43 protein-coding genes and 8 tRNA genes (2 of these 51 only partly in view) are annotated in these 57,671 nt (G+C 38.2%); 16 read left to right on the forward strand and 35 right to left on the reverse strand.

From position 1 onward, the window contains the following. On the reverse strand, nt 1–2,050 hold the 5' portion of the coding sequence (locus V5M36_RS11505) for an Ig-like domain-containing protein (protein WP_338559121.1). The gene continues 140 nt to the left of window position 1, outside the view; 2,050 of the gene's 2,190 nt are visible here — the first part of the coding sequence; the start codon lies at nt 2,048–2,050; its stop codon lies off the left edge, out of view. A gap of 248 nt (nt 2,051–2,298) precedes the next feature. Next, entirely contained in the window at nt 2,299–3,201 is a 903-nt protein-coding gene (locus V5M36_RS11510; protein ID WP_338559123.1) for a LysR family transcriptional regulator, read from the reverse strand. A gap of 109 nt (nt 3,202–3,310) precedes the next feature. Between V5M36_RS11510 and V5M36_RS11515 the strand changes: the two genes are divergently transcribed. Beyond that, nucleotides 3,311–3,898 (forward strand): chromate transporter, encoded by a 588-nt coding sequence (locus V5M36_RS11515; RefSeq protein WP_338559125.1) that lies wholly within the window; start codon nt 3,311–3,313, stop codon nt 3,896–3,898. A gap of 2 nt (nt 3,899–3,900) precedes the next feature. Further along, nucleotides 3,901–4,416: a chromate transporter gene (locus tag V5M36_RS11520; protein ID WP_338564180.1), complete on the forward strand. Its 516-nt coding sequence runs from the start codon at nt 3,901–3,903 to the stop codon at nt 4,414–4,416. 121 nt (nt 4,417–4,537) lie between these two features. On the opposite strand, the gene sbmA is transcribed toward V5M36_RS11520, so the two are convergent. The 8 genes from sbmA to V5M36_RS11560 all read right to left on the reverse strand — a co-directional run bounded on the left by sbmA (nt 4,538) and on the right by V5M36_RS11560 (nt 13,696). Next, on the reverse strand, nt 4,538–5,737 hold the full coding sequence (sbmA, locus tag V5M36_RS11525; protein ID WP_338559128.1) for a peptide antibiotic transporter SbmA: 1,200 nt from the start codon (nt 5,735–5,737) through the stop codon (nt 4,538–4,540). 301 nt (nt 5,738–6,038) lie between these two features. Then, entirely contained in the window at nt 6,039–7,172 is a 1,134-nt protein-coding gene (locus tag V5M36_RS11530) for an acyltransferase family protein (RefSeq protein WP_338559130.1), read from the reverse strand. Between the two features lie 128 nt (nt 7,173–7,300). Further along, complete coding sequence (gene pgaD, locus V5M36_RS11535) at nt 7,301–7,714, reverse strand: poly-beta-1,6-N-acetyl-D-glucosamine biosynthesis protein PgaD (protein ID WP_338559132.1); 414 nt, start codon at nt 7,712–7,714, stop codon at nt 7,301–7,303. A 22-nt stretch (nt 7,715–7,736) separates the two neighbouring features. Beyond that, nucleotides 7,737–9,002, reverse strand: a complete 1,266-nt coding sequence (pgaC, locus tag V5M36_RS11540; protein ID WP_338559135.1) for a poly-beta-1,6-N-acetyl-D-glucosamine synthase — start codon at nt 9,000–9,002, stop codon at nt 7,737–7,739. 15 nt (nt 9,003–9,017) lie between these two features. Next, nucleotides 9,018–11,030: a poly-beta-1,6-N-acetyl-D-glucosamine N-deacetylase PgaB gene (pgaB, locus tag V5M36_RS11545; RefSeq protein ID WP_338559137.1), complete on the reverse strand. Its 2,013-nt coding sequence runs from the start codon at nt 11,028–11,030 to the stop codon at nt 9,018–9,020. Nucleotides 11,031–11,538: 508 nt separating this feature from the next. Next, the gene (locus tag V5M36_RS11550; RefSeq protein WP_338559139.1) at nt 11,539–11,877 is read right to left on the reverse strand and encodes an FKBP-type peptidyl-prolyl cis-trans isomerase; all 339 of its coding nucleotides are present in this window, start codon (nt 11,875–11,877) and stop codon (nt 11,539–11,541) included. Between the two features lie 94 nt (nt 11,878–11,971). Then, complete coding sequence (locus V5M36_RS11555; RefSeq protein ID WP_338559141.1) at nt 11,972–12,502, reverse strand: YaeQ family protein; 531 nt, start codon at nt 12,500–12,502, stop codon at nt 11,972–11,974. Nucleotides 12,503–12,694: 192 nt separating this feature from the next. Then, nucleotides 12,695–13,696, reverse strand: coding sequence for a CobW family GTP-binding protein (locus V5M36_RS11560; protein ID WP_338559143.1), 1,002 nt, complete (start codon nt 13,694–13,696; stop codon nt 12,695–12,697). Between the two features lie 725 nt (nt 13,697–14,421). On the opposite strand from V5M36_RS11560, the gene V5M36_RS11565 reads away from it, so the two are divergent. Beyond that, the gene (locus tag V5M36_RS11565) at nt 14,422–14,649 is read left to right on the forward strand and encodes a hypothetical protein (RefSeq protein WP_338559145.1); all 228 of its coding nucleotides are present in this window, start codon (nt 14,422–14,424) and stop codon (nt 14,647–14,649) included. A 590-nt stretch (nt 14,650–15,239) separates the two neighbouring features. Here the strand turns inward: V5M36_RS11565 and V5M36_RS11570 are convergent. From V5M36_RS11570 to V5M36_RS11585, 4 genes are all read right to left on the reverse strand, one after another. Beyond that, the gene (locus tag V5M36_RS11570; RefSeq protein ID WP_338559147.1) at nt 15,240–15,755 is read right to left on the reverse strand and encodes an acyl-CoA thioesterase; all 516 of its coding nucleotides are present in this window, start codon (nt 15,753–15,755) and stop codon (nt 15,240–15,242) included. Between the two features lie 404 nt (nt 15,756–16,159). After that, nucleotides 16,160–17,131 (reverse strand): patatin-like phospholipase family protein, encoded by a 972-nt coding sequence (locus V5M36_RS11575; protein WP_338559150.1) that lies wholly within the window; start codon nt 17,129–17,131, stop codon nt 16,160–16,162. 223 nt (nt 17,132–17,354) lie between these two features. After that, nucleotides 17,355–18,596 carry a sodium/glutamate symporter gene (gltS, locus tag V5M36_RS11580; RefSeq protein ID WP_338564182.1) on the reverse strand — a complete coding sequence of 414 codons (1,242 nt, stop codon included), beginning with the start codon at nt 18,594–18,596 and terminating at the stop codon, nt 17,355–17,357. Nucleotides 18,597–19,154: 558 nt separating this feature from the next. Beyond that, nucleotides 19,155–20,429, reverse strand: a complete 1,275-nt coding sequence (locus tag V5M36_RS11585) for a DcaP family trimeric outer membrane transporter (RefSeq protein WP_338559152.1) — start codon at nt 20,427–20,429, stop codon at nt 19,155–19,157. A 403-nt stretch (nt 20,430–20,832) separates the two neighbouring features. Between V5M36_RS11585 and V5M36_RS11590 the strand changes: the two genes are divergently transcribed. Next, entirely contained in the window at nt 20,833–21,537 is a 705-nt protein-coding gene (locus tag V5M36_RS11590; protein ID WP_338559154.1) for a nitroreductase, read from the forward strand. Nucleotides 21,538–21,707: 170 nt separating this feature from the next. On the opposite strand, the gene V5M36_RS11595 is transcribed toward V5M36_RS11590, so the two are convergent. Beyond that, entirely contained in the window at nt 21,708–22,919 is a 1,212-nt protein-coding gene (locus V5M36_RS11595; RefSeq protein WP_338559156.1) for a multidrug effflux MFS transporter, read from the reverse strand. A gap of 141 nt (nt 22,920–23,060) precedes the next feature. Here V5M36_RS11595 and yccS (V5M36_RS11600) point away from each other — a divergent pair, with 141 nt between their 5' ends. From yccS (V5M36_RS11600) to V5M36_RS11620, 5 genes are all read left to right on the forward strand, one after another. Continuing rightward, nucleotides 23,061–25,226 carry a YccS family putative transporter gene (gene yccS, locus V5M36_RS11600; RefSeq protein WP_338559159.1) on the forward strand — a complete coding sequence of 722 codons (2,166 nt, stop codon included), beginning with the start codon at nt 23,061–23,063 and terminating at the stop codon, nt 25,224–25,226. Nucleotides 25,227–25,362: 136 nt separating this feature from the next. After that, entirely contained in the window at nt 25,363–27,537 is a 2,175-nt protein-coding gene (yccS, locus tag V5M36_RS11605) for a YccS family putative transporter (protein ID WP_338559161.1), read from the forward strand. A gap of 102 nt (nt 27,538–27,639) precedes the next feature. After that, nucleotides 27,640–28,200, forward strand: coding sequence for a YcxB family protein (locus V5M36_RS11610; protein WP_338559164.1), 561 nt, complete (start codon nt 27,640–27,642; stop codon nt 28,198–28,200). 179 nt (nt 28,201–28,379) lie between these two features. Then, complete coding sequence (locus V5M36_RS11615) at nt 28,380–31,070, forward strand: PepSY domain-containing protein (protein WP_338559169.1); 2,691 nt, start codon at nt 28,380–28,382, stop codon at nt 31,068–31,070. 304 nt (nt 31,071–31,374) lie between these two features. Further along, complete coding sequence (locus tag V5M36_RS11620; protein ID WP_445206271.1) at nt 31,375–32,202, forward strand: YdcF family protein; 828 nt, start codon at nt 31,375–31,377, stop codon at nt 32,200–32,202. Between the two features lie 104 nt (nt 32,203–32,306). On the opposite strand, the gene V5M36_RS11625 is transcribed toward V5M36_RS11620, so the two are convergent. From V5M36_RS11625 to V5M36_RS11675, 11 genes are all read right to left on the reverse strand, one after another. Then, complete coding sequence (locus V5M36_RS11625; RefSeq protein WP_338559171.1) at nt 32,307–32,771, reverse strand: DUF2750 domain-containing protein; 465 nt, start codon at nt 32,769–32,771, stop codon at nt 32,307–32,309. Nucleotides 32,772–32,846: 75 nt separating this feature from the next. Further along, nucleotides 32,847–32,922, reverse strand: a tRNA-Val gene (locus V5M36_RS11630). 87 nt (nt 32,923–33,009) lie between these two features. Then, a tRNA-Asp gene (locus tag V5M36_RS11635) sits at nt 33,010–33,086 on the reverse strand. Nucleotides 33,087–33,126: 40 nt separating this feature from the next. After that, nucleotides 33,127–33,202, reverse strand: a tRNA-Val gene (locus tag V5M36_RS11640). 29 nt (nt 33,203–33,231) lie between these two features. After that, a tRNA-Asp gene (locus V5M36_RS11645) sits at nt 33,232–33,308 on the reverse strand. Between the two features lie 10 nt (nt 33,309–33,318). Further along, a tRNA-Val gene (locus V5M36_RS11650) sits at nt 33,319–33,394 on the reverse strand. A gap of 21 nt (nt 33,395–33,415) precedes the next feature. Next, nucleotides 33,416–33,492 (reverse strand) — tRNA-Asp (locus tag V5M36_RS11655). Between the two features lie 51 nt (nt 33,493–33,543). Continuing rightward, nucleotides 33,544–33,620, reverse strand: a tRNA-Asp gene (locus V5M36_RS11660). A 25-nt stretch (nt 33,621–33,645) separates the two neighbouring features. Further along, nucleotides 33,646–33,721: transfer RNA gene (locus tag V5M36_RS11665), tRNA-Val, on the reverse strand. Nucleotides 33,722–33,943: 222 nt separating this feature from the next. After that, nucleotides 33,944–34,429 carry a cell wall-recycling L,D-carboxypeptidase ElsL gene (gene elsL / locus V5M36_RS11670; protein ID WP_338559174.1) on the reverse strand — a complete coding sequence of 162 codons (486 nt, stop codon included), beginning with the start codon at nt 34,427–34,429 and terminating at the stop codon, nt 33,944–33,946. A gap of 120 nt (nt 34,430–34,549) precedes the next feature. Continuing rightward, complete coding sequence (locus V5M36_RS11675) at nt 34,550–34,939, reverse strand: YbaN family protein (protein WP_338559176.1); 390 nt, start codon at nt 34,937–34,939, stop codon at nt 34,550–34,552. 107 nt (nt 34,940–35,046) lie between these two features. Here V5M36_RS11675 and V5M36_RS11680 point away from each other — a divergent pair, with 107 nt between their 5' ends. The 3 genes from V5M36_RS11680 to dapE all read left to right on the forward strand — a co-directional run bounded on the left by V5M36_RS11680 (nt 35,047) and on the right by dapE (nt 37,547). After that, entirely contained in the window at nt 35,047–35,922 is an 876-nt protein-coding gene (locus tag V5M36_RS11680) for a DUF1853 family protein (protein WP_338559179.1), read from the forward strand. 118 nt (nt 35,923–36,040) lie between these two features. Further along, on the forward strand, nt 36,041–36,190 hold the full coding sequence (locus V5M36_RS11685; protein WP_338559181.1) for an entericidin A/B family lipoprotein: 150 nt from the start codon (nt 36,041–36,043) through the stop codon (nt 36,188–36,190). Between the two features lie 223 nt (nt 36,191–36,413). Then, the gene (gene dapE, locus V5M36_RS11690; RefSeq protein ID WP_338559183.1) at nt 36,414–37,547 is read left to right on the forward strand and encodes a succinyl-diaminopimelate desuccinylase; all 1,134 of its coding nucleotides are present in this window, start codon (nt 36,414–36,416) and stop codon (nt 37,545–37,547) included. A 147-nt stretch (nt 37,548–37,694) separates the two neighbouring features. Here dapE and V5M36_RS11695 read toward each other — a convergent pair whose 3' ends face one another. The 6 genes from V5M36_RS11695 to pilG form a co-directional block, all read right to left on the reverse strand. After that, nucleotides 37,695–38,204, reverse strand: a complete 510-nt coding sequence (locus V5M36_RS11695; RefSeq protein WP_338559186.1) for a hypothetical protein — start codon at nt 38,202–38,204, stop codon at nt 37,695–37,697. A 3-nt stretch (nt 38,205–38,207) separates the two neighbouring features. Next, nucleotides 38,208–42,899, reverse strand: coding sequence for an Hpt domain-containing protein (locus tag V5M36_RS11700; RefSeq protein ID WP_338559188.1), 4,692 nt, complete (start codon nt 42,897–42,899; stop codon nt 38,208–38,210). 143 nt (nt 42,900–43,042) lie between these two features. Beyond that, nucleotides 43,043–45,112 carry a methyl-accepting chemotaxis protein gene (locus tag V5M36_RS11705; RefSeq protein WP_338559191.1) on the reverse strand — a complete coding sequence of 690 codons (2,070 nt, stop codon included), beginning with the start codon at nt 45,110–45,112 and terminating at the stop codon, nt 43,043–43,045. Between the two features lie 34 nt (nt 45,113–45,146). Continuing rightward, the gene (locus V5M36_RS11710) at nt 45,147–45,677 is read right to left on the reverse strand and encodes a chemotaxis protein CheW (RefSeq protein WP_338559193.1); all 531 of its coding nucleotides are present in this window, start codon (nt 45,675–45,677) and stop codon (nt 45,147–45,149) included. A gap of 3 nt (nt 45,678–45,680) precedes the next feature. After that, a complete protein-coding gene (locus tag V5M36_RS11715) occupies nt 45,681–46,049 on the reverse strand; it encodes a response regulator (RefSeq protein WP_338559195.1) in 369 nt (122 codons plus the stop codon). Between the two features lie 21 nt (nt 46,050–46,070). After that, nucleotides 46,071–46,454 (reverse strand): twitching motility response regulator PilG, encoded by a 384-nt coding sequence (gene pilG / locus V5M36_RS11720; protein WP_338559196.1) that lies wholly within the window; start codon nt 46,452–46,454, stop codon nt 46,071–46,073. A gap of 261 nt (nt 46,455–46,715) precedes the next feature. Here pilG and V5M36_RS11725 point away from each other — a divergent pair, with 261 nt between their 5' ends. The 4 genes from V5M36_RS11725 (at nt 46,716) to V5M36_RS11740 (ending at nt 53,469) form a co-directional block, all read left to right on the forward strand. Further along, the gene (locus V5M36_RS11725; protein WP_338559198.1) at nt 46,716–47,366 is read left to right on the forward strand and encodes a hypothetical protein; all 651 of its coding nucleotides are present in this window, start codon (nt 46,716–46,718) and stop codon (nt 47,364–47,366) included. Nucleotides 47,367–47,400: 34 nt separating this feature from the next. Further along, complete coding sequence (locus V5M36_RS11730; RefSeq protein ID WP_338559200.1) at nt 47,401–48,522, forward strand: efflux RND transporter periplasmic adaptor subunit; 1,122 nt, start codon at nt 47,401–47,403, stop codon at nt 48,520–48,522. 14 nt (nt 48,523–48,536) lie between these two features. Continuing rightward, nucleotides 48,537–51,641, forward strand: coding sequence for an efflux RND transporter permease subunit (locus V5M36_RS11735; protein ID WP_338559202.1), 3,105 nt, complete (start codon nt 48,537–48,539; stop codon nt 51,639–51,641). A 94-nt stretch (nt 51,642–51,735) separates the two neighbouring features. Next, the gene (locus tag V5M36_RS11740; protein ID WP_338559205.1) at nt 51,736–53,469 is read left to right on the forward strand and encodes a proline--tRNA ligase; all 1,734 of its coding nucleotides are present in this window, start codon (nt 51,736–51,738) and stop codon (nt 53,467–53,469) included. A gap of 111 nt (nt 53,470–53,580) precedes the next feature. On the opposite strand, the gene V5M36_RS11745 is transcribed toward V5M36_RS11740, so the two are convergent. The 3 genes in view from V5M36_RS11745 to V5M36_RS11755 are tightly spaced (at most 45 nt apart) and all read right to left on the reverse strand, a layout consistent with a single transcriptional unit that may run on beyond the window. After that, nucleotides 53,581–54,543 carry a DUF6160 family protein gene (locus V5M36_RS11745; protein WP_338559208.1) on the reverse strand — a complete coding sequence of 321 codons (963 nt, stop codon included), beginning with the start codon at nt 54,541–54,543 and terminating at the stop codon, nt 53,581–53,583. A gap of 45 nt (nt 54,544–54,588) precedes the next feature. Beyond that, a complete protein-coding gene (locus V5M36_RS11750) occupies nt 54,589–57,060 on the reverse strand; it encodes a DUF6160 family protein (protein WP_338559211.1) in 2,472 nt (823 codons plus the stop codon). A gap of 27 nt (nt 57,061–57,087) precedes the next feature. Beyond that, on the reverse strand, nt 57,088–57,671 hold the 3' portion of the coding sequence (locus V5M36_RS11755; protein WP_338559214.1) for a hypothetical protein. It continues 100 nt past the right edge of the window; 584 of the gene's 684 nt are visible here — the last part of the coding sequence; its start codon lies off the right edge, out of view; the stop codon is at nt 57,088–57,090.

Consider the following 57,671-nt stretch of genomic DNA (forward strand, 5'->3'; position numbering starts at 1 on the left):
AACCACACTTCGCTGTGTCAAAAATGGCATTGGTTTGGTCTGCTTTACCCTCGGGCAGAAACTTCATACTGTAGTTTACAATTTCTGCTGGGATATCATTGTCCGTTACTCCACCTAAAGTAATGGATGCTAAGAACTGACCATTTTTGGTAATTAGGCCAGCAGAACCATCCTGTAAGTCAGCAACTTCTGTCCCAATCATGGCGAACATTGTTTCTTCTTTACCAATACCAGAAGGTGTACCTAAAACCTGTCCAATATTAGCAATTGGGCTTGCTTCAGTATCAGTTTGTATCGTAATAATTGAGCCTGCTTTAATAAAACGATCAGCTGTCCAACGGAATACGCCTTCATTGGTTGCTGGTTCACCACCACCATTTTTATCACGTTTCCAAAATTTCTCTTCCTTGATTGAATAATCACGATCTGAGAAGTAAATTTCCGTACCGCCATCGACATCTTTCATCAGTATAAATGCAATTGCATCTGGCGCTTCAGCATTACCACCCATAAAGTATAAATCCCCTGCTTTCAACGGCGTTGGTTGGCCCGCAGTTTTAAATTGGGTCATTTCGCCCGCAGGTACTTTATTGGCTTGATGATCTTGAATCATCGCACCCATTTCGACACGATAATTCGTTTCATAATCCAACTTTTGTTTTGGTGTTATGGTAATGCGGTTAAAGTCGAGTGTGACTTGAGGCGAATTTGCGGCAATCGTTTCTACCAACGTATCCCCTTTATAAATTTTAAAGTCACCTGTACTGAGTTGAACACCTTCATCAAACCACAATTGAATCGTAGTGTCGGTATTCACACCCATGACATTTTTTTCAGGACTGATTTTCACCAAAGATGGCGCAATAACATCATTTTTAGTGTCAGAAATCGTGACAAATCCACCTTGGAAACGCTGGTCTTTATCCTCTAGACCCTTTGAAATAGCGGTTTGGTCTGGCCAAATACTATCGCCATTATCAAGCAGCAATTGTACGTCTGCACTTGGGATATATCGTTCAACGATGGTTTCGATACTGCCCTTAGAGTCTATACGCATTTGTTCTAATGAATGATTCAGTTCACGTGCAGGTGAGTCTGGATTCCCATCCCAAAGATATAGTGCAAAAGCTTCTTTAATTTCATTTCGGTTGGCCAAAGCCGGCCCAGCAACGATTAAATACTCATTATTCAGATGTTTTGAAATTGAGCGAACACCTCGCCCTCCTAAATTCAACTCAATCGCTTTTCCAAAAGTTGCTGATGTAGCAGTACCTTTTAAGAGTTGTGCATAATTGGTCACTGGAATAATGAGTGCTTTTGCACGTGTACCTGTGTCTAGTTGCGGTGCTCGGAAACCCAGTAATAATGCAGATTCATCATGAGTCGCTGTCATCCCTTCAATGGCAAAACCATGGGTGCGTTCAGGCACACTTCCATCTGCTGCAGATTGCACTAAACCAAAATGATCTTTACCCAAACCATGTTGATTTGAACGATCCCATTCAGTCAAATTACTTTCTAAATCTGAATATTTACCCAAATATTCAAATTTTGTGTCTTTTCCTGTCCCCGTTATTTTCACACTAAACATGTGGCTGCGCTCTGCCATTGCGTCGTCCCCATCTTTCTTATTACCATGTGAGCCTGTAAAGACCACGATATTGTCTGCAAGTAATGCACTTGCTTCTATATCGAGTTCTTTTTTAAACATTGGACCGTTTTCTTCAAAATTCCAAGAAGCAACCGCAGCACCACCATTTTTAGGATAGACACGTAAAATATTGGCTTCATCATCAGCCACTATGATGAAATTATCATCTAAAGCAACCGCTGTAGAGGCATCAGATGATCCACCCTCTGTGGTTCCAGGGGTATATGTGCTCAACGAAATCGTCGGTACTGGTTTTTCTGGTTGTGTTGGCTTTTCTGGTTGTCCTACATCTTCTGTTGGTGTTGTAGGTATCATTACCTGGTCAGGCGAATCGCTATTACATCCGAGTAATGCTGATACGGAGATGGTTAAAATTAATGTTTGACCCAATTTTTTCATTATATGCTCCTATTCGCGGAACAAACTGTATAAGATCAATATTTCATCAATATTAAAAAACCTTATATATTTTTGATGCTTACATTTCCTCTTTTAAAAATTGGTGCTTAAATTCAACTTTAATTGTTTTCACTTCTTGCACAGAACATATCGCAAAATCTGCTACACAGCTCAATGTTATACATAGCAATCGAAGCTGGCACGCGACTAAAGTATCCAATACTTTTTAAACAAATAGGCCAAAATTTTTAGGAAATAAATTCTGGCTGCTTTAAGCATTCCAATAAATATTTCAATCGCGCATGATCAGCACCATTTTTGTAGACCGCATAAATTGGTGCAACGCAGGGTGGATCTGCCCTTAAGGTTTTATAGACTATTTGCTTATTCCAAAAATCTCGAATCGCCTCAGGTACAATCGATAAGCCAATCCCTGCTGCAATCAAATTTAAACTTGAGGTCAAACGTGGGGCTTCTTGAACAATCTTCGGGCTAAAACCTGCTTGATAACAACTGGCCAAAATGCTATCAAATAAATCCTGACCTGCTAAGCGTCGATACAATACAAAATCATAGCCTTCTAAATCTAATAAATGTAATTCACCCTCTGCATCCGCCAAAGCATGATTATTCGGTAAAGCGACGATTAAAGGCTCATCTAAGACATGCAACCTGATCAAACCTAGTCCAATCGGTGCTGGTTTTCGTAAAAAAACGATATCATTTTTTTCATTAATGACTGAGTCAATTAAGCTATTGCTACCGTCTTCATTAAGATTGATCGACACCGCGGGAAAGGCTTCACGAAAATTACGCAATAATCGCGGTAAAAAAGAATGCAAACCCACAGAATTGGTAAATCCAATATTAATCTGCCCCTCTAAACCTCGGGCAATATTTTGTACTCGACGAGGAATCGCATCTGCATGTGCCAAGATAGTAAGGGCTTCTTGATACAGTGCCTGACCCGCTTCGGTCGCCTCGACACCACGCGGTAAGCGTTTAAGCAATAACGTACCGAGTTCATCTTCTAAATGTTTAATAATGCGTGTTAATGGCGGCTGCTGCATATGTAAACGTACAGCAGCGCGTGAGATATTGCTTTCTTCAACTACAGCGACAAATGCCTTGAGCTTATGAATATCAATCATGATTGCCTCTAGATGTATACTTTTTAAGTATGTTTATGATCAAAATTAGCATTTTTCAACATATCATGACAAGCGCATAATCAGCTCATCCCAAGAATGAGTGCTAATTATGACTGCTGAAGTTCTCCCCCTCACACAAGAAAGCAACACTTCGCAACCTTCGAATCAAGCATTGTTTATTGGCTTTATGAAATTAGGACTGATGGGCTTTGGTGGTGTACTTCCTTTAGCACATCGCATGATTGTGGATGATCAAAAGTGGTTGGACTCAGAAACATTCAATAATTTATTAGGCATTTGCCAATTATTACCGGGTGGAAATATCATTAATATGGCCGTCGCAATCGGCTACGAATTTCATGGGATGAAAGGCGCGGTCAGTTCTGTGATTGGTTTAATCACTGCACCGACCATTATCGTGATTATGATTTATCAGCTTTATACCCAATTCCAATCGTATCCAACCATTCAACACATGATTGAAGGTTTAGCCGCAGCAGCAGCCGGTTTGTTATTTGCCATGGGCCTAAAAATGCTACGCCCAATTTTCAAAAATTATTTAACCCTGATCACACTCGCACTGACAATTATCTTCATGTTGGTCATCAAACTTCCTTTAGTGCTGACCTTGGTCATTTTAGTGAGTATGAATATCTCCGCATTAAGTTTAAATAAAGTAAAAGGAGCTCAAAAATAATGATCATTTTACTCACTTTAGCGATTGTATTTACGCAGCTTTCTTTATTGGCTTTTGGCGGTGGCAATGCGATTTTACCTGAAATGCAACATCAGGTTGTTAGCGTTCATCAATGGTTAACAGCAACGGAATTTAGTGCGATGTTTGCCATGGCACAAGCAGCGCCAGGCCCCAACATGATGATTGTTCCTCTGGTAGGGTGGCATGTTGCAGGACCAGCAGGACTGCTGATTACCTCTTTAGCCAAGTTTGGTCCTTCTTCGATTATTACAATTTTTGCACTCAAATTTTGGCATAACTTCAAAGACAATCCACGTCGAGATTTATTTGAAAAAGCACTGAAACCGATCACAGTCAGTTTAGTTCTGGTCAGTGCTTGGATTATTGCAGGCACATCCGCACAGAGCCCATTCTTAATCGGCATTGTTTGTATCGCGACCGTACTCAGTATGTTCAAAAAAATTCATCCACTTTGGGTCATGGCTTTTGGGGCAATTGGAGGCGCATTGTTTCTTTAATCCTCGTGAAGATGAGATATAAAAAAACCCGCGAAATGCGGGTTTTAAATTGAGATCTGCCAATAAGAATCTAAAAAAAAATCTAATCAAGATCGAAGCAAGAATTCAATTCAGATTTGGCTTATTCGTCAAGAATCGATTCAAATGCTTTTAGACGTTTATATATACTAAGCAATTCAATAATCGTTGCCCAAGACTCAATTAAATACTGAAATGACTCACGAACTTTATTGAACACATTGCCAATTTGCATCATCAGACCCAAGGTAATCGTACCCGCTGCAATACTTGGAAACAGCACAAATAAGCCATACAAGTTGTCGAGTTGCATATACCAAATTCTCACTATATTGAAATATGCATAGTGGAAATATAAACGGAAATAATTTAAGCGTACTTTACTAAATAAGTCTTTTAATGTCAGTGGATCTGCTCGTTCATGATGGTCTTCACCATAGACTAACTCTTTACGGTATGCTGCTTCCACCCGCTGATTATTAAACTCTAACCCTGGCAGTTTATAACCCACCAGCATCAGTACGACCGTACCCAGTAACGCCCAGCTAATAGCCGCCCACATGAGCGCATACGAAATCTCCCCAACTATGGGTAAAGACTTCACATGTACAGACAATTGAAACAACACAGGTAAAAATGCCATCAGTGTCATCAGAGCTTGAATAAAACTTACGCCCAAAGTTTCTGTTGTTTTGGCAAACCGCATGGTGTCTTCCTGAATACGCTGCGATGCACCTTCAATATGACGTAACTGCTCCCAATACGCAGTGTAGTAATCATTCATTGCAGTACGCCAACGGAACACATAATGGCTCACAAAGAAAAGATTAAATACTGCAATAGTGACATAGACCATCGCTACATATAAAAAGGTCATTGAACCGCTATATAGCAAGTTCACATCACCACCACCATTACTGAGCATTTTCTGAATTAAATCATAAAATGGGCTATACCAGGCATTGACAACCACGTTAACCTGCACAGCAAACCATATATTAAATAAAATAAATGCAGAACCCCAAACCGACCACGCTTGCCATTGATTATTTGAACGCCATTTCCAAAATAAAGCAAAAAAGGTTGTGGCAACAAAGAACCAAACATAAAACCATATGAATGATGGCATCCAAAAACGACTAATACCGATCGGAAGTTCAGCATCAGCATAACCTTGAGCAAAGCCCAAGACTGTGCCCCACGCTTTACCACCAGCAAAATTCCACAGCAAAAAATTTATTACAAACCAAAGAACCAAAGAGGAAAAAAACCATTTTGGATTGGGGAAAAATGACTTAAACATCGCTTACAGTTATCCCTAATAGTATTTGAATGACATGATTTCAATCATATTTTCTGAATATTAAACTTAATTAATTCAATTATCGTTGTTTTTTAGAAAACATTTATGCTTGCAGCATACTCGCTTTTAATTCCAAATAATTCATTTGGAAGTAGCTTACTCAGTATCAACGTCTTAAATCTGATCAACGTAGGTGATCTTCCGCTAAAGAACTCAATACGTGCTAGATAAGCTTATAATTCAAGACAAAAGTCAGATTTTCCAATACTGAAAATCTGACTGATCATCTGTATAGAATGGATTAATCCAAAATTTTAGCAGCCAAGCGCTGGCTGAACTTAATCGCAAATTGATCAACCCATCGACTAAAATATTCCGATGCACAAAGTGTTAGAGCAATAAAAATAATAGAGGCGATCACAGCTGATGTTGCATAATCTACGCCAAGACTTAACAAATAATTAAAAATAGGTAGTCCAACCACATATAAAACAATCAAATGCAGTAAGTAGATAGAGAAGGATAATTTACCTAACCAGACCAACACGCTGTGATCAAACTGAGTCGACAGTTTTGGACTCATCAGAATGCTATATACAATCAATACACCGCCAAAGAAGTTGCCATATTCATAGGTACGCTCACCTAAAAAAGCATGAATCCATTGATAAGACCAACTACCGTTGTGCGCGCCTGCCAAATATAATCCGAATAAAAACATCACGATGGCAACAGGATAACTTAACTTTTTAGCGTATAGGAAGAAATAAATCCCAATCACAAAACTCGAAATGCCCAATAAAAACCCTTCGCCTTTCCAATAAAATGCGCATACAGGCAGCAATATAGAAGCAATAAAAAATAAATAACGCTTTAACTGATAAAGATACAATAGTAAGAACAGTGCTAATGAGCCAAACAGTTCAATATGCATGGTCCACAACACCCAATTCGTATCACTCTCCGCAAAAAAGAATGAACCTATTGTTCCCTCATATATTGCATGTTGTAGACTAATGTCTTGGGTGACATAGGCTTGAAACCAATTACTGATTTGACTACTGTCGATCTGTATGACTTGAAATATAAGCCAAATGAGTAGGCATGATGCCAGTGCTGGAATAGCCAAGCGTGGATAGCGCTTAATCAACATGCTTTGAATTTTGGCTTTGACCAGATCAGGCTTTCTCAAAATTGCATAAGACAGTACATAACCACTGAGCACGAAAAATAAGAAAACTGCAGCAGTCCCTGAATACCAGAATGCAAAAGGCGAATGATAAAAGAATGATTGCAACGCAGAGTTTGAGATTTCTGATTGATCAAAATGATGTAGAAATGGAAAAAAACTTAAACTTAAGTGTGAAAATACAACTGCCAAACACGCCAAACCACGAATACTTTCGGCAGAATTCAATTTAACCATAACATCCATATTTCCAGTTTACTGACTATACTTAATCTTCACATGATGAATAAAGGGATGAGACTTTACTTTAGTCATCTCCATCTAACTCATCTTAATTCGATTCAACTCGTTTTAACTCAAATCGATATCGTTACTCAATCAATCAGTGTAATTCGACCGAATTCATCATGATGTACAGTCACGACTTTGTTTTGACGAGAGCGATGAATGATATCTGCAGGAATTGCAAATGCTTTAGCATAGTCTGTTATACCTTTTATTTGCGTGTATTTGACAGATTGTGCGGGTATGAAATTACTCCATAACCACAACATCAATGCACACACCAATATGGCCACAAAACCATTTTCAAGTACGCCTAAAATTACGTTTGCAATCTGAATAACCACGTTATGATTGTGTTCATCAAGAACTCCCAGAGAAACCATAAGTGGTTGCCAGAGTAGAAGCCAAGCCACCCACAAAAAAACAGTGCTGGTATTGCTTAAACAACGTTGTTGCCAAGACAATTGATGACGAATATCAATAATGATAGATTGAGCGTTCACAATATTTCTCATATCTTAGTAATTAGCTATCTTCACGTACACCGCGATCAGGACTGATCCAACGAGCACGTTTTTCATCGCTTCTTAAAAGTACTTTAGGCATAGCAACTATCGTGGCTGATACAGTAATGATCCAAAAAATAAATGGATACCAAATCATCCAAAAATAGTTTTTAGCGAGCCCCTTTTCATATCGACTGTCCATCCACATGCTCATCGCAAATTGAAATAGACACGTCGCCCCAATTAAAATTCCTGTGCCATACGGCAAAAATGGTGAGTTCACTTCAGGTAATCCTATTGCAGGCAATACCCAACTCAGCACCCATAAAATCACCATGGTCAACATCAAATATGACCAAATTAAAGTCAGACTCATTTCCAGTAGCAAAGGCCATAAAAAATTAAGCTTTGGCTTAAATAGAACATCAATATTTTTCATTAAAACCTGCGCGCCACCCATCGCCCAGCGCAGTCTTTGCGTCCACAAGCCTTTAATGGTTTCAGGCATGAGGACCCAAACAATGGCATTCGGTTCAAACTCGATATCCCAGCCAGCTCTTTGCAATTTCCATGAAATATCAATATCTTCAGTCAACATATTTGGCGACCAATAGCCCACTTCATGTACAGCAGTCTTGCGAAATGCGGTCACTGCACCCGATACTGTAAAGAGCCGACCAAATGTGCGTTGTGCACGTTTAATCATTCCAATAATTGACGAAAATTCGCCGACTTGCACTCGACCCAACAATGTTGAACGATTACGGATCCGTGGATTGCCCGTTACTGCAGCAACGCTAGGATTTTTTTGAAAATGACGTATCATCCACTGTGCAGCATGTGGATCTAATAATGCATCCCCATCGATTCCCAATAAGTATTCAGCCTCAGTGACCAAGCTACCGGCCTGAAGCGCCATCGCTTTGCCTTGGTTTTCAGCCAAATGCACCACACGTAACTTTGGATACTTTTCCGCCATGCGATTAAGAACATGTCCAGTATGATCTGAACTTCCATCATTAATCGCAATCACTTCGAAGTTTGGATAGTTTAAATTTAACGCTTGACCAATCGTTTCTTCAGCATTGTCCCCTTCATTAAAACAAGGAATAAGTACTGCAACCAAAGGATACTCAAGCATCGCAGGCGGCAAATCAAATGCGGGTTCTTTGCGCTCACGAATACAGAAAATCAGCGCTCCCATCATCCATAAATAAGACATGAATAAGGGATAATAGAAAATAAAATTCAGAACCCACTGCCAAAGATTTTGGAAAGTTTGCATGTTTTATCTTCTGCCCTAGCGAATTAAACCAGAAGGTTTTGTATCAAATACAGCTTTCAATGTTTGTGGGTTTGGATGATCTTCGATCGGATTATCTGGATAGTAACCGACGTGTAAGACCCCTTGACGGTACAGCGACTTAAATGTCTCTGCCATTTCCTTAGAAGATACTTGTTGGTTGTTGCGCCAATCTACAGCTTGAATCTCAAATACGGTTTTGTTCATACCATTTGGATATTTTTCTACACGTGATACCAATTCTTTAAAAAACTGATCTTTATCTTCAACTTGCTCCATATACGGCATCGCCATAATTGCAGTGAAGTCATAATGTTCTAATGAACGTTCTAAAGACTGTGAGTACCAGTTTTCAGCATATGCCGACAAAGCCACTTGAGCGTACATATTGCGTGCGGTCATCAGAAAGGGTTGGTAATAACGAACTTCATCTGCCAGTTCAAGCGCAAATTTATCGATAGTCTCTGTCTTGAATGCCGTCCAGCGTTGTAATTCTTTCTCATCTGCACGGATCTTAGCCAAATCAACTGGAAGACCATTTTTTCGATACGCTTTTAATGCATCGACACTGGCATCTTCATAATCTGACAGAGTCGCATCATCATGAAAGATCAGACCATTAAATGAAGCAGACTTAGCCAGATCTTGATAAATACCTTTAATCACATTTTGGGCAGCTTCTGAAAATGGGCTTAAACGGTGATAACCCATGTTTAAATGCTTACTATCAACAGCTTGCTGTGTCACCACGATATCTTTAGACACTGGATTTGATTTTGGTAATTCCCAGGCATATACCGGCATCCATGCATAAACACGGCTCACTTGAGTTCTTTTCTGGATTTGCCAGCTCACGCGATTAAATAAATCCGCGCGCATGGGAATAAAACGATTCGGGAAATACACGAGATCTGCAGATCCATTTCCATCCGGATCAGAAAATGCCTGTAAATAAACAGTATTCACGTTCATCTTTTGAATACGATCTAATAAAGCACTGAGATTACGTTCTTGCTGAACAAGATCTGGATCATAAATATAATCCAAATCAACATGCATCACTTTTTGTGCCCGATGATTGTCAGTCAATTGTTGCTCACGGCTGATGATTTCATTTTTCAAATCAGCGGTAGTAGTTGAGCTTTGAATCAAAATACGGTCTAGCTCACCCATGTGTGTATTTTTTTTGCCGCTGACGTCATCCAAACTTAAACTAATCGGCATGCATGCTTGTTGAGCAAGTTCAACTGTTTTTTGATTATAACTGCCATAAGGCCAAACCATAACACGTGGAGACTTAACCCCATGCTGCGTTAAAAGCTGGGTATTTTTAAGCATGTCTTGTTGAATACGTTTTACATAACTAGCGTCTGTTTCATAAGACTTAGCTTTAGGTTCATATAAACGTGTGGTCGCTGCAGGTTGGGTATTGCCTTGAGGATTGCCCAATATTCCGCGATGTAAATCATAGCTATGACTACCGACTTCAACCCAACCACTTTTTTGCATAGATTGCAGTTGTTCCCAGCTCAGCATTTGATCTCGAGAAATAGAAGCATCTCCAAACTGAATCTTGCCGTTATTTTCCGTAGCTAGCCAAGAGCCTACGACTGAAATTAAAACTGGAATTTTACGCTGTTCGATGATCGGAAATACATTGTGATAAAAAGAGGCATAACCATCATCAAATGTAAGGAGAACAGATTTTTTCGCCAGCGCTTTAAGACCTTTCTGCGCAGCAACAACCTGATCCACATCTACAAATTGATAGCCATTTTTTACTAACCAATCTAAATGTGATTTGAATTGTTGTTCTGTAATAGCAAACTCAGGAATTAGACTATTTTTTTCTGATGCGACTTCGTGATAAGACAACACGATCAAATTGTCCAAAGAAGCTTTTGACAACTGAGTAGTGGGTTTATCTTGTGCCAACGCGGTTGATGTATAAGCTACACTCAAACACGATAATGTCATCATTGCGATGAATGAAATAATACCAGATGTCATATAGTAAAACCTGTTGCCATTTAAACAAGCGAAATTAGCTACTGCCCATATTCAAAAGTATGTTGCATTAAACAACTTATCATTATAAATATTGAACAATATCAAAAGACTAAATGGCTTTTAAAATTTGAAGATCATAAGGAGATGGAGAAAAAATTTATAAAAAAATAAATTTAGTTCGGCATTAAAACACTAATTCAGTATTTTTTCTGTGAATATTTGTTTCAGAATATCGCAATTTGATCAATATTTATGGCACGACCTCCATTATTTTTTATTCAAAATCAAAACTCTTTAATCATTGATCATGATTTTTAGATGTATTTTACATCCAGATAAAAGTTTAAATTGACAATTTAATTCTCATTATACCTCTCTATTGAACACTCATTTTGAGTAGTTCTTCGATGATAATTTTTGAGAATCTACAAATTGAAAAAGCCCTCGACTTGAGGGCTTTTCATCAGCTTTTCATAGTGCTTAACACCATCATTCAATGTTCAAACTTTTAGTCACGCGTTTTAACATCAAACAATTCGATTTCAAAAACTAGATTTGAATTCGCTGGAATAACTTTACCCATTTTACGCTCACCATAAGCCAAGTGTGATGGCACGATCAGCTTCCGCTTACCACCCACTTTCATGCCCATAATGCCTTGATCCCAACCTTTAATGACACGACCAGTACCGATCACAGTTTCAAAATAATTGCCGCGGTCAATGGATGAGTCAAACTGGGTGCCATCTTCAAGCCAACCCGTATAATGTGTCGTGATTAAAGCACCTTTAACGGCTTCTTTACCTTCACCCACTTTTAAGTCAATAATTTCTAATTCAGCACTCATCTCGAACTCCACATCATTCAATCGTTAAATCTACAACTTTAAAACTACATTTTGAAAACCACATCTTCAAAACCACATCTTCAAAATCATATTTCTATTGCAGCTGAATCCATTCGATTTCAGCTTGGGCAGTATCTCCAATCAATGTCCACTCACCATCCATTACATTTAATTGAAGTTGCATGGTCCGTTGACACAATGTTTGAATCTGAGCTGTTGTTTTTTCGCTTAACTGCCAAACTTGAATGTTTTTTAAAGTTTTAAGTTTGCTATTGCGTTTATACCATTCATCCACACTTGAACCATAGGTTACGACAGCGACTTCACGACAGCGTGCGCTGGCTTTTTTGACCTTATCTTCATCTGGACTTCCCACTTCAATCCACTTCTCAAGCTGACCTGTTAAGTCTTTTTGCCAAAGTGCAGGCTCATCTGTTTCAAATAAATCTTTCGTAAACTCTAAACGCTCATCTGCAAAGCGTGCATAAGCCAATACACGAACCATCAAACGCTCGATGGTTTCAGAAGGATGCTGTGCCATAGTGAGCTGATAGTCTGCATATTGATGCACATCCATATTGGCAATATTTAAATCAGCCTTATAAATTGTCGCTTTTAACGCCATCGAAAATGTCCTCAAATTTGCCGCATAGCATACCCGATTTTCAACTTCGGTCGGTATGGATATCACGATAAATTAAGTCAAGGCGAAGATATTGCATATCCAGCTAAATGTTTTGATGAATCAATTTTAATGTGGTTAAAACTTCAAAGTAGCTTGATACTCAAGATCAAAATTGAACTCAACTAAATTTAATTAGCGATCTTTATCTATGCGACAAGCCAATAACTGACTTTCAAAATCTTGCCAGTCATGCGCTGACTGATAAATAATTTCAATTCGATTATCAATATTTTCCTCTCCACCGCTGTAGTTAAACTGCTGTGGATTAAAATTAAACGTTTGCCAACCTTGATTAGTATTAAAAATTGCTTTAATTCTTAACCAGTCTTGCTGCTCACACAGTAAATCGAGTAAATCTAAAAAATCAAATTGCCAGCGTTTCGGAAACTTCCACCCTGCAACGCTATATCCTTGTGCAGTTTCGACATAGTGATAAGGTAATTGCTTAATTTCAGGCTGGGTATGGCCTTTTAGATCGTGTTGTAATTTTAATAAGGGCTGAATTTTACGTGCTGTTCCGACAAATGCTTGATCAATTTGTTCGATACGAATGTCGCCTTGATTAGCTAATAGCCACAGTTGTGCATAAGCTTGATATTCAGCTTGCAAAACTTTTAATGCCTCTTGATCGGCAAGTTGCATCTGGTCAATATGTGATACCACAATAATCTGAGCTGCTTTCAGCTGATCTGCATATAAATTCTGTTTAGACCATTCTGCATCATGTAAGCGTGAGCCATCAACAACGGTGACTAAACTACGCATCGCAATGGTGCTTTGCCAATGTGGCTCTGTCAGTTGTTCTAATAATTGAGCTGGATGACCCAAACCAGTCGGCTCAATAAAAAGTCGATCTGGTTTTGCTTCAGCCAATAAACGAGACAAGGCGATTTGCATCGGCAATTGACTACTACAGCACAAACATCCTCCAAGCAATTCTTTAATTTCAAATCCTTCAGATCGAGTCAACAATTGTTGATCTACACCAATCTGTCCGAACTCATTCATTAAAACAGCCCAAGTTTCACCTGCTGGTTTTTGGCTTAATAATGCTTTTAATAGGGTGGTTTTACCTGCACCTAAGAACCCAGAAATAATATGGGTTTTGACAGGTGATGTAGCGACAATCTTCAAATCAATCTCTCAAAATTATAGGTTGTAACGTGTAAGCCAGAATAGTTTATCTTTAAATAATCTTAATCATAGCAATGTACTTGAAAGCTAATTCTATCGCCAATATTTATGTTTTGAATAAATAACGATGTATCAACATTCATTTTCAAAATAAGATATTTTCGATTCATGCTTTAGCTTTTATTATTCATGCCATCGCTCAATCCATGCAAGCCGTTGTTACTCAATACATTGATTTAAAATTTAACTAAAAATGAACCACAACAAATAAAAAGTCTTTTTCTATTCTGTTAAAAGTAAAGCAGGAAAAATAATATTAAATTGAGTAAATAAATAAAAAGGGATCATATTTTTCTTTATTAATAGTCGATATTGTTAACCTTAAGTAAAAATAATGCTCACTCCTTAACCACTTTGACATATTTTCACACATTTTAATGCTGTTGAATTTGATTTTAATTACAGTAAAAGCACATATATTTGCATATTGTTTTTATGCGTAACGAAACCTGTTTCACTTTGTTGTTTCAGTTGCCCAAAGCAATGATTGCCTTTAGCATGAATCTCGTTGTATCTGATTGCTGAGATTGCTACTCACGTTCAGATTATTTTAAAACTGAATCGATTTACTCTTTTTAAATATTTTAGATTTAAATATTTTAAATCTGGCTTATTGAATATTTAAACAAAGATAGATCGCAATTAAATGAATAAGGATGCCACTTATGAATATCGTTAAAACTTTACTTGCAACGACTTTAGCAGTTACCGCTTTTTCAACTTTTGCTGGAACGAAAGAAGAGAAGAAAGAGCAAACAGTAATTAGTTCTACTCAGGAACAACCAGTAAATTCTGAAACTTCTGCTGCAGGTCAGCCGACTACAGTTCAACCAGGTACTGAAGCAGCTGCTGATGAGAGCACAACTGCTCCTACAGTACAACCTGCGCAATAATTTGATTGATCATCGCTCCATTTCTCCAGAATGATGATCAAATCATGCAAACTGAGCTTTTAAGGTCATTTGGGTTTTAAAAAGACTTAATTTTTAAGATCGTTAAAATTCAAGATAATTGAACTTTAAGAGCTTAGTTTCGAAGGTAGAACATAATCTATGTTCTACCTTTTTTAATGACCAGAATTTAATGATTAGAGTCTTATATGACTATTTTTTCATGAATTGAGCTCTTATGATTATAATTTTTTAATTATTAAACTTGTTTCAAAAATCATTATTTACACCACACACTCATCGTGAGTATTCCCTCATCCTAATCTTCTCCCAAAGCGAGAAGGAATTTTTATAGATCAATTTATTACCACTCAATCATTATTTTTTGATTTATGAACGGGGCTTGATAAAGATCTTTTGATTTTAAGATTTATGCAAGAGATTTATTATTTTTTAATCATTTTTTAAATATTTATACGCAGTCTAAACTAGAGTGTTTTATCAGCACCTAATTCACTCAAATCACTTCTTTGAATTAAATTGACTGGAATAAAAAAGACCTCTTAAAGCAGAGGTCTTTTATCGGCATTAATCTATGTCGATTTTTTATAAATACTACAGGAAGGGTGATGATTTTCATTTAAACGTGCCACTTTGCGATGTTCCGCAGCTTCAAAGCGACAGCGCTTCCATTCATTATCCAAATTTAAAGAAGGAATCTCTTTCGGTTTACCATTCTCATCCACAGCCACCATCGTGAAATAACAACTATTGGTATGACGCACTGTTCTTTTTTGAATATTTTGTGCTTCAACACGGATGCCAATTTCCATCGAAGTACGGCCAACATGGTTTACACTGGCTAAAAAAGTGACCAATTCACCAACATGAATCGGCTCTTTGAAATTCACTTTATCTACAGATAACGTTACAACATAAGATCCCGAATAACGACTTGCACATGCATACGCGACTTGATCGAGTAGTTTCAAAATCGTCCCTCCATGCACGTTTCCTGAAAAATTCGCCATATCGGGGGTCATTAATACAGACATCGTTAATTCTGACTGGTCGTCAGCAAGTGGTGACACTTGTTCAAATGAAGACATAAACTTGTGGACTCAATATTATTCAGCAGAGGATTTTATGGTCATATTATAACTTTATTTTGAGTACAAAATGTTTAATTAAGCGATCTTAATTCATTTTAAACAGCATGATTTATAAAACAATAACCAATCTAAGCATTGATTAGACACTCAATAAGTCAGAATAATGAGCACGCCTTCCTCCATGCATCCATCTGATTTAAATTAAAATTAATGCTCAGAGTATGAGTTCAACCTTGCTCCTACTTCAACTGATCAGTCAATTCAGACTAATTCGAATTCATTTCTTTTGAGAAAACCTAAAATCATTGAAGAAATTCCCATTCAAGCTTTAGACTTCCTAAACAAAATAATTTCTAAGCTAATTTTTTATTAGCCAAAGTCTGCAATGATTGAATCATTCACTAGTCTTGTGCTTGATGTTGAACAGAAAAATGAACTTTATCAAATTGCGGAATCTGTTTAACGAGAGTTTGAATTTTATCAATTTGTTCCATCGCAGCCGTTACTCCAGATTGAATCGTCACTTGGCGACCTTTAACCTCAAATATATGTGCTTTTTCACGTAAATCAGGCTGTATGACAATATCTGCATTTTTCAACTCTTCCGCGGCTAATCTATTCTGCATGATATTTATATTTTGATTAAACATGCCCCATACATTGCTGGTTTCGGTATGAATAGGTTGCGCCAAAATATCTACGGCAATGACAATATCTGCTCCAAGCTCTCTTGCTACGTTCACAGGTACAGGGCTAACTAAGCCACCATCGACATATTCAACACCATCAATATTAACAGGTATAAACATACTTGGAATTGAAATAGAAGCGCGAACAGCTTGACCTGTACTGCCCTTGTTAAACACCACCTTATTCCCTTGTTTGAGTTCAGTCGCCACCACAAACATCGGGATTGCTAATTGTTCAAGAGGTAGATTATTCACATTTGTATTGACATAATTTTCAACTTTCTTGCCATCAAAGAAGCCTTGCAAACCGATATTAATATCGCGAACATCATTAACCTGCAGATCTAACGCGATTTGTTTTAATTGCGCTGCAGATTTCCCACTGGCATAAATAGAACCAACAATGCTACCTGCACTCGTTCCAACAATAAAATCAGGTTTAATCCCTCTTTGCTCTAAGACCTCAATAACCCCAATATGCGCATATCCACGTGCACCGCCACTTCCCAAAACCAAAGCCACCACAGGTTTCTTAGTTTGTTTATTTTTAAAAGCAACATAATCAATTTCAGAGTAAGCATCTTTCAATGTACGAACTTGATTCTGCTCAGTTTTTAGAGGCATGTTTTGACAAGCAACCAATGTAAAGCTTAGCAGTAAACTGAAAGTCTTTAAACAATTCATAAATTGGATATAAGTAATGATGAGTAGTCACTATGAAATCATATTTAAACTTGAAATACTGTATGAAATATTTATGACAAACGCTAACTTACACTTAAAATATCAATGAATGAACATTTATACAGCGGTTTTATCGAAGATAGTCGCTTTAGAGTATTAATCAGATTGAAAAAAAGCCCCATATTCACTGGGGCTTTTTTAGTTCATGCGAGTTAGATTTAAGTTAGATAAAGAATTTCAAAATCATCTGAATCACTGTCGCATTAATTAAATCGACAAAAAATGCACCACATAAAGGAACAATCAAAAAGGCTTTATGAGATGGTCCATACATATTGGTAATGGCTTGCATATTGGCAACCGCTGTTGGTGTTGCTCCCATACCAAAACCACAATGACCTGCCGCAAGTACTGAAGCATCATAATTTTTACCCATCACACGGAAAGTCACAAATGCTGCATACAATGCCATGGTTAAGGTTTGCGCACCCAAAATCACAACCAATGGACCTGCAAGGTCTGCCAATTGCCATAATTTAAGTGAAAGTAAAGCCATCGCTAAATAAAGTGAAAGTGAAGCATTACCAAACACGTCAATTGCACGATCAAAAATTTTAACTTTAAGCACACTTTCCAGAATATTACGTAGAATTACACCACCGCCGAGCGCCCATACAAATGTCGGTAACTCAAACCAAGTTCCTTTGCTATAACCCGTCATAAATTCTGCAAATGCAAGACATGCAGCAAAAAGACCTAAAGTGGTAATGGCATTATCAGCTGTAATTAAGCGAACTTGATTACGGTTTTCAAAGGCAACAAATTCAGTTTGTTCATTTAGAGCGTTTGAAGAATCAGTATTTTCATTATTATTTTTTGCAACACCTGGTGTTTTGATTTGATATTTATTGATGAGTAATTTGGCTAAAGGACCACCGATAATACCACCGATAATCAAACCGAAAGTCGCACTTGCCATACCCAGCGCCAATGCACCTTGAATACCATGTTGAACTTCTAAAATTTCACCCCAGGCACCTGCAGTACCATGTCCACCAGTGAGGGTAATTGAACCAGCGATTAAACCAATGAGCGGATCGATACCCAATAAGGTTGCCAAACTGATACCCACAAAGTTTTGCACAATGATGAAAGAGGCTACGCAAATGAGGAATATCACTAGCCCCATGCCGCCTTCTTTCAATTTGGCAAAATTGGCACTTAAACCAATAGAGGCAAAGAAAATCAACATAAAACTGGTTTGAAGCACTGAGCTCGTTGTAATGTTATAGCCCCATAAGTTGTGAACGATGAGTGACACAACTGCTGCAACTAAACCACCAGCCACTGGCTCTGGAATATTATATTTTTTTAGAAAGTTGATATTATTTACAAGGAAACGACCAAGTAATAAAACAATTACCGCTGCAATGAGCGTGTAAAAAGCGTTAAAAGTTATTTCCATCATGAATACTCATCAAATACAACGTGAATTTTAAGGTCATGCTTATTTTTATGAACAAGATTATTGCGAATTTTTATGACTCAAACTGAGCCTATATTACGCATGACAAACGATCGAAAAAAAACAATCTTCTATGTATATTTCTTCTATACATAATAATTGTTGATGTCGCATTGATTCAATCTTGTTAATAAAAAGACAACACATACGTCATTAGACAATCATTAAATCAGCCTAAATAGATTCAACATATCAAGCTTAAACAAAGCTTTAAAAGTCTTTTGACTAAAATATATCTACTTAAAACTGACCTGTTTTCTCAATATTTACCCCAGATCCAAGACAATACTTGGCAATAATAATAAATTTGAGCGAAAAGGCTACACCATTACTCGGCAGATTATGCATTTTTTTTAATAATTGTCTTTATATTGAATAAAATAAACGCAATTTTTTAATTATACTTTAGTCTTAATCATATCTTTTTTCTTATATGACATAAAATATGACATAAAAAAACCGAAGCATAGCTTCGGTTTTTTAGCTTAATAAAAACTTTTAGAAGTTATATTTCGCCATTAAGCCAATACGATTATCTTTAAAGCTTGATCCGCTAAATGTTTCACGCTTACCATTTACGTACTCAACACCTAGATCTACAGGTTTAACTGGTGAGTAAATAAAGTTAATCCATGCTTGTTGTACTTTTTCATTTGCAGAGGTTGCATTGGCTTTCGCATAATCAGTGCCATTGTCAGCAAATAATGCGCCATACGCTAAAGTTGAACGGAGATTCGGTAAGATTTTATAAGTCGCACCAACTTGAACACCTACAAACTCATTTTGTTCAATATCACCATTCACTATACTGTACGCAGAATTTGAACCATAAAGATAGTTACTGTTGCCTTTCACGTAAGACACATCGGCCGATACTTTAAATGGGTCAGTAACTTGATAGTTTGCACCCGCTGCCACCCCCCATCCGATCTGGTCATCATTTACGGTTTCTGATTTATAGTTTTCAATCAAAGCGCGAGCAGATGCATTACCCTTACCGTCTGCAAAACCTTGAGTCACTTTAGCCGTTAAATTTGGGAGTCTGTATTTAAGCCCTGAACCTGAAGCTGTACTGTTACCCTCTTCTGCAGAAACCAACAACAAGGTATTTGGTGCAAGTTTATGTGAATAGCGTACTTGTGGAATACGTGCTGTACCGCCACCTACGTTTGTACCAAAGTCGATCATCTCTGGCGCATGGCTCGACAAGAAGTTCGACGTCGTTTGTCCGAATAACCAATTATTCAATGTAATGTATGCATGACGTATACGAAGTGCTTCATTGGCCCCTGCAAAGTCGACTTCAACTTTACCACCTACATCCGCTCCCTCTACCTTAGTTTTAAAATCCAAACCAAGACGCGTAGTTTTAGCTGTCGCACGTAGTTTATCTTCAACTGAACCAGGATTATTCCCACCAGCGCCCACTTTACCCACACTGTTAAAGTCATCATCCGCACCTTCAATGATATAGTTCGCATCGCCACGAACAAAACCATAAAGATTAACTTCTGCACCTGCTTTAGATTTTAGACCCATCTGCGGTGAAGCTACTGCTGCTGGTTGCGCTTGAACCTGTGTTAATTGAACTTGTTGCTGTTGTTGTACTTGATGTTGTTGTTGAATAAGTGATTTTAATGCTTCAACTTCTTGACGAAGTTTTTGAATTTCTTCTTTATCAGTAGCAGCATGTACTGAACTCATCATCGCCGTAGTTACTGCAATTGCTAGAATTGTTTTGAAAATATAAGGACTGCGATTTAATTGACTCATAAGAACTCCAAAATTGTAATTAAGCTGCTTCCATGCATATCGATCTCCATCAAATTTTGATTTCAATCGTGATCGATGCTTTATCTTGACTAAACAATCTTGCCCAAACAATTACGATCAAATATTGCACTTAACTGCATATAAAATATTTTTACATTAGATACTTAACAAGTAACATAATGTGTATTGGTCCGTTACCTATTCTAACAAGTTATCAACAAGATTAAAATACGTTTTCCATACTTTTAGTTTCCATCTCAATCACAATTTAATATTAATATTTCATATTATTATATATATCTTACACTTACACTAATTTATCCTAAAAAAATGGTTTCTATATACGACTATCGTATATAGTAAAAGTGTCAAAAAATTCAAAAAATATTTACACGGAGTTTTTATGAGTTCTGAACAAGTTCAATATGTTGATCAAGCAATTACATCTCGTCAGTCGATTCGTGCTTTTCTAAATAAAGCTGTAGATGTTGAAATCATTAAAGATATTCTAAAGGTTGCATCTCGCGCGCCATCAGGCACCAATACTCAACCTTGGAAAGTCTATGTCGTCACGGGTCAAAAAAGAACAGAACTTATTACTCAAGTATGCGATGCGCAAAATGATCTCTTTAAAAATCCTGAACTTGCATCTCAATATACAGAAACTTTTCCCTATTATCCTGAAAACTGGTTCTCACCTTATATTGAACGTAGACGTGAAAATGGCTGGGGACTTTATGGTTTACTGAATATTCAAAAAGGTGAAAAAGAAAAAATGGCTGCGCAACATCTGCGTAATTATCAACTTTTTGATGCACCCGTTGGACTATTTTTTACGGTAGATAAAGCCATGGGAATTGGTTCTAAAATGGATACAGCCATGATGATTCAAAATGTGATGGTTGCTGCGAAAGCTCGTGGCTTAGACACTTGTCCTCAGGCAGCTTGGAATCATTTCCATTCGATTGTGTTGAATATACTCAATGCACCAGAGAATGAAGAATTGATTTGTGGCATGGCACTTGGTTATGCCGATCCAAATGAAATTGTGAATACCTTCATCACACCAAGAGAATCTGTTGAAAATTTTGCAGTATTTTTAGATTAAGAGCTTAAGATGATTCAAAAAAAGAGCCTTGCGGCTCTTTTTTGTTGCGCTATTTTTGATAGCGCTTTCTTTTGATTGCGATGTTTTTTGATTGCAATGTTATTTGATGAATGCCTTATCTGATTAATCCATTATTCGATGAATCTATATTTCAACGAATCCAGTCTCGCTTAAATCATTTTAAAGTCTGGGTTTTGAGCGAGTTTAAATATACAAGCCAGTCCAGCCGCGGTAAAAAACACCATTAGTATCCCCATATTCATCACTGGACTCGCCCATAAAAAGTTCAAGATGATGCCGCCTAAAAGTCCGAATGAAAATTGAATACTTCCCATAATGGCACTCGCTGTTCCAGCACGCGCACCTTGCTTCGACATTGCGAGCGCCATTGCATTTGGTCCAGTAAAACCAATCCCAGACACAGTTAGAAATAAACCGAGCATGAGTAGCCACAGTGGTGCATTAAGTATGAAACCACACATCATCACGATGATTGCGCCCAATAACTGCTGTATTCCGCCTATTTTTAAACGGCGCATCACCGTTATCTTTTTAGCTAAATACTTATTTGCGGAGGACATCAACATAATACCAAAAGCATTAAATCCAAATGCATAAGCAAATGCATGCTGACTTAGATGATATTCACCCATAAAAACTGCTGAAGCCGAACTAATATATGCAAAAAGTGCTGCGCCTGTTAAGCAACCCGCCAGCATAGGCATTCTAAAGCTTCGATCTTGTATAATCGTTGAATAAAGTAAAACCACTTGTTTAAAACTGAGTTTTAATCGGTGCTCAACACTTAAGGTCTCTTCAAAAAAATAATGAACGCAGAACAGACAGAATAATCCGATCAAAGTCAGCGTAATGAAGACAGCTTCCCAAGGAAAGAACTGTAAAATGAATGCACCTATAATCGGTGCAAGTATTGGCGCCAAGCCCATCACAATCATCATGCTTGAGAAAGCTTGTGCAGATCCTTGAGTGTCTAGTCTATCTCGTATAGCAGCACGTGCTATTACAACACCTACACAACCGCCCAAAGCCTGTAAAACGCGTGCTGCAATTAAAGCCCAATCATTTGGGGCGATGACACAAAGAAAACTTGCAAACGCAAATAGTCCCATTCCCCAATACAATGGTTTTTTTCGTCCGATCCGATCACTCAGAGGACCATAAAATAATTGACCAATCGCCAACCCCAAAAAGTATGCGGGTAATGTATTTGAAATTTGCTGGGTACTAACCCCAAAATCGTTCGCCATTTGCGGTAAGGCGGGTAGATACATATCTATAGACAACGGACCCAAAGAGGTCAGTAAAGCCAATAGAATGATCCAGCTTGTCGCATACTGCTGTCTATCTATAATTTTCGACATCTGCTGTTATTCAAATTGAAGACTGTATATTTTCAAGTCTATACCGAACATCATAAAATTTCTGCTAAAGATAAGTGAATATTCATCTTATATTCATCATATAATCCGCATCGAAAAATAAAGCACTTTAAGGATTGGGGTTTGAATACTTGGTTGGTTCAGCTGAAAAAAGCAACCTATAACACCACATTTCTATACACAATACGTATGTTGATTATCTTTGGGGGAACTGCATTTTTTCCTTATTTAATTGGTAATCAAATACTCACTATTCCGCTTTCATTAGCAGTGGTTGCCGCAGGCTTAGGCGACATTGATGATCGTTTCTCGGTCAGAATAATGAATATGATTTATACCTACATTGGTTTTTTCATTACTGCCACTGCCGTACAGCTTTTATCTCCTTATCCCTTTGTGTTTGCGTGTGGCTTTATTGTTGCCTGTATTGGATGGATCTTATTGGGTTCATTGGGCAGACGATATGCGTCAATATCTTATGGATGCTTGGTGGTGACAGTCTATGCAATGCTGGGCGTACATCTATTTGAACCGTGGTATGTACAACCTGCCCTGCTTGTTTCTGGCGCGGTCTGGTACGGTTTAATCTCGACGATCTTTTTTTTACTCTTCCCTATCCGCAGAGTACAAGATCAATTGTCGCTTTGTTATTCATCATTAGCCGATGTGCTCTTCGCAAAATCAAATTTGTTTGATGTTGAAATGACAGCTCAAACCTATCAGCGAAGTATGATTAGTTTGTCTTTTGAGAATAGTCATTTGGTGAGCATGTTCAATGAAATGCGTAGCACCTTATTAACTCGACTGAAAGGTGACCGTGGCCGACTGGATACTCGTCGAAGTCTGCAATATTATTTTGTGGCTCAAGATATACATGAACGTGCTGACTCCTCCCATTTCGATTATCTTAAACTGACCCAAATTTTCCAACATAGCGATATCATGTTCCGCTTTCAAAGGATTTTTTCTTTACAAGCAAAAGCCTGTAAGGATTTAAGCGATAGCATTTTACATGGTCATTTTTATAAACATAATCCAGAATTTGAAGTCAAGTTTCAAAACTTAAGAATTTCAATCGAAAAACTTCGGGATGAGAAAAATTATGACCTCAGCTGGATCAATTCATTAAGCTCTCTTTATCAAAATCTGAAAGCCATTGATCATCAACTGAATAATATCGAAACAGAACAACATATAAAACATGACCATGACAAATCTCTAGACCACCAATTAAATGATGATGATTTAAAAGGCTGGTCTGATATTGTGATTCGAGTCAGACAAAACTTAACACCCGAATCTATTTTATTCAGGCATGCGATTCGTTTATCAACCGTTCTTTTTGTCGGTTATATTCTGGTTGAAATTACCAATATTCCATCAGGTTTCTGGATTTTATTGACCTCAGTCTTTGTCTGTTTACCCAATTTTAATGCCACCAAACGTCGTTTATATTTAAGAATTTTAGGGACTTTTATCGGCATCATTATTGGTTATATTGTGCTTTATTTTGTACCTTCTTTGGTCGGACAACTGTTGATACTCACGATTAGTGGTGCACTCTTCTTGGTATTGCGCAGTAAACAATATGCACAAGCAACCGCATTTATCACGATTTTAGCCTTAATTAATTTCAACTTTGATGGCGTCGGCTATGAAGCAGCCATTCCTCGTCTAATCGATACGATTATTGGTTGTTTCCTCGCATGGCTCGGTATTCTGTTCATTTTTCCAGATTGGAAGTTTCGCAACTTACCAAGAACGATTCAGCGCTCCTTAAAATCGCAAAGTGAATATTTAGCAGAAGTCATTACTCAATATCGTGAAGGCCGAAATAATAGTTTAAATTACCGATTGGTGCGTCGTGCTGCTCACAATACAGATGCCGAGATTGCCTCGCTCATTTCCACCCTTGAAACAGAACCTGACTATGACCCAACGCATAAAGCTTTAGCCTTCGAATTTTTATGTTTAAATCATACATTCTTAAGTTACATTGCAGCATTAGGCGCTCATCGTGAAATAATTGAAGCGCCTGAAATTCTAGATTTACTCGATTTGGCATTGAAGGATATTGAACTTACTTTTTTGAGTGATGAAATGCCAAACCTCAATAGTTATACTGTCTTAAATACAGTACAGCAGCACTTAAATGAATCCGATCTTGATGTTTCTAAATCACTCATTGTTATTCAACAGCTTTCATTGATGTTTAGCCTATTGCCGCAATTGAATCATTTAAAACAACAATTGTGCAGTTCGAAAATCAATGATTTTGCAACGTCATAAACTTAACGATATAGATGTATAAACTGTATAAAAAATATTTTTCCATAGTAGACTTCATTGAATACGTCTTTAAATCCATAAACGTATTCAATTGTTTGCAATCTGTTTGACCTAAAAGTTTGATAAGGATTTAATCTTGAATAGCTGGCTCACTAGACTCCGTAAAGCAACCTATAACACAACATTCATGTACAACATCCGCATGATCATTGCTTTTTCGGGCACAGCCTTTGTTCCTTATCTTTTAGGTAATCAACTCCTCACCATCCCTTTGACCTTAGGCGTGGTCGCAGCTGGATTAAGTGATATTGACGACCGTTTTTCAGTTCGTATCATGAATTTGCTGTATACCTATCTGGGTTTCTTTATTGCAGCAGCCTCTGTACAACTGTTATTCCCCTATCCATTTTTATTTGCAACAGGATTGATCCTGTCATGTATTGCACTAATTTTATTAGGATCATTAGGGCGTCGTTATGCCACTATTTCATACGGCTGTCTCGTCATTTCAGTCTATGCCATGCTGGGTGTCGATATATTTGATGACTGGTATACACAACCGATTTTATTGGTTATTGGTGCAGCTTGGTATGGTGCAATTTCAACGCTGAGTTTTTTGCTTTTTCCAGCTAGACAAGTTCAAGATCAACTTGCCAATAGCTATTCTGCTTTGGGTAATTTCCTGTTTGCCAAATCAAATTTATTCGATGTTGATATGACGGCATCAAGTTTTCAACAAAGCATGATCAGTCTTTCACTTGAAAACGGGAAATTGATTGCGATTTTTAATACCATACGTTCAACACTTTTAACTCGACTCAAAGGCGATCGTGGTCAGATCGAGACGAGACGAAGTCTGCAATATTATTTTGTTGCTCAAGATATCCATGAGCGCGCAGATTCGGCACATATTGATTATCAAAAATTAGCGATGATTTTTGAACACAGTGATATTTTGTTCCGATTTCAGCGTGTGATGTCCTTACAAGCCAAAGCCTGCAAAGATTTAAGCGAGAGCATTTTGCACCGAAGCACCTATACCCATAATCCACGCTTTGAACATGCATTTAATAATTTATCCAAATCATTACAGAAAATGCGTAAAGATGAGCAACATGATCTACTGTGGATTAATGCTCTTTTTGCCTTGATGCAAAATCTAAAAGCCATTGATGCTCAGTTACGCAATGTTGAGACAGAGCGTTATATTAAACTCGATAAAAGTAAACATATTGAAAATCAGCTCAAAGATGATGACTTAAAAGGCTGGGAAGATATCACCAGTCGTATTAAACAAAACTTGACCCCTGAATCAGTGTTATTTCGCCATGCGATTCGCGTATCTATAGTGCTTTTAATTGGATATATCTTTGTCCAAGTTACTCATATTGAATATGGCTATTGGGTTTTATTGACCGCCTTGTTCGTGAGCCAACCGAATTTTAACGCCACCAAACGCCGTTTACGGTTACGTATTCTGGGCACGATCGGCGGTATTATTTTAGGTTTCGCAATCTTGTATTTTATTCCCTCTATCGAAGGTCAATTATTACTCTTGATCTTATGTGGTGTTTTATTTTTCGAGTTACGAAGTAAGCAATATGCACAAGCCACGGCATTTATGACCACTTTGGCTTTAATTAACTTTAATTTAGACGGTTTAGGATTCGATGCCGCTCTTCCACGGTTAATTGATACCTTAATCGGCTGTGCTCTAGCATGGTTTGGTGTGACCTTTATTTTCCCAGATTGGAAATTTAGACGACTTCCGCACACGATTTCACGTGCCTTCAATGCGCAATGTGATTATTTAGCAGAAGTGGTTGAACAATATCAACATGGTCGAAATAATAGTTTAAATTATCGTATCGTGCGTCGAACTGCACATAATCGTGATGCAGATTTAGCATCGCTTATTTCTACACTAGCAACAGAACCAGATTTTGATGCATCACAAAAAACCCAAGCTTTTGAGTTTTTATGTCTGAATCATACCTTTATCAGTTATGTGGCAGCTTTAGGGGCACATCGAGAACAACTACATGATGAAGCCACTCTAAATTTACTCAATCAAGCATTATCGGATATTCGTGGTGTACTACTTTATGATGAGATGCCTGAATTAAGCTTACATAATATGCAACAAACTTTGCGTGAACGCCTCAATTCGAGTGATGAAGAATCAACGAAAGTATTGATTGTGCTTCAACAACTTTCATTAATGTTTAGCATTTTGAAACAGTTAAGCGCACTTAAGCAAAGTTTAAGCTATGATCGTGATGAACAAGCCACTGAATTGGCATCACTATAAAAGCACAATCTATATACACAGTAAATTAGTACAATATACTCCCTGATTGTACTAATTTAATGCTAAACTCTGCCGAGATTTACATTTCTTATTAATGACATTATGACTGCGAAAAACCTTTACGCCTACACCCTACAACCTGTTCCTTATGATGTAACAGAAGCTGAACAACGGAATGCTCAATTAGCGATTTGGCGCAGTACCAATAAAATTGGTACTAAAGCTTGGGCGATTATGGCTGCAGTTGTTGCAATCTCAATTTTAGGCTTAGTTTTAATCAAAAACTACTCTACGATTATTTTTTGGGTCGCGCTTGTTTCAGTTGCGGTCTACTTTTTAGTTCGTAAATTTGGTCTTGAATGGTATGTAAAACGCAAAATGAACGAATTCCCAGTTCAAGAAATTGCTGGAATAAAATTGGGTGTTCAACCCCATGGAATCGTGATGCGTCAAAAAATGGGCCTACAAGAAGGTGTAGGTTCAATCGCGTGGAAAGACATTTACGAGTGGTATAACACGCCAGACTTTATCTTGGTTAATTTTAAAGTTAAAGATCAGCAAGGCGCTTATATTCTACCAAAACGTATGAATACCAAAAACTTTTCATTTCAAACTGTTCGTAAGCACCTCAATGAAACCGTAGGTCCTGCTAAAACGCTATAAATGTATGTTGATTTAAAATCGCACTAAAGCCTCCTCTCATGGAGGTTTTTTTATTCGACTTTTAAAACTCAATGCGATTGATAATGAGAATAAATATTATCCTCAAAAATCCACGTTCTCTGCTTAATCTTCAGATATAATTGCGAAATCGAAAATAATCATACTTCCATTGTACCCACATGCTAAAGAAAACTTTTTTTCAGATACATTGGTTTCTAGGAATCACCGCCGGATTAATCCTATCTTTAATGGGTGTTACAGGCGCAATTTATTCCTATGAACAACAAATACTTAAGTGGATAAATCAGGACAGTTACACGGTTCAAGTCGAAAATCGTGAAAAGCTTAACCCTGCTGAAATCTATCAACATTTTTATAAAACAGATCCTGCACTCAAAATTAACAGCATCACGATTGCTTCAGCAGCATCTGAATCATCCAGTATCAATGTCGTTAAAGAAGGTGCCCGTCGTGGTTTTACCATGATGATTAATCCCTATAGTGCTGAATTACTGCCAGACATAAAAGGTCGTGAGTTCTTTGCATTTATTCAACAATTGCATCGAAATTTAACCGTCGGTCCAGTAGGTAAGCAAATTACGGGGGCATGTGCTCTCATGCTAATTTTCTTTGTGCTGAGTGGTCTGTATTTAAGATGGCCAAAGAAACACACTTGGCGTCAATGGTTAGCGGTTAAGCCCAAGCTAAAAGGTCGTAACTTTATTTGGGATCTGCATGCAGTTGTGGGCACATGGGTAATTATTTTCTATCTCATTTTTGCCATGACCGGTTTGTATTGGTCCTATGATTGGTGGCGTAACGGCATGTTTAAAGTGCTGGGGGTCGAGCGCCCACAAGCCACTGTACAAGAGCGCCCTAATGCCAATTCGGGTCGTCAAGGTCAAGCTGAACAGAATATACAACAGCCAAATCAAATGGCGGGTAGAGAAAATCGCAATTCAAATACTGCTTCAGCAGGTCCAGTAAATGCACAATCTACACCCAATGCATCTGGATCTAATGAACCTCGTTCTGAGCGTCGCAGACCTAAAGGTTTAGAGTCGAATCAGATTCAAAATGCTTTAAATCAAACATGGCATGGGTTTACACCACAATTAAATCGTGAATATTCGAGCCTAACCTTTAACTTACCTAAAAAAGATGATGGCAAGCTGGAGTTGACTTTTGTCGACGCAATTCCACAACATGAACGTGCACGTAATAAGGCTATATTCAACTATCAAACAGCTCAAATTGAGTCACTTGAACTGTATGAAGATAAGAAGCTCAATGAACAAATCATGAGCAGCATGCTACCTGTGCACCGTGGTAGTTTCATGGGACCTGTTTATCAATTTATTGCCATGCTTGCAGCACTTGCAATGCCGTTATTTTTTGTCACAGGCTGGATGCTCTATCTGAAACGCCGCAAGCAAAAGAAACTAACTTTAGCGGCTAAACAAGGTGTTCTACATACAGAGATCGATCCAAATGCAACACCATGGCTCATTGCCTATGCCACACAAACTGGAGTTTCTGAACAATTGGCTTGGCGGACTGCGACCAGCTTACAACAAGCACGCCAACCTGTGACTGTAAAATCTGTACAACAATTGACTGAAGATGATCTTAAAGAGAATAAGCAAATTCTGTTTGTTGCAAGCACCTATGGAACGGGCGAAGCACCTGATTTAGCAACCTCTTTTGATAAGAAAATTTTAAGTCTAAATCTGGATCTCAGCCATCTTCAATATGCAGTTTTAGCTCTTGGCTCACAAGAATATCCCGATTCATATTGTTCTTTTGGTCATAAAATTGATACTTGGTTAAATAAAAATCATGCTCATGCCCTGTTCAACACAATAGAAGTGAATAACGCAGATAACCTTAATATTGAAAAATGGAATAACGCACTCGCCAAGGTTTCCAATCTTGAACTACAAACGATGTCGATTGATAAAGTATTTGACCAATGGAAATTACTAAAACGTAATTTGCTCAATCCAAATAGCCAAGGTGCCCCTGCTTTTAATATTGAACTTCAAGCCAAGCATCAAGCAGACTGGCAAGCGGGTGATATTGCCGAAATTCAACCAGGTAACAGCCAGCAACGTATTGAGGCGTTCTTAGCTCAGCATCAGATTTCGGCAAACACGCATGTAGATTCGCTCAATATCAATATTGCTCAAGCATTATGGAACAAAAACCTAAATACGGTTGTTGAACCTTTTGCCAATATGGATCATTTACTTGAACAATTACCTGACCTTCCTACGCGTGAATATTCCATTGCCAGCATTCCGCAGCAACAGGTTTTACGCTTAGTGGTTCGCCAACAAAGTAATGCTCAAGGAGAGCTCGGTCTCGGATCAGGCTGGCTGACTCAGCACCTTTCTACTTGTGACGAAGTTTCTCTACGTATTCGTACCAATGAGTCCTTCCACCTAATTAATGATAATCGTCCAATTATTTGTATTGGTAATGGAACTGGTATTGCAGGTTTGATGAGCCTTATTTCTGCACGTATTCGTTCAGACTATACTGAAAACTGGTTAATCTTTGGTGAGCGCGAACAAGCGAATGATTTCTTTTATAAAGAAACCATCCAAGCTTGGCAAAATACAGGCATGCTTAAACGCATCGATCTGGCTTTCTCTCGTGATCAACTTGAAAAAGTGTATGTGCACCATAAATTACGTGAACATGCTGAAGAACTAAAAACGTGGATTGCTAACGATGCCGTTATCTATGTCTGTGGAAGTATTCAAGGCATGGCTTCAGATGTTGATCAGGCATTGATTGATATTCTAGGTGAAACCTGTGTGGATGATTTACGACAAAATGGACGTTATCGTCGTGATGTTTATTAATCATGATGTTTAGTGGCCGTGATGTTTAGTGGCCGTGATGTTTACGAATCGTGAAGTCTGCTCTGGCAGTGATGTTTATTAGTCGCGCTATATATTGATCATGAAGGAATTCATTTTAGTACATTGACCATGAGTATATTGTTGAGTGCATTTGAATTGAGTACTTCATCTCATTTTTAATGCAATAAAATACCTATAAAATTTATTCATACCAAAACCGAGCCTCAGTGCTCGGTTTTTTATCTCTACAAATACCTTATGTGCTGGGTTATGATTGACACGAAAAATTCGAATAGCGCAACGTATGAAGCAAACACTTGTTCAAACTTTTAGACCGAATAAAATAAGATTAATGCAAATTTGCATGATGAGTGTAGGTGCAATTCTTTTTTTAGATGGACTCTTTCTCATTTTACAAAAGAAAATTCATCTGGGTACTTTACTGCCTTTTTTGATTGGCTTAGGGCTTTGCTTATATGCGTTTTATTTAAAGAAAATCAGCGTTGTGCTGAATAAAACCCATCCCAAAAACAACATTCTTAAAAAATTTATAAACTTGGCTTGGATTTTATTTTTAATCTGGGCGCTCAGTGTCGCTGGATTTTTTTTATATCTTAAATCGAACATCAATCAATCTGAAAATACAGCTGATCTAAAGGCTATTATTGTACTTGGAAGTGGACTTATCCAAGGCAAGCCCTCTCCAACCTTAGCTGCGCGTTTAGACCGTTCTGCAGATGTTGCCAGACGACATCCCGATGCGCTGATCGTGGTGACTGGCGGACTCGGAACGTGGGAGAATCAAACTGAGGCGGAGGCGATGGCTAAATATCTTGAACAGCAGCACTCTATTCCAATACAGCGCATCGCCACTGAAGATCAAAGCACCAGTACCGAACTAAACTTGAAAAATACAAAAGCAATTTTAAAAGTATATGCAATCACATTAGATATGCCAATCAGTATTGTGACCAGCGATTTTCACACCCTCAGAGCATCTGCTATTGCGAAAAAACAAGGCTATAGCGACATTTATACTGTGAGCGCTGAAACGCCTTTGATGACGCGCTACAATGCTTGGCTGAGAGAATATTTTGCTTATCTGAGCGGCTGGTTGCTAAAAGAATATTAATTTTAAATGAAAATAATGCCACATGCTGAGTGGCTCATTCACTTTAAGCGCATAACCGATTAACCAAATGACAATTAACTCATTACTTTTAAAAGAAATACTGATTAATGATTTAATCTTATTTTTCTAGGATGAGGTAAAGATTTTCTTTGGAAAATGGATGGATCTTGAATAGAGAGTTGGTACAAATATCCTTTTAGATCCATCAGCATTTTGTGGCCAGACACCAAAATGTTTTGTCCTTCTGGTAACAGATTCAAAGACAATTGTGTATTCTGCTGGCGTAAATATGGAATAACATCATCTACAAAATCAACAATCGTGATTTCTTGAACATTATAGCTCGCCCACTTGTCTTTAATTAACAGTTGCGCAGCGTGTTTGGATTGCCAAATTGGAAGCGTTTGATGACCTGATGGCGTACCACAGAGCGCCCAGCCGTCATTGTACAAACCATAAGCTTTTTCTTGTTCTATAATCGTTTCAATAAAAATTCGATACTGTTCTATAGGCGGAACAATTGGACTGACTAAAGAGCTTGAAGATTTTCTTTGATAAGGATTTCTCATGATCTTAATATAAAATAAACTTTCGTTATATATTATATAAAATTCATAAAGATAAATAGAGATATAAAATAAATATGGTGGGCGCTGACGGGATCGAACCGCCGACATTCTGCTTGTAAGGCAGACGCTCTACCAACTGAGCTAAGCGCCCTTGAGGAATAAAAATAGCGTTTCTATTTTTAGAACACAAGAAAGGTATCTTTCTAAAACAAACCACTTTCACTAATAGGAAGGAAAATGGCGCAGCGGACGGGACTCGAACCCGCGACCCTCGGCGTGACAGGCCGATATTCTAACCAACTGAACTACCGCTGCACGGTAAACTTATAAATAAGTTTCATATCTTATGAAGATATGGTGGGCGCTGACGGGATCGAACCGCCGACATTCTGCTTGTAAGGCAGACGCTCTACCAACTGAGCTAAGCGCCCTTAAAGGGTCTAACTATTTTCATTTAGGATGGCGCAGCGGACGGGACTCGAACCCGCGACCCTCGGCGTGACAGGCCGATATTCTAACCAACTGAACTACCGCTGCATCACTAAAATGGTGGGCGCTGACGGGATCGAACCGCCGACATTCTGCTTGTAAGGCAGACGCTCTACCAACTGAGCTAAGCGCCCTTAAAAGGTCTAATATGTAAATGGCGCAGCGGACGGGACTCGAACCCGCGACCCTCGGCGTGACAGGCCGATATTCTAACCAACTGAACTACCGCTGCACTTACATAATATCGCTATTAAAGTACAAACAATGTGTTATCTGAATTAAGTGGCGCAGCGGACGGGACTCGAACCCGCGACCCTCGGCGTGACAGGCCGATATTCTAACCAACTGAACTACCGCTGCACTTAAAACATTTAACGTAAAGACTTGGTGGGCGCTGACGGGATCGAACCGCCGACATTCTGCTTGTAAGGCAGACGCTCTACCAACTGAGCTAAGCGCCCTTTACGACTTCATCGTTTGTGTGGTGCATTATAGAGAATCCTCAGGGACTGTCAAACGCTTTTCAATAGGAATCGGTGTTTTTCAGTTTGAATGATTAAAAAATAGATCATTTCAGCAAATAAAGCTGTTTTTTGTATATTTTTTGGCTATTTATCTTCATTTTTTTTAAAATAAATATCGCCATAATTCTAAAAATATTAAGATTTTTAATCTCTTGTCCACTATTCTGACAAGTAAACTAAATCACCCTCATTCAAGAGTTCATAAATTTCTTGAACTTCTGCGTTATGCATTCGAATACATCCATGTGATTTTGCAATACCCATGGGTTCAGATTCTGGTGTTCCATGAATATAAATATATCGATTAAAAGTATCGCAGCCTTCCCCTTGGTTAAAACCAACTTCCAAACCACTTAACCAGAGTATTCGACTTAATATCCAATCTCGTTCAGGATGAGATTGACCCAATTCTGCATCATAAATCTCCCCTGTCCACTGCCGTCCTTTAAAAACAGCATTCAGTGGCATTTCACCACCAATCTTTTTTTCAATTTTGTGCCAGCCTCGAGGCGTCTTACCTGAGTTTTCTTCTTCACCTATACCATTAAGACCGCTCGATATAGAATAAAGTTTATTTTTCTTTGGTAATGATAAAGTTTGCGAAGCCAAATCAATCACGACATCCGCTTGATCAATTGAAAACATATATCGGTCCTTAGAAAATCATTGATTACAACGAAGATTCATTATAGTTAAATTTCATTACAACCAAATCTTGCAAAAACGCTGTTTGATCGCAACTCGTTTGAAGTGGTGAATCTCAAATTATTGCTCCGTTGTTTTGCTTTGATTTAATGTACTATGTTCAGGACGAGTCCATAACCAAATAGCGACGATGAGCATCGTTAAGTCAGTAAACACTTTGACCAGAATAGGTGCATTCGTCATTAACATGATTACGCCACTTACCAACATCATTAGACTGGCTAACCACTTGGCTTTGCGTGGCACTGTGCCATGTTCACGCCAGTTTCTAAGTGTCGCTCCGTATTTAGGATGGTTGAGTAACCATGCATCCATTTGCGGCCACCCTTTGGAGGCTGCCCATGCGGCAAGGATAAGAAAAACAGTCGTTGGCATACCCGGCAAAATTGCGCCAATAAAACCTAGGACGATAAAAAATACCACTAGGCTGCGCCAAAACAATATTCTCATTCTGCAACTCATTCAGATGAATGGCATCATTATATATGCATTTATAGCTTTTACTATTTGATAATTTATATTCAATTCATTTAACCCTCAACGAAAAGGCGTCTAGCATGACTGTGTTTTATGAACCTTGGCTGCAATTTAAACATCCAATCGTAAGACAACTCGCCTTTTGTATCGCCAGTCCAAATATAATCCGCGCCATTCCTGAAGAGTTAAAACTTATTCATGAATTTAAGTTACATGATGATCACTTTTGGCAGTCTCAATTTGCTCATTATCAAACTCGTTTATTGCAGTTAGACCAAGACCCAACAACGCTTCTGCAATTTCTGGGGCAACTCAAAAGCACTCGACTCGGATTAAGATTCGAACATTTATTATGGTTTTGGCTGCTTGACGACACCTACCATGCTTATACCTTACTGGGTCATAGTATTCAGATTATCGAAGGTAAAAATACACTTGGAGAATTAGACTTCATTGTTCTCAATCAAAAAACACAACAGATTGAACACTGGGAAGTCGCATTGAAGTTTTATCTTTCTGAGATAGATGATGCTTTAGCACATTGGTATGGATTGAATAGAACCGATACTTTAAGTAGAAAACTGAATCACTTTACGCAAAAACAGTTTCAATTCCATTCTGCTCAACAACATATTATTGAGCAACGTTTTGCTGTACTCAAAGGACAATTGTATTTAACGAAAAATCATTATCTAAAAACGCCCAACAAAAATTTAAACGACCCTCAACAACTCCCGCATTGGATCAACCCTAAACGTAGAATAGGTCATTGGGGGTATGATTGTTTAAACAACTATTATCGTGTTGAACGCCAAGAATGGATTTGTCCAAACTTAGAGCAAAGCTCAGCAAATGCCCGTTGGTGGTGTAGTGGTTTATATCGTAACTTTGATACAAATCATGATTATATGTTTCGTCAAGCCAATCTCTTATATCACTGTGTAGAATTCATGTAATTTTCACGCAACTTAAATACACAGATTCACATTAGAATAATAAAACTCTCATATTTATATTGGTGATTAATTTTTATTCTAGTGACACATCAAAATAAATTACAATTTGGAGATGATGATGAAAAAATTATTAGCTGTTTCGCTTGTTTTAACTTTCACCTTAGTGGGTTGTAATACCTTTAAAGGTGTCGGTAAAGACGTTTCTAAAGCTGGGGAAACTGTAACAAATACTGCTGAAAAAACTTCTAACGAAATTCGCAAAAACTAATTCGTTATGATGTAAAAAATGCTCGATCTTAGATCGGGCTTTTTTATGACTGAATGAATAGTAAAATATCAATAATAAAATAAACATCGTACAGCCTTAAACTATTCAGAATTCAATAAATCTTTAGCTTCATTCTATAAACCTTTAGCTTCCGTTATTTGCATTTCATAAAAATCAAAACTTACATTACTATAGAAGCACTTTGACTATTTGATATCTCTCCATGACGCACTCTGCAACCTTAGATTTAAGTCTTCAACTTTTACGCCAACCGTCAGTGACACCGATTGATCACAGCTGTCAGAATATTATGGCTGATCGTTTATCCAAGATTGGGTTCAATATTGAAAATATGCGATTTGAAGACGTAGATAATCTTTGGGCACGTCGTGGTTCGAATGCACCCGTTTTTTGTTTTGCAGGTCATACCGATGTCGTTCCTACAGGCAATTTAGATGCCTGGAATTCAGATCCATTTGCACCTGAAATTCGGGATGGGAAATTATATGGCCGTGGTAGTGCTGACATGAAAACAGCGTTGGCTGCAATGGTCGTTGCATCAGAGCGGTTTGTTGCAAAGCATCCGAATCATAAAGGCTCTATCGCATTCTTAATCACTTCTGACGAAGAAGGCCCTTCAATCAATGGCACAGTCAAAGTCGTTGAAACCTTAGAAGCTCGTCAAGAAAAAATGACATGGTGCTTAGTGGGTGAGCCTTCGAGTACCAATACTTTGGGTGATATTGTTAAAAATGGCCGCCGCGGATCATTAAATGCAAACTTAACAGTGAAAGGCAAACAAGGCCACGTTGCTTATCCTCATCTTGCTATCAACCCGATTCACACCGCATCTAAGGCATTAGCAGAGCTTTGCGAGACCGTTTGGGACAATGGTAATGAATACTTCCCTGCGACAACGTTTCAAGTTTCAAATATTAATGCGGGTACAGGTGCAACTAATGTCGTGCCGGGTACGATGAACACTCTATTCAACTTCCGTTATTCAACTGAAGTAACAGCAGAAGAACTAAAAGCGCGTACGATAGAAATCTTAGATCGCCACAATGTTGAATATGACATTGAATGGACATTATCAGGCCTACCCTTTCTTACTCCAGTCGGTGAACTGGTGAATGCCGCTAAAAATGCAATTCGCAATGTCACAGGGACAGAAACTGAGCTTTCTACCAGTGGCGGCACTTCTGATGGTCGTTTTATTGCCCCTACTGGCGCTCAGGTACTCGAACTCGGTGTTCTAAACGCCACAATTCACCAAGTAAACGAAAACGTAAACATTGCCGAGCTAGAACCTTTGGCTGAGATTTATGAGCAAATTTTAGTTGAATTATTGGCTTAATGATCAAAATACATTTTAATAAAAGGGATGCCAGCGCATCCCTTTTTTCATATTTTTTTTGAAGACAAAGCAGCTTAGAAAGTTAATTTATTATATGTTCTTAATATTTTCTCTAGCCTTTGTATTACATCTCTATGCCTTAAGATATCATTTTGAAAACAGCTGATTCTCAATATACTTCATATCAGGCACATGATAAATTTCTTCACCAATACGCACATAATGCTTGATACTTAAATCTAAAATAGGCTGTGTTTCATCATCAATCATATCCGAAATACGAATTCGTATCGCTTTCGGCATGGTCTTAGACAACAGCGCAAATCGTTGTTGGCTATGCTCTGACTCAATCACTAATGCAACTCCATTTAGAAGCGCTGGATCAGTCATATTCAACAAAGGAAGTCGATCCTCATGCCATTGAACATACTCAACGTTTGTTGCGCTATCCAGTGCAGCTAAAACAATATTTTGAGGCAATAACATCGGAACTTTAGCGAATGACTCTATAATATACGCATCTATAGAGCCTGTTGAGAGCGCCAATAAATCACGCAACTCCTGTGTTGTTTCCCGTGTTATTTGTCGTCCTAATTGCTGTGTAGTTTCCTGCGTTGAGGATTGGCTTGCTTGAGTACGCTTTTCAATATGATTCATCATCTATTCCACTTTTAATGCGGCTTCAATATTTTCTAATAACTGTGCTTCTTGGAAAGGTTTGCCCATATAGTGATTCACCCCGAGACTCAATGCACGGTCACGATGTTTATCCCCCACTCTAGAAGTAATCATAATAATCGGTAATTTTTGATGAATCTGATGATGGCGCACGATACTGGTAACTTCAAAACCATCCATACGTGGCATTTCAATGTCGAGCAGCATCAAATCGGGTTTTATACCTTCTAATTGCTCAATTGCATCCACGCCATCTTTCGCGGTAATCACATCATATCCATGACGTTCAAGCACACGTGTTGTTACTTTTCTGACTGTCACCGAGTCATCAACAATCATAATCAAACGACGTCGTTCATCCAGATTAATTTTCTCTCTATCTTTGGATTTGACCATTTCACGTCGACTAACTTGAATATGACGCGCAATCTGCTGCCCATCTAAAATCAAGCACACTTGCCCGTCAGCCTGAATAGTCGCACCAGCAACCACATCAACTTTAACAAATTGCTCACCTATCGGTTTCATCACAATTTGAGAGCGTGATCCAATCAATTGATCAACCACTAGCGCTGTTGTTTTCCCCATATTGCCTTTGATCAGCAATACTGGCAATGAATGTCCTAAACCACTCAAGTCTGGGGTCTTTTGTCCGATAAACTCAGCCAAATGGCGCAGCTTACAACGCTGACTATCAATCTCAAAATATTCTTTACGACTTGTAAAATATTGCGCCAAAGCAGCTGACTCAATGCGTACAATTCGTTCTATCTGTGAAAGTGGAATGGCAAATTGCTGATCTGCTACCTTAACCATCAAGGCATCGCTTACAGCGACAGAAGTGGGCACTTGAATGGTAAAGGTCGATCCACGGCCCAATGATGATGTCACTGAAACTTGGCCACCGAGTGATTTGATTCCGCTGAGTACAACGTCTAAGCCCACACCCCGGCCAGAGATGTGTGTAATTTTTTCTGCTGTTGAAAAACCAGGATGGAAAATAAACTGTAAAACCTCTTCATCACTCAGATTTTGTTCTTCGTGCATTAACCCTAAATCAATAGCTTTCGTTCTGATTTTATTGGCATCAATCCCTTTTCCATCATCAGTAAAGGCAATTAAAATATTTGAACCTTGACGACGAATATCCAGCTCGATTTTACCATTCAGAGGCTTATTCCGTTTAATTCGCTCATTTGCCGGCTCAATACCATGATCCAATGCATTTCTTAACATATGCTCTAATGGAGAAATTAGCTTATCTAGAATCGTTCGGTCTAGTTCGCCCTCTGTATTATTGACCAATAGCTCGGCTGGCTTATTTAAAGTCATCGACACTTGACGCACTAAACGCTGTAACCTGGGCACTAATCGCGAAAAAGGCACTAATCTTGCGCGCATCAGTCCTTCTTGAAGTTCAGCCTGAATACGGGATTGTTGTAAAAGAACACCTTCTGTATCTTTAATTTTTTCAGCAATCGTTGACTTAAAATCAACCAAATCCGAAGCAGATTCTGCTAGTGATTTTGACAACTCATTTAATGAAGAATATTGATCCATTTCCAAAGGATCAAAATCTCGATTACGCGCTTTTGAAGCGTCGTACTTTGCATGTATTTGAGACTCTAACTCACCATCCATTCGTCGCAGCTGATCGGCTAAACGTTTTATCGCCAATTCCATGTCTGTGAGCGTATGACCGAGTTGATTCAAATCCATTTCGATACGTGAGCGGTTAATTGCATTCTCTCCTGATAGATCGATCATTTTTTCGATCAAATCAGTCGATATACGAATCATTTCCTCACTATTTTCCACTTCATTGGATTTATCCCACTCTCCCATCATCGATGGTGGCTCAGTGCCATCACCCTGAATATTCTCTGTGATATGAGTTGCTGAGAATAAATGAGCATGAGTCAGAGACTCATTGGATGTGCTTGTGATTTCACTCTGATGAATTTTATCTAAATCAGCCTTAAGTAGAGAAAAACCGTCTTCATTCCTCTCTAGAATTGCAGCTTTTAACCATTCAAAAGCAGAGTTTAATACAGTGTCAAATTCAGGAGAGTTAAAGCTTCGAATTGCAAATGCTTCAAAAGAATTTTCAAGAGAACGTGAGATTTCTGCCACAGATGTTAAACCTGCGATCTTCGCGCCCCCTTTTAAACTGTGCGCAATCCGTTGCAATTGGAGTAAAAGACTACGATTTAAACGTTCTTCAACCCATTGAGATAACAATGCTTGAGCTTCAGAGATTAAATCTTCAGCCTCTTCTACAAAATTCGCTTGCGCAATTGCTTCAACGCTATCTGCATTTGTAGCAGATGGCGTTGTATCTGTTTCAGTTGCAATCAGAATATCGAATACGTTATCACCTTTTTTAAGTGATTGAGCTGCAGATTTGACCGCTTGAGCATCTAACTCCTGCGCCGTACTTTCTACAGCAGTGGTGTCGACCGGTGCTGTATTTACATCTGATATTAATTCAGGAAGCAAGTTTGCTTCTGGTTGCACCAGATATTGTATTAAGGCGATGGCATTATGTGCTGGATAATCAATCTGATCGGTCTGAATTGTTTGAATACGCTCGGATAAATTATCATGTACCAATCTAAGCGTCTGCACCAACTCAGTCGTTAAGCTCAGTACTTTATGAGCACATAGCTCATAAATTGATTCTAACTCATGCGAAATTAAGCCCAAATGCTCAGCTTGAACCATGTTTGCACCGCCTTTCAACGTATGCAAATGACGCATTAGTGTATTAATGGCAGATGGCGATGCTACATTTTCCATGAGTTGGTTTAATTCATGGTCCATCTCAACAAGCAGTTCTTCGGCCTCTTCTATAAAAAAGACCAGCACATCTTCATCAAATTTTCGTATTGTTTGATTTGAATCAATCAGATGTTTATCAGCTTGTAGCAATTTAGAGAAATAATTCAAATTTGGTTTTTCAACCAGCGTTTCAAGCTCTCTGGAAAGATCTAATTTCTTTACGATCAAAACCTCAGGTTTTACAATCTCTTTTTTAATGCTTGATTCAGTACTTTGTTTTTGAGCAACATCAACATTTGAGGTTGGATTCGCAATTTCCGCTTTAATCGCTTTTTCCAACTGAGTCATGAGTGCTTGAGCATGCTGACTGAGTGTAACCCGCTGTCCGGTAGCCAGAATATCAAAGAGATGAATAAACTCCTGATGAACTTGATCAAACAGTTTGATAATTTTAATCGTATTTAATAGTTCAGGATGATTTAAAACGGCGTCATAACGAGATTTCAGTGCAACACTATATTCATGAATACCTTCAATCGCTTTATGATCACTGTGATGAATTAAGGTTTCAGCTTGTGTAGCCAATATCTTGAAATAATGAGGATACTCACTTGTATTCAACTCACTGAATCTAAATTCAGCATCCAATAACTGATCAATGCCTAAATTAACCAATGTAGACATCAAATTTTTGATGGTCTGAGGATGGTCTAATTCTACGACTTGGAAATTATAACGATTACAAGCCTCTTCAAAACGTTGTTTCATCAGATGAGCTTGATCAGAATGATGCTGGCCTAAATCTAATAAGTGTAAATAGTCACGCACATATTCCATATAATGGATCAACAACGCATTTTCATTAAACCCAGCATCCGCATTTTCATTCAGAACTGCTTTTAAAAGTTGCTCGACTTGACCGCTTGCTCTTGATATTTCTTTCACATCTGCCATCGCGGCACTACCACGAAGCGTATGTAGAGCACGAGATAAACGATTATATTGATCTGGCGTATGCTGTTCTTCCAAAACAAATTGATCGATATATTGGAGATGCTCTTCGGCTTCTTCTACAAATATTTCAAAGACTTCATCAGTAACTTTATCATCCTGATCTAATAAAGCTGGATTCGATGCTTTTTGATTTAAAGCCTCTTGTTTGTTTTCTTTTGGAAAAATGATAGACGTTGGTTCATATCCTTGCTGTTTTTTTAAAACAGGTTTTATTGCATTCTCGAATGATTTTGAAACTATCGAAGCTGAATCTTTTGACGCTGAACCTCTTAGCTCTGAATCTATTAGTTCTGAATCTAAGCATAATGTATCTAAACTTGGTGTATCTAAATTTTCAGAATCTAAACGTTCAAAGTCTAAATGCTCAAAATCCAATGCTGCGTTATAACCATCCACACTCAGCCCTAGCGCTAGCATCTCTTTGAGTACAGGCTCGAGATGAGTACTATGTTGCAAACGTTGACCTATTAATATAAATGGTCGTAAATCAAAACTGATAGGTTGTGCATTTTCTAAATCTTTTACAATCTTATGTTGGTAAAGATTAACGACCAGTTGAATATAGTCTTGGACTTGATGACTTAATGCTAAATTTTTAGCGATCACTCTGTTTAATAGATCTTCTGCCGTCCATGCAAGTTCAGCCGATGAAAAAGCACCCACCATTCGGCCTGAACCTTTCAGAGTATGAAAATTTCGTCGAATCGTGATCAGTATCTGTTCTTGATCTTTAGCATCTGACCACTGTGAAATCAGTGGAGCTAATACCTCAAGAATGTCGTAAATTTCTTCCACGAAAAACGTCAGGTTTTCTAAATCAATATACCGATCTTCAGGTAAAGAGACTGTTTCAACTAAATTTTTTAATATTTCTTTCATAATTTGGCTTCTATGCTTCGTCTCTATTCAAGAGACTCCAACCAACCGACTTATCCTCTGTAATCCAATTACAGAACATAAGACTATATAATCTCAAAATGCCTATTGTTGCCTATGAATAGACAACACCTAAAAACAAAAAATCACTCAGGCAATTTAAAGTTGGTAACTGAGTCTCTTAAAGAATCTGCCATTTTCGACAACTCAGATACTGAACGTGCAGTATCAAAAGCCGCACTGGTATTTTGTGTTGTAAATTGCTGAACCACATTCATTGTATTTGCAATCTGACCTGCTGAAGCGGACTGTAATTTTGATGATTCAGAAATGTTCGCAATTAACTTTTCTAAACTATTCGATACAAATTGAATTTCATCTAGAGCCACCCCTGCATCTTTCGCCAAATTCGCACCACGCACAACTTCAGAAGTCGTTTGCTCCATGGAGATCACAGCTTCATTGGTGTCAGATTGAATGGTTTTGACCAATGTTTCAATTTGTTTGGTCGCCGCCGCTGAGCGCTCAGCCAAACGCTGAACTTCATCTGCAACCACTGCAAAACCTCGCCCAGCTTCACCAGCCATTGAAGCCTGAATAGCCGCATTCAATGCTAAAATATTGGTTTGATCTGCAATATCATTAATTAAAGATACAAAATTACCAATTTCTTGAGTAGATTCACCTAAACGTTTGATTCGCTTGGATGTGTCTTGAATTTGCTCACGAATTGTATCCATACCCTCAATCGAGCGATTAACAACTTCAGCACCATTAGAGGCAATTTGAACTGAACGTTGAGCAACCTCAGCAGATTCAGCTGCATTTGATGAGACGTGATCAATGGCATAAGCAATTTCATTAATCGCAGCAGATGCTCCCGAAATTTCTTGAGCTTGGAGTTCGGAAGATTCAACAAGTTGATTGGTGATTCTTTGCGTATTTTGGGTATATTGAGCCACTTCTTGGGAAGCATCATTAATACGTGAGACTAAATCTTTAAGTTGATCAATTGCGATATTAATGGAATCTGCAATTGCGCCAGTAAAATCTTCCGATACAGTCGCATATGCCGTTAAATCACCCTCAGCCAAGTCCCCAATTTCATCCAGCAATCTAAAAATCGCATTCTGATTACGTACATTTTCTTCTTCAAGTCTTAATACGCGAATTTGATCTGATTTTCTTTTAAACGTTAATAGCTTGATCACACTATAAATCAAAGCGCTTAATGCGATGAGTAACAGCAGGCCTGGAACAATCACTTTCCAAACCGAACTGCTTGAAAGCGCATTTAAACCTTCAAGAAGTTGATCTGATTGCGTCGAGATTTCATTGCTGGCTTGTCCCACCTGAACAATTTGAGCTGAATTATTGAGAATAGAGTGAGATGCTGATTTTACAATTTGGTTATATTCAGATTGAATGGCTGTTAGGGTTTCAAGCATTTCTTCATTTTGGAAACGAGATACATTGAGCTGACTATTACCCTTCAATTGAGCATTCAAATAATTTCCGAAAGTCTCAATATCTTGTTTAAACTCATCTGTGGTTTTTTGCGTATCGCCCTGCCCACTGACAATTGCACCAATCGATCTGTAAATACGTTCAGCGATAAATGCTTGGTTTTTAACAACGACAACTTGACTACTTGGTATATTCGCATTCACCATATCCTCAGCCAGTAAATTATATTCTGTCTGAATACTTGGCATGAGTGTGGCAATTAAACTATTTGTTTTATTCAGTTCTACGATTTTATTTTGTTGTGCGGTAATGAGATCAACATCTTTAGAAACTTTGCTCCAAATCGAAGCCACATTTTTTAAATCATCATTATTTGAATGGATATCACTGACTGTCTCAAAATTTTCTTCAAACTTTTTTTGTGAATTTGCTAAGGCTGTAAATGATTCTTTATTCCCAGTTGATACTGCATCTGCAGTCTGACGAGAAATCGTTTGTGAGAGTAATCTTAACTCCCCTAAACTACGTGTAAGGTCATTACTACGCGGCACACTATAAAATAAGTAAATTAAAATTAAAAATGAAATAAATAAACTGATCGCACCCAATTGTAGATATGATTTGGTTTGATCTGTATCTCCAAAGAGTTGAGAAAATTGCTCAATTTTAAACTTTATTGTAGAGATTAAATTGGGCTTTTCCTTGCTACCAATATCCTTTGATTTTTTTTTGTTATCTTGATAGCTCATCCAATTTCTCCAATAAAACTATTCTGTCTACGCATTATCTATATTTTGAGGCATTTAAAAATCGCGGATCATTCAACAATTTGCTATTTAAAAAGATATTCCATTTCAAATTTTGTCGTGGAAAATAACCGTGACAATATAACTTAATTTTTTCATCTAATTCATTGTTATTTGAAAAAAAACTGTTTTTTTGAAAATGTTGAATCCCCAGTACACGATCTACAACCAATCCAACATAATGCTCATTTTGAAGAATACAAATGACTTTCTGAGCATCATGACTTGGTACATCTTGTTCAGTAATAAAACTAGCGAGTTCCGTGACTGATAATAATTTTCCCCGTATATTAGCCAAACCCTTGACCCAAAATTGAGCATTCGGAATCGGCGTACATAAAGGGGGATAAATCACTTCAGAAACTTCACCCAATGGCGCAACAAAATATTGACCGAGTATTTCAAAACCCACACCAGACCAGATGTTCTCATGACTATCGATATTTGAGTAATTAGTATTACCGCGTTTAGACAACCGAAGTAATTCAATAAAACCATTGGCTGCCATTTTTTATTCCATATTTAAATATCGATTAATCACAATAACCAATTGATTTTCATCGATAGGCTTTGTTAAATAATCAACAGCACCCTGTCTTTTCCCCCAAACCAAGTCGGTATCCTGATCTTTCGTGCTCACAATAATCACAGGAATATGTTTGGTCTCTGTTCCTCTAGATATCTGACGTGTTGCTTGAAAGCCATTTACGCCAGGCATAACCACATCCATTAAGACCAAATCTGGAAGTTCAGCTTGCGCAATGGTTACACCATCAGCACCGTTCGAAGCTTCTAAAACATCGAAGCCATTTTTATTTAATATTTCTTTAAATCTAAACATTTCAGTTGGTGAGTCATCAACAACAAGAATACGCGCCATTTACTTCCCCAATAATCAGACTTAAGACGTCACATGATTACGAATTGCATTTAATAATTCATCTTTACTAAATGGTTTAGTTAAATATTCATCAGAGCCAACAACTCGTCCTTTTGCTTGATCAAATAAACCGTCTTTACTCGACAACATAATCACAGGAATATGTTGATAGTTTAAAGAGTTTTTAATAAGCGCACAGGTTTGATAACCATCTAAACGAGGCATCATAATATCGACAAATACAATATCTGGATTCGCATCAGCAATCTTTGACAATGCTTCAAAACCATCAACAGCAGTAACCACGTTATATCCTTCACGCTGTAATAATGTCTCAGCTGTCCGACGAATGGTTTTTGAGTCATCAATAACCATTACTTTGAGACCCTTTGAGTTATCTTCCATTTAATGATCATCCTTCCAAGATAATTGTATTTCGTTAAGTTGAGTACTTTTTACATATATTGATGATTTAGCAATGTAATTTTACTATCTTTTTCGATCAAAGCCTATTGATATAAATCATTTTAAACTTGCCGAAAATTTATTTTTTTAAATCATTTTAATTTTTTTATACACTTATTTATTAAACAGTATTTATTAAACAGTTTTAAAATCTTACAATGTATCTAAATACAAAAAATTAAATGACTTAGGTTAATCTGTATGATAAAAAAAACGACACCATCTATTAATATTACACTGTCAGATTTTTTGTTAAAAATAGTTTATGTCTTTTCAATAGGGTTGTCTATTTTTATATCTACAGAAACGCTATCAAAACAAGGGCCAAACCAAGCAACATGGTATCGGTATTATGATAAAAATGGCGTGATGAATATCAGTGGTTCCGTGTCATCTGAACATATTAGATATGGCTACGAAACACTTGATAAAAATATGCAAGTGCTGAAGAAAAATGCTGCATTTAATGATGCTAGAGAAAATAGTCAATCTTCTAATCGAACTCGACTCGCCATACAAAATCAGGAAGATTTAAAATTAAAACAAGCCTATGGTTCAAGCCAAATGGCTCAAAGAAAACGTAACGATGCATTAGAAAGTTTGACCAAAAAAATTCAAATGCAAGAAAAGCAGTTAAATCGAACTCAGAATGATTACTTGCTGCTCAAAAAACAAGAAAACACATTAAAATCACAGGGAAATTCAGTTCCTGCTATATTGAAAAAAAACTTAATGTTAAATAATCAAAATATTCAAGGAATGAAAAAAAATATTGATTCTTTACAAACAAACTATCGCAATACACAAGCACAATACGACACAATTATAAAACGATTAAAAACCTTTGAATAAACAGGGATTATCGTTATTTTTAAGGACAATTAGCATGACATCTATGCCACCTAGAGTTTTAAAATCTTATTTTTTAGTTCCCTCTTTTACTCTATGTTTGTGTATCAGCTTGTCTGCATGCCAAAAAGAAGTAGCTCAAGTGGCAGATGATTCTAAAAAAAATCAACAAATAGAATTAATTCAACAAGATGTCGTTCCCGTTAAGCAAGGTAAAACTGTACAACGCGCGGCTTTTTCTGGAACAATTCGTGCCGTAAACCGCAGTTCAATTCAAGCCCAAGTCACGGCAACAGCCAGTCAGGTCAATGTATCTGTCGGTCAAACTGTGAATAAAGGTCAGATTTTAGTTCAACTGAATAACCAAGATAATGCAGCTCGTCTGGCTCAATCCCAAGCAAATTTAGCAGCAACGCAGGCACAAGCTCAGCAAGCAGCAAATATGGTTGAACGTAAAAGAAGACTTTTGAATCAGGGCTTTATTTCTAAAGTTGAATATGAACAAAGCCAAGTTGAATACAAAGCACAGCTAGAAAATGTGAAGGCTCAACAATCAAGTGTCGATATTTCTTTCAAAGCGAACCAAGATGGTATTATTCGCAGTCCAATATCGGGTGTTATTACCGTAAGACAAGTCGACCCAGGCCAGACAGTCGCTGCTGGTCAAACCTTATTTGAGATCATTGATCCAACACAATTAGAAATCCAAGCCAAACTTCCGTCAGAACAACAAGCTTTGCTTCAGATTGGTAATCAGATTGACTACCAAATTCAAGGTAATCCACAAAAGCTGACTGCGACCTTAAAACGTATTTCCCCTATCGCTGATCAGGCCAGCCGTCAAATTGAATTTTTTGCAACGCCAAACCAAGCCATTAACTCACTTAGTATTGGTGCGTTTGTTGAAGGTGCAATTTTGCATTCAAATACAATTACTGGACAACAAATTCCACTCGATACGATTCAAGATATTCAAAATAAACCTTATGTCTGGGTGATTCGCAATCAAAAAGTTCAACAAGTTTTTGTTCAAGTTTTAGATCAACAGTCGCATCAAAATATCGCTCTTGTGAATGGCTTGTCTGAGCAGGACTTAATAAGTCGCGTAAAATTCGGCACTGACGATATTAATAAAAAAGTGGTTATGTCAGCTAAATAAACAGGAATTTAACAATGTGGCTTACTCGGATTAGCGTCAAATATCCTGTTTTTACGATCATGATGATGTTTTGTCTCATGGTATTGGGTTTGGCATCTTGGCAACGGATGGGGGTTGAAGAATTCCCTGATGTCGATTTCCCTTTCGTTGTGATTTACACGACTTATCCAGGGGCTTCGCCAGAAACAGTAGAATCTGAAATTACTAAAAAAATGGAAGATCAAATTAATACCATTTCTGGTGTTAAACAGGTCATATCGCAATCAAGCGAAGGCCTTTCAACCATTATTACTGAGTTCAATCTCGATGTTTCGTCTACGATAGCAGCACAAGATATCCGAGATAAAATCGCACCAGTAACCGCAGAGTTTAGAGATGAAATATCAGATCCGATCGTGGAAAGATATGACCCCTCTTCAGGTGCGATCATGTCCATTGTTTTTGAATCAACCAATTTATCTTTAAAGGATTTGAGCTCATATTTAGATCAGCGTGTGGTTCCGCAATTGCGAACAGTTACTGGGGTGGGTACGGTTAATTTACTGGGGGATTCACAACGTCAAATTCGAATCGAAGTTGAACCTCAAAAATTAAATAGTTTTGGTATTGGTGTTGACCAAGTCATTACCGCACTCAAAAGTGAAAATATTGAAGTTCCAGGCGGAACACTCAAACAATCCAATTCTGAACTGGTTGTTGAAATAAAATCCCGTGTTATTCATCCGCAATCTTTTGGCGATTTGATTGTTGCGACTAAAAACAACACACCAATCTTCTTAAAACAAGTCGCTAAAATATATGATAGCCAAGCAGAATTAGAATCAAGTGCATTCATTAATGGTCAAACTGCGGTTGCTTTAGACATTTTAAGAAGCTCTGACTCTAATGTGATTGATGTTGTAGATGCCAGTTACAAAGCATTAAATAGGATAGAAAAGCAACTTCCACAAGGAACTACATTAAAAGTAGTGGTTGATACCTCTAGAGGGATTCGTGCCAGTATCTCTGACGTGGCACGTACAATTGCTGAGGGTGGTGTACTTGCGGTTTTTATTGTTCTGATTTTTCTAGGATCTTTTAGATCGACGATCATTACAGGACTTACGCTTCCTATTTCATTACTGGGCACACTTACATTCATCTGGATTTTTGGTTTCACCATTAACATGATGACATTGCTGGCACTGTCACTCAGTATTGGACTTTTAATTGATGACGCCATTGTTGTCCGAGAAAACATTGTTCGGCATGCTGATATGGGCAAAGACCATGTCACTGCCGCTTTAGATGGAACCAAAGAAATTGGTCTAGCTGTTCTAGCAACTACATTAACCATTGTCGCCGTTTTCTTACCTGTCGCCTTTATGGACGGAATTATTGGACGCTTCTTCTATCAATTTGGGGTCACCGTCAGTACAGCTGTTCTGATTTCCATGTTCGTCAGTTTCACACTCGATCCTATGCTATCCGCACATTGGGCTGAAAAACATGATCCAAATAAGAAACCAGGCCGCTTAAAACGCTTTTTTAATTCAATTTCTACGCGTTTAGATAAGCTCACCATCGTTTATGAAAAACTCCTTAAACTGAGCTTGAGATTTCGATTCATTACCATCGCTATCGCAATTGCTTCTTTGTTTGGTGCACTCGCGTTGTCTAAACTGGTCGGTAGCGAGTTTGTTCCTGTTCCAGATAAAGGTGAGATCAGAGTCAAATTTGAAACCCCTGGTGATGCTTCGCTCTCTTACTCTCAAGCAAAACTTAAACAAGTAGATGAGATTTTACGGAAACATCCTGAAGTTCGAAACACATACGGTGTGATCAATGGTGTGACTGACCGTGGTAAGAACCATGTCAGCATTCGTGTTTCAGTCACACCAAGACAAGAAAGAGCACAGACGTTGAATGAGGTCATGAATGAATTCCGTGATCGCTTACAGTCTGTTGCAGGCATTACCATTACATCGATTGCTTCAGCAGACGAAACAGTGTCTGGTGGACAAAAGCCTGTCATGATTTCAATTAAAGGTCCTGAATTAGATGAACTTCAAAAAATTTCAGATCGCTTCTTGGTTGAAATGGAGAAAATTGATGGCATTGTCGATTTGGAAAGTTCACTCAAAGAACCAAAACCAACGCTTGAAGTACATGTAAATCGATTATTAGCGAATGATGTCGGATTATCTGTGAATCAAATTGCCAATGTAATTCGCCCTCTTCTTGCAGGTGACAATATCACCACGTGGAAAGATGAAAAAGGTGAAACCTACGACGTCAATCTGAGACTGGCAGATGACCAACGCAGCTTACCCAGTGATGTTGAAAATCTTTATCTTAAATCACAAAAAATGGATCAAAACAATCAGCCTATTCTTATTCCTTTAGCCACAGTTGCGACCTTTGAAGAAAGTTTAGGTGCTTCTCAGATTAACCGTCGAGATTTAGCGCGTGAAGTCATGGTGGAAGCCAATACGTCTGGCCGACCTGCAGGTGATATTGGTCAAGACATTAAAGCCTTACAAGCCAATTTCGATATGCCCGCGGGCTATGGTTTTGAAACACAAGGTGCAAATGCGGATATGGAAGAATCCATCGGCTATGCTTTGACTGCCGTAATGCTTTCTATCGTCTTCATTTACATTGTTTTAGGTTCACAATTTAACAGTTTTATTCATCCTGCTGCGATTATGGCTTCTCTGCCATTATCCTTGATCGGAGTGTTTTTAGCCTTGTTTTTGTTCAACTCAACCATGAACTTATTCTCTATTATCGGCATTATTATGTTGATGGGCTTGGTGACCAAGAACGCGATTTTATTGATTGATTTCATTAAAAAAGCCATGGACCGTGGAGAGGATCGTTTTGATGCAATTCTGGCTGCAGGTAAAACACGACTACGCCCAATTTTAATGACGACGAGTGCCATGGTCATGGGGATGGTGCCCTTAGCGCTTGGCTTAGGTGAAGGCGGTGAACAAAGCGCGCCTATGGCACATGCTGTCATTGGGGGTGTGATTACCTCGACATTACTAACCTTGGTTGTTGTTCCTGTAATTTTCACCTACTTAGATGACTTAAAGAATTTTATGGTACGTCAAGCACGAAAATTCATGTCATAATATTTACCAAATGTAATGAGGTGTCATTTTCAATGTCACCTCATTTTTTATCGTATAATCTTATGCTTTAACACTAATTATTAGGACAGTTTTCATGCGCGCGAGTCGCTTTTTATTTGCTACGTTAAGAGAAACCCCTAGCGATGCTGAAGTTATTTCACATCAGTTGATGCTCCGTGCGGGTATGATTCGTAAATTGGCTTCAGGTTTATACACTTGGTTGCCGATGGGCGTACGTGTGTTAAATAAAGTTGAAGCGATCGTACGTGAAGAAATGGATCGTGCTGGATCACTACAAGTAATGATGCCAGTGACGCAACCCGCAAGCTTATGGGAAGAGTCTGGTCGCTACACTGAATACGGCGCAGAACTTTTACGTTTCAAAGATCGTCATGATAATCCATTCGTGCTTGGACCTACGCACGAAGAAGTCATTACAGATATGGCGCGTAATGAATTAAAAAGTTATAAGCAACTGCCTGCAAATTTCTACCAAGTTCAAACCAAGTTCCGTGATGAGATTCGTCCACGTTTTGGTGTGATGCGTTCACGTGAATTCATCATGAAAGATGCTTATTCTTTCCATGTGGATCAAGCCTCACTTCAAGAAACTTATGATGTGATGTATGACGCTTACTGCCGTATTTTCACACGTTTAGGTTTAGACTTCCGCCCAGTACAAGCAGATACAGGTTCTATTGGTGGTTCAGGTTCGCACGAGTTTCACGTATTAGCTTCAAGCGGTGAAGATGATATCGCCTTCTCAACTGAATCTGATTATGCTGCAAACGTTGAAATGGCTGAAGCAATATTGACTGGCGAACGTGCTGCGCCTACACAAGCATTACAAATTGTAGATACACCGAATCAAAAAACCATTGCAGATGTCTCAGCTTTCTTGAACACTGAAGCAAAAAATTCTGTAAAAGCGCTTTTAGTTCAAGGTGTTCCTGCTGAGAAAGGCCAAAAGCCTGCTGTAGTTGCGTTGTTTCTTCGCGGAGATCACGAGCTCAATGAGATTAAGGCTGAAAAACATCCTCAAATTGCATCACCACTGAGCTTCGCTACAGAAGAAGAAATTGCAGCGCTAGGATTAACTGTTGGTTACATCGGCCCACAAGGTTTAGTTGAAAAAGGTTTAACCGTTATTGTTGACCGTGCCGCTTCTATACTTTCAGATTTCGTTGCGGGCGCGAATGAAGCAGACAAACATGCGACTGGCGTAAACTGGGAGCGTGATGCGACCTATACTGAAGTTTATGATTTACGTAACGTCGTTGAAGGCGACCCATCTCCAGATGGAAAAGGTACCATTCAAATCAAACGCGGTATTGAAGTGGGCCATATTTTCCAATTGGGTCAAAAATATTCTGAAGCACTCGGTTGTAAAGTACTGGGTAAAGACGGTAAACCTTTCACAGTTACCATGGGTTGTTACGGAATTGGCGTAACCCGTGTAGTTGCTTCTGCCATTGAACAGAACTTCGATGACAAAGGGATTATTTGGCCTGTTGCAATTGCACCTTTTGATGTGGCTATTGTTCCAATGAATGCTCATAAATCACCACGTACCGTTGAAGCTGCTGAAGCACTTTATAAGGAATTGCAAGCTGCAGGCTATGACGTACTTCTAGATGATCGTGATGAGCGTCCTGGCGTTAAGTTCTCTGATATCGAAATTACGGGTATTCCACATCGCATCGTCATTGGCGAAAAAGGTTTGGATGCAGGAACACTTGAATATAAAGGCCGTTCAGATGCTGAGTCTACGCATTTAAGTAAAGAAGATATCATTGCTAAAATTGCAGAAGCTAAAATTTCTCAATAAAGCATAAATAAAAAAACCCGCTTTAGGCGGGTTTTTTTATGGCTAAATTTCTTTTGGTTAGATTGCTTTATTATTTTTATATCACTTGAGAAAAGTGATAAATCTTTTAATCTAAAAGCTACTCACATTAATTTTTAAGTCTTTAACCGAAGCACCAATCGCACCAAAACTTCCCATTGATCCATTTGCTAAACCATTAAATGTATTGGCGCCAATCGCACCATCACGTCCTAACATCACATTATTTAAACCAATGTTCATTTTCCCAGACGTTCCTTTATTCCCAATAACAACGCCAGTCGGTTCGATGCCAGCGTAAAAATTGTTTAACCTGAAGCCATTCGCCACATCAGTCGCTTTCATTTGCAAGTCAAATTTAGCTGAACTATCACCCGAAATAATCGCAATCGGACAGCCAGAACCTGTACCACAGATGGATTGAATTGCACCACTAAACTGGATCATTTGTCCTTGTGGAACATTGCCTAACTGAATATTCATTTGTGGTCGATTGGTGTTATTAAAACTAATTTCAAAATTATTATTTGCATTGCCAATTTCAATAATTTTACTCACACCTGTATTGAGTGCGCCGCCGTTATAAATTGATTTTGACTGACTCGTACTGCTCGAGGTTGAATTCATACTTGCGAGATACATTGCAAAAGGACTGATTTTAATACCTGAAATTTGACTACCAAAAGATACGCCTATATTCGCAAACGCTTTTCCATTTCCGCCATCGGTATCAACAACCACATTGATCGTTGGTCTGGTATTTGCGCCGACAAATTTTACACTTACAGGTGAGTTCGTCGTTCCTGCAATCACAGTTGAAGCAGGACTTTTGTAGTCCTTATCCAATATTTTATTGCTTAAACCGTCTTTATCAATTAATGCGGCTTGCTCGAACTTGACCTGATCGATGCTCACACCAATGTTAAAGCCATCCTGACCTGTCGCAGCTGACAAACTCTGATCATCTAAAGGCTGCATTGCAAAAACTGAAGTCACAGGAGCCAATACAATAGAAAGCATCAATACTTTATATTTATAAATTCTTTTATTATCCATTGTCCCTCATCCTTCTGACAATTTTATGAAATTTAAATTTCAAATCTAATTCCGTGGAATGATGCTCATTTCACTTGATAGTCGACCACCTGTAATCGCCAACTCTCCTAAACGAGCGCCAGGTCCAGTGTTCGGTGGATAGAAATTAATATCACGTGCTCTAAATACACCAGCAGGATTTTTATTCGGATTCATTAATAAACTGGTGTTAAATCCAATCTTACCTAAACCAGAAGCCTGATCCTTAGTCACCACGATCGCATTATTAAAACCAACCTTACCTGTAATACGATCTAGACCGAGCGTAGAGCCATTAATTGGGTCGCTGATTTGAATGGTATTGGTATCGCCTTTCAGATTTAATTCACCAACCACAGTAATTTGATTACCATCTTCAGTCGCATTATTTGGAATCAATGAAAAATCGATATCACCGCCTAAACGAAGTTTCAATCCAAAGAGTACATCATCAGGCATTGCAAAGTTCTTACTAGGAGATGCGTTTTGTGTTGCACATCCTGCCGCACCTGCATTTAATTTACATGTTTTATAAGTTGTGCCCGGTAAATAACCCGCTGCTACTTCTGTAGACATGACAATCAACATATCGCGTAGACTTACATTTAGGCTGCCATTTTCAACACCCAAATTCCCTGTACCTTTTAAGAGCATGTCAATATTACGCAGGCCCATATAATAATCAGTCGGGCTACTATTACCACCTGTACCAATCTTGCCACCATCGATGACCATAATTGACGTTGTTTTATTTCCTTGAGCAACGCCATTACTCTTATCGACTCCCTCAGTACTCATTGCAAGGGAGAAACCTAAACGTGCTGTTTCACCCGATGTCGCAATTAAATTCTTAATCACATTAGAACCAGACAATGTGTAATAAAACGCTTGATCAGCTTTGACGTTCGTTCCAAACATCGCCAAATTGGCATTCAAGTTATAAAACGGTAGTGCTAAGCCCCACTCGTTGCCTAAACCTGTTGTGGTAAATAAATTTGCGCTATTCGTCATGCCTGCGGTTGTTGTAAAACGACCACGTCTTGCAATCGCTTGGAATTCTGATCCACGTATTGCTGTAATTAAACTATATGGGTTGGATCCAGTCGTAGAATTGTGCACATTTTGGATATAATCTGATGCTGATGTTAAGAAGCTACCGTTTCCAAAACGCGAACCTTGAAATACCAAGTTCTCTGGCAAATTCAGGGACTTGGTATCGGCTAAATTGAGATAAACATTTCCACTATCAAAAGAAGCTCGTGTATTTGGCATTAATCCAGTTAAATTACTAAACTCAAATCCGTAAGCATTTAAACCCGCTCCACCGATTTCCAAAGTGGTCGCTTTACCACCACCCGCCAACATACTGTCATTGTCTTTGGTAAACTCAGTTTTCATACGAAAACCAATACCAGAATTGCCTATGATGCTGTTGTTCGACGAAGTTCCTGATGGACTATTGGCATTCCCAAGTACAGACTCCTGACCTTTCAAGCCGCGAAACTGTAGCGAAGAGTTAACCATTCGACCACTGGCGCCTACTCGAATTAAACCTTTCGCACCTTGAGGACTATTGGTCGCTGCATTGATCGCATAAGGATCAGAAGAGTTGACATTCTTATTCAGCATAATTTCAAGGTTTAAACCTGAAGATGTTGTTTCGCCTTGAGATCCTGACTGTCCATTACCATATGTACCTGTATTGATGAAACCAGAATTTTTTGATGCTGAATCTGCGACACGATTTAAATCGACAAAACCAAGATTGGCATTGGGTACACTTGTTACGCTGGCAACGTTATCAACTCCAGCTGTACGCGTATTGGTTTGTAGTCTTAAACCTTCAGTAGAATCGACAAATAAGGCTCCGCGTCCTACAAAATTAAAGTTAAAGTTTTTCAAAATGAGCTGATTTAACTTAGCATCGACACTATTCTGTCCCAAATAAATATTGGCATTTTTCAAGCCGAGTGCCATTTCACTCAGACTATCTTTACTAAATAATCCATTGATCGTTTTAAGATTCAAATCAATATTTGAACTAGTTTGGATCGCCAAATTCCCAATGGCAAGACTACATGAACTGGATGATTCGTTATCACAAATTCGAAATGAATCAACGGTAATAAGCGCAGGCGATAAACTTGCATTGAAATCCAAGCCAACGTTGTTACCCTCACTACCTAGATTTAATTTGATATCTGCACCCAAGGGTGCTGAAGATGCATTGCTCTTTCGGATTTTCAAATTATCTACGGTTGCTTTAAGCGTAGAATTGGTTGAACCAGTACTGCCTCTTCCCGCTTCATCGGCCCAATATAATTGATCAACATTCGCTTCAGCGAGTGTGGTTGAAATACGCACACCGTCTTGACCATTAATTTCGCGTAAATCAGTATCATTCATTGCCTGTAAAGCATAAGTATGACTTGTCGCAAGCAATACACTTAGGCTTAAAATATTAAGCATAAAATTCTGAGGATTGTTTTTATTTTTCATTCCACTTCCTTGTCAGCTTTCGCTCAATTAACAGCGTGGATGGGTTGAATCGCACCCAAAAATCATAATCTTGCCTTGCATTGCAAGATTGCCATTCATTTGCACTCCCATGAATCCAGTTTCACGACCATGGTCATAAACTGAATTAGGTGCATTTGATGTGTCATATTTAGTGACTTGTAAGTAACCATAATCTGAAGCGAGTGAACTGCCTACCTCACTACTCGCATTACTGGTAAATTTATCCTGTCCAAAGGCAAGCGCATTAAAACCAAAATTACGAATTTGAATAGGCTTCGCTGCGTCGAAACTCAATTGCATCACTGCTTTAATTTTTTCAGCACCGCCATTCGCTTTATAGGTCAGATCCATACCGTCCAAACCTAACTTCTGAATATTGATACTGCCTTGGATACCTTTGAAGACTAACCATAGCTTATTACCATCAGAACTACTGGCTTGACCGTTTTTGATATAACGATTATTTACAGATAACGCTAACCGGCAATACTCTAAGTCTTTGCATAAGGTTTCGTCCAACACATACTTAGATTGCGTTGCATCAAATCTTTGATTTAAAGTCAACTTAAGTGAAAGATCAGCTCCAGCTT

Origin of the sequence: Acinetobacter sp. KS-LM10 (assembly GCF_036896575.1) — a bacterium.
Lineage (GTDB): Bacteria > Pseudomonadota > Gammaproteobacteria > Pseudomonadales > Moraxellaceae > Acinetobacter > Acinetobacter avistercoris.

Coding starts and splice junctions, on each gene's coding strand:
- V5M36_RS11750 (WP_338559211.1), bottom strand. CDS start 57,060: ATGAAAAATAAAAACAATCCTCAGAATTTTATGCTTAATATTTTAAGC.
- V5M36_RS11705 (WP_338559191.1), bottom strand. CDS start 45,112: ATGAGCTATCAAGATAACAAAAAAAAATCAAAGGATATTGGTAGCAAG.
- V5M36_RS11595 (WP_338559156.1), bottom strand. CDS start 22,919: ATGTCGAAAATTATAGATAGACAGCAGTATGCGACAAGCTGGATCATT.
- V5M36_RS11715 (WP_338559195.1), bottom strand. CDS start 46,049: ATGGCGCGTATTCTTGTTGTTGATGACTCACCAACTGAAATGTTTAGA.
- V5M36_RS11680 (WP_338559179.1), top strand. CDS start 35,047: ATGACTGTGTTTTATGAACCTTGGCTGCAATTTAAACATCCAATCGTA.
- V5M36_RS11725 (WP_338559198.1), top strand. CDS start 46,716: ATGATAAAAAAAACGACACCATCTATTAATATTACACTGTCAGATTTT.
- V5M36_RS11590 (WP_338559154.1), top strand. CDS start 20,833: ATGAGTTCTGAACAAGTTCAATATGTTGATCAAGCAATTACATCTCGT.
- pilG (WP_338559196.1), bottom strand. CDS start 46,454: ATGGAAGATAACTCAAAGGGTCTCAAAGTAATGGTTATTGATGACTCA.
- V5M36_RS11585 (WP_338559152.1), bottom strand. CDS start 20,429: ATGAGTCAATTAAATCGCAGTCCTTATATTTTCAAAACAATTCTAGCA.
- V5M36_RS11625 (WP_338559171.1), bottom strand. CDS start 32,771: ATGAGAAATCCTTATCAAAGAAAATCTTCAAGCTCTTTAGTCAGTCCA.
- V5M36_RS11550 (WP_338559139.1), bottom strand. CDS start 11,877: ATGAGTGCTGAATTAGAAATTATTGACTTAAAAGTGGGTGAAGGTAAA.
- V5M36_RS11515 (WP_338559125.1), top strand. CDS start 3,311: ATGACTGCTGAAGTTCTCCCCCTCACACAAGAAAGCAACACTTCGCAA.
- V5M36_RS11615 (WP_338559169.1), top strand. CDS start 28,380: ATGCTAAAGAAAACTTTTTTTCAGATACATTGGTTTCTAGGAATCACC.
- V5M36_RS11685 (WP_338559181.1), top strand. CDS start 36,041: ATGAAAAAATTATTAGCTGTTTCGCTTGTTTTAACTTTCACCTTAGTG.
- V5M36_RS11675 (WP_338559176.1), bottom strand. CDS start 34,939: ATGAGAATATTGTTTTGGCGCAGCCTAGTGGTATTTTTTATCGTCCTA.
- V5M36_RS11620 (WP_445206271.1), top strand. CDS start 31,375: ATGAAGCAAACACTTGTTCAAACTTTTAGACCGAATAAAATAAGATTA.
- V5M36_RS11530 (WP_338559130.1), bottom strand. CDS start 7,172: ATGGATGTTATGGTTAAATTGAATTCTGCCGAAAGTATTCGTGGTTTG.
- dapE (WP_338559183.1), top strand. CDS start 36,414: ATGACGCACTCTGCAACCTTAGATTTAAGTCTTCAACTTTTACGCCAA.
- gltS (WP_338564182.1), bottom strand. CDS start 18,596: ATGGAAATAACTTTTAACGCTTTTTACACGCTCATTGCAGCGGTAATT.
- V5M36_RS11570 (WP_338559147.1), bottom strand. CDS start 15,755: ATGTCTTCATTTGAACAAGTGTCACCACTTGCTGACGACCAGTCAGAA.
- sbmA (WP_338559128.1), bottom strand. CDS start 5,737: ATGTTTAAGTCATTTTTCCCCAATCCAAAATGGTTTTTTTCCTCTTTG.
- V5M36_RS11695 (WP_338559186.1), bottom strand. CDS start 38,204: ATGAATCATATTGAAAAGCGTACTCAAGCAAGCCAATCCTCAACGCAG.
- V5M36_RS11575 (WP_338559150.1), bottom strand. CDS start 17,131: ATGAATTGTTTAAAGACTTTCAGTTTACTGCTAAGCTTTACATTGGTT.
- V5M36_RS11745 (WP_338559208.1), bottom strand. CDS start 54,543: ATGGATAATAAAAGAATTTATAAATATAAAGTATTGATGCTTTCTATT.
- V5M36_RS11510 (WP_338559123.1), bottom strand. CDS start 3,201: ATGATTGATATTCATAAGCTCAAGGCATTTGTCGCTGTAGTTGAAGAA.
- pgaC (WP_338559135.1), bottom strand. CDS start 9,002: ATGCAAACTTTCCAAAATCTTTGGCAGTGGGTTCTGAATTTTATTTTC.
- V5M36_RS11610 (WP_338559164.1), top strand. CDS start 27,640: ATGACTGCGAAAAACCTTTACGCCTACACCCTACAACCTGTTCCTTAT.
- V5M36_RS11740 (WP_338559205.1), top strand. CDS start 51,736: ATGCGCGCGAGTCGCTTTTTATTTGCTACGTTAAGAGAAACCCCTAGC.
- V5M36_RS11735 (WP_338559202.1), top strand. CDS start 48,537: ATGTGGCTTACTCGGATTAGCGTCAAATATCCTGTTTTTACGATCATG.
- V5M36_RS11700 (WP_338559188.1), bottom strand. CDS start 42,899: ATGAAAGAAATATTAAAAAATTTAGTTGAAACAGTCTCTTTACCTGAA.
- elsL (WP_338559174.1), bottom strand. CDS start 34,429: ATGTTTTCAATTGATCAAGCGGATGTCGTGATTGATTTGGCTTCGCAA.
- V5M36_RS11710 (WP_338559193.1), bottom strand. CDS start 45,677: ATGGCAGCCAATGGTTTTATTGAATTACTTCGGTTGTCTAAACGCGGT.
- V5M36_RS11555 (WP_338559141.1), bottom strand. CDS start 12,502: ATGGCGTTAAAAGCGACAATTTATAAGGCTGATTTAAATATTGCCAAT.
- V5M36_RS11565 (WP_338559145.1), top strand. CDS start 14,422: ATGAATATCGTTAAAACTTTACTTGCAACGACTTTAGCAGTTACCGCT.
- V5M36_RS11730 (WP_338559200.1), top strand. CDS start 47,401: ATGACATCTATGCCACCTAGAGTTTTAAAATCTTATTTTTTAGTTCCC.
- pgaB (WP_338559137.1), bottom strand. CDS start 11,030: ATGACATCTGGTATTATTTCATTCATCGCAATGATGACATTATCGTGT.